Here is a 57671-nt window from a genome sequence, read left to right as displayed (position 1 = left end):
GCTATTCAAATTTAGAACAGTATCTTTGATTATCGTGTTTGATAACTTTGAAACACAACATGTCAACTGTGAGAATTGCCTGCGCTACTGTCAATCAAACACCGCTTGATTGGACAGGAAATCTAGAACATATCATTGCTTCCATTGATGAAGCCCGAAACTCAGGAGTAGAGTTACTTTGCCTACCCGAATTAGCCATCACAGCCTATGGGAGTGAGGACCTATACCTAAGCTATTGGTTCCCAAAAAAAGCCCTTCAACAACTGCAAACCCTTCTACCCTATAGCCATGACATCACCGTCGCGGTAGGTCTGCCTGTTCGCATCGAATCCAAAGTCTACAACTGTATGGCTGTAATTGAAAATGGGGAATTACAGGGTTTGGTAGCCAAACAGTTTATGGCCATTGATGGGGTGCATTACGAATTCCGGTGGTTTACCCCGTGGGAAGCCTATAAAATCGTATCCTTGGATTTCTTTGGAAAGCAGGTACCCTTGGGAGATATCATCTTCGAGAAAAATGGTCTCAAATACGGATTCGAAATCTGTGAAGATGCCTGGAGAGGTGCCGAAAGACCGGGATTCCGATTGAAAGACAGACATGTAGACATCATTTTCAATCCTTCTGCCAGTCACTTTGCCATGGGCAAGACCTTGCAGCGAGAAGAATTGATGAAAAATTCATCCATATTAATGGATGCCACCTACTTCTACGTCAATCTTCTAGGGAATGAAGCAGGTAGAATGATCTTTGATGGAGAAATGTTGGTTGCCGATAAAGGACGCATCCTACTCCGCAACAAACTATTGTCCTTCCAGGATTTTCAAGTTTGCAGCTTTGATTACCAAAAAGATCTCAGCACCCATCCTGAAATCATCCATCAAGTAGACAAAAATCAGGAATTTGTACAAGCCTCCACTTTGGCACTATTTGACTACTTGAGAAAAAGTAAAAGCAAAGGCTTTGTGCTAAGCTTAAGTGGTGGTGCTGACTCCTCGACTATTGCCGTTTTGGTTGCCGAAATGGTGAGAAGAGGTATGGAAGAGTTAGGCTTGGAAAAATTCATTCAAAAAATCGGCATTCCTTTCCAAGCCACAAGTGACAATCCTGTCAAAGAATTTGTAGGAAAAATCTTTACCGTAGCTTACCAAGCTTCCAAAAACTCTTCCACGGATACCTTCGAAAGTGCCCGTTTATTGGCCGAAGACTTAGGCGCAGTATTTTATAATTGGGAGATTGCGGAGGAAGTACATTCCTATACTTCCAAAATCGAAACAGCCATAGGCAGAAAGCTTACGTGGGAACAGGACGACCTGACTTTGCAAAATATCCAAGCCCGTGCCCGCTCTCCAATCATTTGGATGCTGGCCAATATCAACAATGCTTTGCTGCTCAGCACTTCCAACCGAAGTGAAGGAGATGTAGGCTATGCCACGATGGATGGAGATACCAGCGGAAGCATCTCTCCTATCGCTGCCGTGGACAAGTATTTTATTCTACAATGGTTGCAATGGGCAGAAAAACATTTACAATACAAAGGCTTGAAAATGGTTAACAGCCTACAGCCAACCGCTGAATTACGCCCTTCTGAAAACCATCAAACTGATGAGGCCGATCTGATGCCTTACGCTCTGATTGTGGAAATAGAGCGCTTAGCCATCCGAGATAGACGCTCACCTATGGATGTATATCTCATCCTACAAGAAGAATTGGAGTACTCAGACCAAGAATTGAAAGATTATATTAAAAAGTTCTTTAGATTGTGGTCCCGAAATCAGTGGAAACGGGAACGCTTGGCTCCATCCTTTCATTTGGATGAGTTCAATGTAGACCCCAAAACCTGGTATCGTTTCCCTATCCTTTCCAAAGGATACGAAGAAGAATTACAAGAACTAGACACCTTATAACAGCGCAACTTGCGCAGCAATACAACCAAACTATGATACAATCGCTTATCAACTATATCGTATGGAGCCCCAACCCAGCTGTTTTTGACAGTTTCGATAGGCTTCGTTGGTACAGTTTATTGTTTGCCTTGGGATTCATAATTTCCCAGCAAATCATGATTTACATTTACCGAAAAGAAGGTCAGGATGATACCCTCGTGGACAAATTAACGATCTACATGGTCTTATCCACTATCATCGGTGCCCGCTTGGGTCATGTGCTTTTTTACGAACCTGAAAAATACCTCAGCAATCCCATTGACATCCTTAAGGTATGGGAAGGGGGATTGGCTAGTCATGGGGCAGCCATTGCCATTCTGATTGCTTTGTATATGTATTCCAAAAAAGTACCGAGCCAATCCTATCTGTGGGTGGTCGATAGAATCGTTATCGTTGTAGCCCTGACAGGAGCCCTCATTCGTATCGGAAACCTGATGAATTCAGAAATTGGGGGAAAAGCTACTGGTGATGACTCCGGTTTTGTTTTCGCACGGGACGCAGAGGAATACTTGCTATCCATGCGTATGCCTGTCTCTGCAGTGGATGCCTACAAACCCACTGACCGAGCCTCAGAGTTGACCGGAAATGGGATAGTACCCGTTAACTTCGATATCAAAATCGATAAGGGAGCCTATCAGGAAGCTGATTTGCGAACGGCGATTGAAACTGATGTGAAATTTGTCTTGACACGCTATAGAAGCTCTCAGAAATATTTGTCCGAAAGCCCTGAAACAGCCTTGAATTACGAGTTGATGGATAAGGGAGACCACTATTTAGTCACTGTCAAAACCTTTGGCGTCGCCCGCTACCCAACACAGATTTATGAGTCCTTATCTTATCTTCTGATCTTTATCGGGCTCTTCCTCGTATGGCAAAAATATAAATCCAGACTACCGGACGGCTTGTTCCTAGGTTTATTCTTGATTTCTGTTTTCGGGATGCGCTTTGTATGGGAGTTCCTGAAAGAAAATCAAGTGGAGTTTGAAGAGGGCTTAGCTTTCAATATGGGGCAAACACTCAGCATCCCATTAGTCATTGGAGGTTTGGTACTGATTGTATTGGCGCTTAAAAAAGGCTTGAAACCAATCGATCAAGGGACAGGGTCGTGACCATGACCTCCCCAAGGATTGCAACTGAGGATTCGTTTGATTCCTAACCAACCGCCTTTGAAGGGGCCATGCTTAAGGATGGCCTCTTTCGTATATTGGGAACAGGTTGGTGTGTACCTGCAACTGGGAGGAAATAAAGGAGATATCAGGTATTGATAAAATAATACGGGAAGTATCGCTATTTTTCGAATCATTGTTTTCACACTTGCAATTTACTGGAAAATGAGTAGAAATAGCGAATAATTCCTAAGGAGTATACAATTCATGAAGATTATACAGGCATTTATTCGCGTTGGGCTACTGAGCACTTTTCTACTCGTTGGAATAGGTGGTATTGCCTTTGCACAAGATCAGGATAGCTTGCCTGCTATATTTGAAAATGCCCCACAAAAAGTTACCATCAATAATATTTTTGTCATAGGGAATGAAAAAACCCGCAAGAACATCATCCTTCGGGAATTGACCATCCAATCAGGAATTGAATACGACTGGGAAGAGTTGTTGCTACAAATCATAGCCGATGAAAAGAAGATTTACAACCTTATGCTTTTTAATTCGGTAGAAATCACCCCCCTAATGACAGGCACCGAACAAATTGAATTATTGGTTGCCGTCACAGAACGTTGGTATATCATTCCCCAAATCAAATTAAATATCGCTGACCGTAACCTGGCAGAATGGTGGACCAACCAAAACCGGGATCTTTCACGAATTAACTTTGGGGCAAAATTGGCCCATTACAATGTAGGTGGTCGAAATGAAAAACTGCGAGTTGGAGGACAATTAGGTTTTATCCGTGAGTTTGAGTTTTTCTATGACAAACCTTACATAGATAAAAACCAAAAACATGGATTGGCTTTTCAGTTTTTGTATTTCACGCAAAAAAATCTGGCTGTAAAATCTGAAAACAACCGACAGATTTTCTTTACCAATGAAAATGAAGATGTCCTGAGAAGAAACACTTCGGCATTTTTAAGATACACGTATCGGGGGAGTTTCTATAACTTCCATTTTGTCACCTTTGGATACACCAATACCCGAATCAATGAAGATGTCTTTACCCAAAACCCTAACTTCTTCCTCCATGGAAAACCTGATTTGGGGTTCTTGGCATTGGGTTACACCTTTCGTCATGATAATCGGGACAATGTGGCGTACCCTACACAAGGGCAATTGCTAAATGTAGGTTTAATGCGTTATGGATTGACAGGATGGGATGATGTACAGGATATGGAGTTTACTTTGATGGCCAGCAAATACCATCGACTCAGCCGTAAGTTCCATATAGCCACAGGTGCTTCCCTCAATGCTTTTTTGGGAGACCGACAGCCCTATACCTTGGTACGAGGAATTGGCTACAATCCTTACTTTATCCGAGGCTATGAATTGAATGTGATCGAAGGACAGACCACTTTGGTTCAGAAAAACTCTCTGCGCTACAACTTCCTGAATTTGAATTTTGACCTGACGGGTTTGATGCCAATTGAGCAGTTTACGACCTTACCTTTTAAATTTTATCTCAGTGGAAACTTTGACCATGGTTTTGTGCAGGATAGAAATCGCCTGCCTGAAAATCTCCGATTGACCAATCGTTATTTGTTTGGATATGGACTGGGTTTGGATATGGTGACCTTGCATGATATGACCATTCGCTTCGAATACTCCATTAACAGTATGAACGAGGGAGCACTTTTTATCAATATTCGAGCACCATTCTAAGCAGCTGAAATTAAACGTTTATTGAAACGTTTAATCTTCGTTGAAATCTTTTCAAAAGACTAATTTCATGCAAATTAGATCACGAAAAGATGGCATACAAAATCCGTTTTCTAGCTTTACTGATTTACTTTGGGCAAATTCCCTTGGCCAATGCACAAATGGGAACTGAAGTCCTGCCACGAGGTGCCCGCAGCCTAGGGATGGGAAATGCAAGTGCCAGCCTATCCGATGCTTGGGCTATTTTCAATAATCCTGCTGGTATAGCTGGGCTGCAACAATCACAGGTATTTTTCGGCTATGACCATCGACTGGATCTGAATGAATTGACTACGCTCTCCGCTGGCATGATTCAATCCCGTGACAAATTTAGTTATGGATTAGCTGCTTCCCGCTTTGGGGGGGAGCTTTTTACCCAACATCTCATCGGGGCAGCCATTACCAATCAGATGGGCATCACGAGCTTGGGGCTCAAAGTCAGCTACCTTCAAACAGCTATGGAAGGCTTCGGTACAGGCGGGTCTTGGCTGATTGATTTTGGAGGAATAGCGGAATTGACGCCCCATCTCTTCTTCGCAGCCCATATTTTCAACCTTACCCGCTCCAACTATGGGGGAGCTTCTTGGGATAGAGTCCCCACAGTCGTCAAATCAGGGATTTCTTTTCGCCCCTCAGAAAAAGTGATGACCAATGTAGAGGTAGAAAAAGATATCCTCTATCCGGCTATTCTGAAAGTTGGCTTGGAGTATAACTTCTACCAAAAACTTTGGGGAAGAGCAGGTATGAACAATCAACCTCAGCAGCTTTTCTTCGGCATAGGCTGCACAGGGAAGCGTCTAGCCTTTGACTACTCCATGACCCAACATCCCCGATTGGGTAATACCCATCATTTTTCCCTCAACATTCAACTGTCCAATGAATGAGACATACTGCCTTGATATGGATTTTTTTGCTGCTAAGCTTCTGTACCCTGGCACAAACCTACCGCAGGGGAGAAATCAATTTGGAGAATTTTGTGGAAGAACTTTTTGCCCAGCAGCGGGAGGAGGCGGAGTATGAAGACCTCTATGAAAATGTACTCCAACTTCTTCTCAATCCTATTGATCTGAACAAGGCCAATGAAGAAGACCTGAAATCACTCTTTATCCTGCTACCTCATCAGGTCAAAGCTTTGGTGTCCCATCGGGAGAAGTTCGGGAAATTTATCAGCCTCTATGAACTGCAAGCGGTAGAAGGTTTTGATTTGCTATTGATTGAGCGCTTGCTTCCTTTTGTGCAGGTGGGTGAAAGTGTTCAAAAGCAAGTCCCCTTTTGGCAGCGGGTTAAGGAAAGTAGGGATGCTTACTTTATCTTCCGGGTCAGCAGAGTATTGGAAACTCGCAGAGGCTTCACTCCACCGGACACCTTGTCTAATGGCCGTCTGACTTCTCGCTACTTAGGAGACCCCAATAGTCTTTATGGACGCTTTCGTATACAGCAGGCTAAGGACTTTTCCATGGGCTTTACCATAGACAAAGATGCAGGAGAGCAATTTATCTGGGACCACAGCAATCAACGCTATGGCTTTAATTTTTTCTCCTATCACTTGACCCTTTACAATCGTGGGAAATTCAAAACCATTCATTTGGGAGATTATCAGTTACAAGTAGGGCAAGGCTTGGTATTTGGGGCAGGCTTTTCGCCTGGAAAAGGAGCTGAAACCATTACCACTGTCCGAAGGAGCACCATTGGAATTCGACCATATACTGCGGCATTGGAATTCGGTTTTTTCCGGGGAGTTGCCGCTACTTATCGCAAAGGATTGGTTGACTTTACCGTTTTGGCATCCCACCTTCCCAGAGATGGAAACTTGAATTTTACGGCAGATACGTTGGAGCAAGGACGCAGCTTTATCAGTTCCCTACAAACCTCTGGATTGCATCGCACACCAACCGAAATCAGTTATCGCAGACAAGCCACTGAATCCAATCTTGGGGGAAACATTCATTTCCAAAGTGCTGACCGCAAGCTACAGGCAGGCGTCAACTCCCTGTTCACTACTTTCTCCCAACCCTTCGAGCGGAATTGGCAGCGATACAACCAATTTGAATTTCGGGGACAGGATAACCACATCCATAGTCTTTATTTAGGCTACAACTTTCAAAACCATTACCTCTTTGGGGAGACAGCCATTTCCAAAAGCGGGGGAACTGGAACCGTCTTGGGTCTGATGAGTTCCCTACATCCCCAACTGGCCTTTTCCATGGTTTGGAGGAAATTTGACAAAAACTTCCATAGCTTCTATGGGAATGCCTTCTCGGAAAGCAGCCGACCCATCAATGAAACGGGACTTTACATGGGGTTAAACTACAAGGCCAATCAGCAATGGTCCATGTCCTTTTACTACGATTACTTCCGATTCCCTTGGTTGCGTTTTCGGGTCTATGCACCTTCCTCGGGGCATGAATGGCTTGGTCGTGTGCAATACAAACCCTCCCGCAAAATCCTCTTATTTGCACAACTGAGAGAGGAATCTAAAGCTCGGAATCTGCGAGCAGCGGACAATACATCCAACTTTTACCTGTTGGACCAAGGCACCCGCTACAATTATGTGGTCAATTTAGATATGGGCATCAACCGACACTTTAGCATGAAAAGTAGGGTGATGGGTAGTAGTTTTCATTTCAATCAGCAGACTACCCGTGGTTTTGCTATTTCCCAGGACCTGAATGTGGATTATCAACGTTGGCGAATCAGCAGTAGATTTGCCTTATTCGACACAGATGATTTTGATAACCGGCAATTTTTATTTGAGCGAAATGTACTTTGGCTGTTTTCAATCCCCGCCTTGAACGGACAGGGACTGCGTTATTACTTGCTCGGGCAATACAAATTGGGAGAACGGATTACCTGTTGGGCACGCTTTGCGCGGACTATTTTCACAGATCGGGAGATCATAGGCTCTGGATTACAGCAAATCCAAGGAAATCGACAGACAGAGCTTGTCTTCCAAGTCCGCTACCAATTCCTTCGATAAATTCCACTATTGGTCAGGACTTGTAGAAAAGTTTTGATATTTTAGGGCTTCATCAACAACCACCATTCCCCATGCGAACAATTTCTTTGATCTGCTTGAGTTTTCTGTGCTTCACTTTTATCACCCTTCAAGCGCAAACGCTGGATCTCAGCAAACTGGAAAAGAAAGAAGGTTTTTACAATTTCTATTTGGACGATTCCAAAGGTAAGATTTACTTGGAAGTCGACCGATTGGAAGATGAATTCCTATATGTTAACTCCATGCCTGCCGGAGTAGGCTCCAATGATATTGGTTTGGATAGAGGGCAGTTGGGAAGAACCCGCATTGTGGAGTTCCGAAAAGCCGGCAACAAAATCCTCCTATTTCATAAAAATTATGATTTCCGAGCTTATAGTGATAACCCCGCAGAAGTGAAGTCTGTGAAAGATGCCTTTGCAGAATCGGTTCTTTGGGGTTTTGATATTGCGCAGGAGAGCAACGGGAAATTTATAGTAGATGCTACTGCTTTTTACCTGCAAGATGCCCACCAAGTGGCAGAGAAACTGGGTAGTGCAAGGCAAGGAACCTATCGCTTAGATAACAGTCGCAGTGCTATTTATTCCGACATGACCAAAAACTTTCCAAAAAACACGGAAGTGGAAGCCATCATTACGGTGACTGGCACTCCTACAGGGGGCTATATTCGATCCGTTACCCCTTCTCCAGAAGCGGTGACGGTGAGACAACGGCATTCCTTTATTGAGTTGCCGGATGATGGATATCAACCACGCGTATTTGACCCTCGATCGGGCTATTTCCATATCAGCTACATGGATTTCACTTCTCCTATCGGGGATATGATGACCAAGAAGTTCATTTCCCGTCATCGACTTGAAAAGAAAGACCCAACCGCAGCTGTTTCAGAGGTTGTCAAACCAATTGTTTACTACCTGGATAGAGGAACGCCGGAACCTGTTCGCTCAGCACTTTTAGAAGGTGGTAACTGGTGGGCGGAGGCCTTTGAAGCTGCCGGGTTTAAAGATGCTTACCGAGTGGAACTTGCTCCCGAAGGCATGGACCCTATGGATGTTCGCTACAATGTAATTCAATGGGTGCACCGCTCTACCAGGGGATGGTCATATGGTTCATCGGTAAGGGACCCTCGTACAGGAGAGATCATCAAAGGGCATGTTACCTTAGGTTCCCTACGTGTACGTCAGGATTACCTGATCGCTCAGGGCTTATTGCAGCCTTTTGAGAATGGTCAACCAGCTAATCCTGCTATGCTGGAAATGGCTTTGGCAAGACTGAGACAGTTATCTGCTCATGAAATTGGTCATACCATTGGTTTAGCCCATGCCTACGCCTCCTCTCCTACCAATCGCGCTTCCGTTATGGATTATCCTTATCCTTTGATTCAGCAAAAGGAAGATGGGAGCATTGATTTATCCAATGCCTATGATGATAAAATCGGTGATTGGGACAAATGGGCTATTCGCTACGGCTATGAAACTATTCCAACAGGACATACTGAAGCAGCACATTTGAAAAAGTTATTGGAAGATACTTATGCTGCTGGACATACCTTCATCTCTGACACCGATTCCCGTCATCCAAGTGGTTCCCACCCTACGGCTCACTTATGGGATAATGGAGAGTCCGCGAGTAATGAATTGGTTCGTCTACTTCGTATCCGCAACGATCGCTTAAAAACATTTGGATTAAATGCCATCCAAGACGGTCAACCCGAAGCGCTCATGGAAGAAGCACTCGTGCCCTTATTCTTGATGCACCGTTATCAGGTGGAAGCAGTCTCCAAACTTTTGGGAGGCTTGGATTATACCTACAAAATCAAGGGTGATAATCAGCGTATTCAGTCTCGCTTGGATGCTACCATGCAGGACAGGGCCCTTTCCAGTTTGTTGCTAACCATCAGCCCCGAAAACTTGATGGTGCCTACGCACATTTTGGATAGGATTCCACCAAGGCCGATGGGATATAGTCGTAACCGGGAAACCTTCCCATCCAGAAATGGATTGAATTTTGATCCTTTGGCACCGGCAGAAAATATTGTGGATATGGTTTTCAGCTTTTTGTTTGAAGTGGGCAGAGCCAATCGTCTGCAACAACAAGCCCTGATGGATAACTCTTTGCCTTCATTTGTCACTGTATTGGAAAAAACAATCGAACAGGTCTTTGACAACTCCTACTCCGAGGACTATAGGGGAGAAATCAAGGTGATGACCGAGCATAAATTAATCGATCATTTGATTGCGCTCGCCAACCATCCTAATGCATCAGTTACAGTCAGAGCAAATGTCAGAAAACAGCTGAAAGATATGGTCAGAAACAATGATCGAGAATCTACAAGAGTGTATAATACCTTATTCCGCAGCCGCACGCTGGGTTTCCGAAATCAACGAAATATTGTCGACCAATACCTAGCAGACAAAATCTTCAGCTATCTAGAATTACCCGAAAAACTCAGTATCCCAGCTGAGCTATCCATCCCGGATGGCGCACCGATCGGAACAGATGAGATTTATTGTGATTTTGAGCAGTGAACAGTGGGCAACAATTTAGAATTAGGAATGAGGAATGAAGAATGACAGTGGACTGACGGGTAGTGGTGGAGTTGACAGTTAGCAGTGGGAAGTGAACAGTGAGCAGTGGGAATTAAGAATGAAGAATTAGTAATGCTTGTGCTGAGCGTAGTCGAAGCAAAGAATGAAATGGTCCTGCGGCTTTTAAGCCACTAAAGTGTTTAGAATTTAAAGATGTTAATGAGCTGAATTTTTAAGGGATACCTAAATCAATAGCCGTGGGTTTTAACCCCCGGCATTGGAGGGGAATTGAATAGTCCGCTGTCCGAGATTTGCAATCTCGGTCAGCAGATAAAAAGGGATTTGCAATCCCCTAGGGGTATTTTTTTTCAATCTTAAAAAAACCTATTTGCGATAAATCCGCTCAATCCCCTCGATCTGCAGGAAAATTAGACGTGAGACGCTAGACTCGATCGAAGGAGGAAGGAGGAAGGAGGAGGGATGAAGGAGGGATTTAGTGAGAACCTGAACTTTCCGTCAGGAAAAAAATCTGTGGAAATCAGTGAAGATCACTTTTGAAATCTGTGTTCAAACCATTTTCTGCGGATTCCGTGCTTTCTGCGAGAGCAACCACGAATTTGGCTAATTCCGCTAATTTTTTCTGCGGTTTCCGTGCATTCTGCGAGAGACCCATCAATTGCCTCGGGTTTTAACCCGGGGTGGAAATGTGTTCCCAACCTGAATCCAGAGGCTCGCACAGTGATTATCTTCGGGCTGAAAAGCGTTTTACGAGCCGATAAGGGGTGTTTTCTTTCGGATGTGGTTCTAATTGAGTTTGTGAGGAAAAATATTTTGTGAAGGAGTATTTTGAACTAACAACCAATTCCCCCTTGAATAGCACCTCGGCTTCGCTCGGTGACCTGGGCCTTGGTAGGGAACTGGGGGTAGAAGGGGATGCGGCGTCGCCGCATCCCCTTCTACCCCCTTCTTTTAACCCCGATAATCCGATCCCCGAGCTTGCCTGCATCAAGCAGGCTTGCCTGCATCAAGCAGGCTTGCCGAGGGGCTTTTTTTAGGCAAATCTTTAATCCAGGCCTTTTTGCGGTTTCCGTGCATTCTGCGAAAGATATCCAGGCTTAGTTTGACGCTTTCAGATTCTGGAGTCTCATTTCCTGGATACGGGGCAGGCTACTTACGTTTTTAATTTGCTCCCAGCGCACCTTTTCGAACAATACTTTACATGTTCCCAATTCTTCTCCCATTTCTTGCGCCAAGTGAAGGGACGATTGCAGACAGGACACATTTTGGTGGGCAGATGTTGCTTTTTCATGGCATAAAACCTCCCCTGACAAAGCGATAGGTAGCTAAGACCTCCACCCAATCATTGATGGCGTAATCATACACCGACTTCTCCACTTCAATCTCCACTGTCAGTTGATCAATAAGCGTGATTCCAAGGATGACACCGCTGGAGTTTGTGGGTTGACTGGATTCGTTGACTATTTGAAAGGTATCCGAAAGCTCATCAAACTCAACCAACAAGCGTACATTCTCTGCTCCAAATCGAATGATGGGTATATTGTTGTTTGTGGTGAGGATATTGGAAGTAAAAAGTGAGAATACCAATTCATCTATATCCTCCTCTACTAAGGTCATCCGTGTATTGATTACCTGGGAAACTCCTTCTATTCCCTCAAGAAAATTGTTAGAGCTTACCCCATTATTATTCAAATCAACCGACTGATTGATGCTGATGGCCTGAAGGTTATAATTCCCATAAAAAAAACGCGGAGGTTCTTCCCTATTTGTTTCACATGAAAGGAATCCAAGCATCAAAAATATCACTACATAATTCAGTCTTTTGTTATTACTCATCTTCTTGAAATTTTATAAAATGCGGCAAATCAGCTTACACTACGACCTACTGCAACTTTTTGTTTTGGATGTGCCTATCTTTATCCCGAATATTCTTTTTTTCAAAGTTTTTCTTCAAAGCATCGGTTAAGTCCACACCGGTCTGATTAGCCAAACAGATCAACACCCATAATACATCCGCCATTTCATCGGCCAAATCTTTGTTTTTGTCTGACTCTTTGAAGGATTGCTCCCCATATTTTCGTGCCATGATACGCGCCAACTCCCCTACTTCCTCCATCAAAATAGCCGTATTGGTCAGTTCATTGAAATAACGTACTCCAACTGTTCGTATCCACTCATCCACGAGCTGTTGGGCTTCTGTGATGGTGATTTCTTGGTTTTCCAACTCAGACATAGTCTTCTCCTTTGTTTTTGGCATCATTGATAAACTCCCTGAACTTTTTCTCCTGATCCAGTTGACATATCAACAATACATTTTCGGATTCTGTTACCAAATAATTTTCTAAGCCTTGGACTACTACCAATTTTTCGGGGCTGATCTTGATAAAGGAGTTTTTGGTATCATACAACAAGGCATTGGCTTCCACTAGGTTATTGGCATTATCCAATTCATGATGCTCGTAAAGGCTCATCCAGGACCCTAAATCCGACCAGCCAAAATCTCCCAAAACGGTGTACACCTGATCAGATTTTTCAAGAATACCATGGTCTATGGAAATATTTTTCACGAGCGTATAGGCTTTTTTGGTAAAAGCAATTTCCTCCTCTCGCTTATAGAACTCCCTTCCTTCTTCAAATACTTCCGCTACATCTGGCATGTATTTTTCAAAGGCGTGGATGATACTTTTGGCTTGCCAAATAAAAATCCCTGAATTCCACACAAAATCCCCACTTTCAAAAAAAGTCTGTGCAAGCTTAGCATTCGGCTTCTCTGTGAAGGTTTTGACTTTTTTCACTTTAGAAGTAGGCTCCAAATGATATTGAATATAGCCGTAACCAGTTTCTGGTCGATTGGGTCGGATACCGATGGTGAGCAAGCGATGATCTATTTCGCAAGCAGTAAGAGCCATTTGGATTTTTGCCAAAAACTTATCCTGATGCAAAATCAAATGATCCGATGGGGTTACAATGATTTTGGCATTCGGATGATGTACACCAATGCGATAGCTTGCGTAGGCGACACAGGTAGCTGTATTTCTCCGTAAAGGCTCTGTTAGAATATTTGACTCAGGAATTTCAGGCAGCTGTTCTTTTACCAACTCGTAATGCTGTTGATTGGCAACCACAAAAAAATTCTCTGGTTGGGAAATCGCCAAAAAGCGATCAAAGGTCATTTGAAGCAAGGTCCTTCCAGTACCGAAAAGATCCAAAAACTGTTTAGGTCTCTTTTTTCTACTGTAGGGCCAAAATCGCGAACCAATTCCTCCGGCCAAAATTACTATGTAAGGCTTTTCAAGCATGTGCTTTCATTTGATTAATATGGTTGGATTTGGGTAAAATTTACAAATAATCCACACAAATCTCTTAATTTTAACGATTTAATTTACCAATGGTCAAGATATCCCAGTCTATTTTTTCTGTCAATACCAAGACCCTTCGAAAGGTATAGAAATAATCAATTTTCTTTGTTACCAATTATCATCTCTATGTTAGATTTTTTTCTTAACTTCATATTCGCAACGGCTAACCTAAAAACAATTTTCCTGATCACTCCACTTAGGAAATACCCGCTTGCTGTATAATTGAATCTAAAATTCTCAATCAACTGTGGATCAAATCGTAAAAGACAACTTAAAAAAGATATTTGGTTTCAGCCAGTTTAGGGGAAATCAAGAAGGAATCGTAAGAAACATTCTCAATAAGAATAATACTTTTGTCATCATGCCAACTGGTGCCGGGAAGTCTTTGTGCTACCAACTTCCGGCAGTATCCAAGGAAGGCACAGCTATTGTCATCTCCCCACTTATTGCCCTGATGAAAAATCAGGTGGATCAGTTAACTGCCTTTGGAATCAATGCGCATTTTTTAAATTCAACTCTCAATAAATCAGAGACTACAAAAGTTAAAAAAGAGGTCTTGTCCGGCAAAACCAAATTACTTTATGTCGCTCCTGAATCCTTAACAAAAGAGGAAAATATCGAATTTCTCAAAGAAGCGAACATCAGTTTTGTAGCTATTGATGAGGCACATTGTATCTCTGAATGGGGGCATGACTTTAGACCTGAGTATCGAAAAATTAAATCCATCATCGCACAAGTGGGGGCAAATCTCCCCATCATTGCGCTGACAGCCACCGCAACACCAAAGGTGCAGCAAGATATTCAGCGAAACCTTCATATGGAAGAAGCTGATTTGTTTAAATCATCTTTTAACAGGACCAATCTCTACTATGAGATTCGCCCCAAAATGAAGAATGATACCAAAAAACATATCATCAAATACATCAAATCCCACAAAGGCAAATCAGGTATTATCTATTGTCTCAGCAGGAAAAAAGTAGAAGAGATTGCCGATCTTTTAAAGGTCAATGGTATCAATGCAGCGCCTTATCATGCGGGATTAGATCAAGCCGTGCGAATCAAAAATCAGGATGACTTTCTCAACGAGGAATTGGATGTGATTGTAGCAACTATTGCCTTTGGAATGGGCATCGATAAGCCGGATGTTCGGTATGTGATTCACTATGATGTACCCAAATCATTGGAAGGCTATTACCAAGAAACAGGGCGGGCCGGTAGAGATGGTCTGGAAGGCCACTGCCTGATGTTTTACAGGTATGATGACATTATCAAGTTGGAAAAATTCAACAAAGATAAACCTGTTACCGAACGTGAAAATGCCAAAATTTTACTAGATGAAATGGCAGCTTATGCTGAAAGTTCGGTGTGCAGAAGAAGAGTACTCCTCCACTACTTCGGAGAAATCATGGAAGAGGATTGTGGCTTCTGCGATAACTGTAAGAAAAGCAAAGAAAAGTTTGAAGGCATGGATCATTTGTTGACTGCTATCGAAACTGTCAGAGACATCAATGGTCGATTCAACCTCAAACACATCGTTGATATCATCAGAGGAGAACATAACGACTACATGGTCAGCTATGGTCACGATCAATTGGCTGTATTTGGTAAAGGCAAAGAAGATGATGAACGTCTTTGGAGGTCAATCGTCCGTCAGGCCATGTATTTCAACTTCTTGGAAAAGGACATAGAAAACTATGGGTTGATCAAAGTCACTAATAAAGGATTGAAGTTTTTGGAGGATCCTTATGCTGTCACCTTGAGTAAAGACCATAACTACGAAGAAGAAATCAATAATGAAACGCCAGATGATGTACCTACTACTGGGAAATCGTACGACGAGAACCTATTTGAACTTCTCAAAGCGGAGCGAAAGAAAGTTGCTAAAGCCAAAGGACTTCCCCCCTATGTGATCTTCCAAGATCCTTCTTTAGAAGAAATGGCCACAGTCTATCCTACCAGCAAAGAAGAACTTGCACAAATCAATGGTGTAGGAATGGGGAAAGTCGCTAAATTTGGAGCGTCATTCTTAAAACTAATTGAAAATTATGTGGAAGAAAATGACATCATCACAGCGTCTGATGTGGTGGTCAAAACTTCCGGCAGCAGGTCTAAAGTAAAGATTTCTATTATCCAACAGGTTGACCGTAAGATTGATCTGGATGAAATCGCCAGTAACCTCAACATATCTATGGCAGAGTTACTTCAGGAGATTGAGCAAATTATTTACAGTGGTACCAAGCTGAATATTAATTATTACATTGAGCATATCATGGATGAAGATAAAGAGGACATCCTCAAGGATTATTTCATGAATGCCGAATCTGACAATATACGGCTGGCTTTAGAGGAACTTGAAGAAGAGGACATTGATGAAGAAGAAATCAGGGTCTACAGAATCAAGTTTATCTCAGACCACGCCAACTAAACCGAAGTTTATTCATGAATATATTGCTTTTAGGTAGCGGAGGAAGAGAACATGCCTTCGCTTGGAAAATTGCAAGCAGTCCAAAATGTGGGAAGCTTTACGTAGCTCCTGGAAATGCAGGAACTGCTGCAATTGCAGAAAATATAGCCATTGCAGTTACCGACTTTGAGAAAATAGCCCAATTTTGCTCGGAACAGAGTGTAGATATGGTTGTAGTAGGACCTGAAGAGCCATTAGTCAGGGGCATTGTAGATTATTTCAAAAATAACCCAGCTGTTGCTCACATTCCCGTAGTAGGACCAAGTCAAAAAGGTGCTCAACTGGAAGGTTCTAAGGATTTTTCCAAGCAATTTATGCAGCGTCATGGAATCCCTACAGCCGCTTCAAAAACCTTTACCAAAGACAGTTTAGAAGAAGGAATTGCCTATATACAATCCCAAACTTTGCCGATTGTATTGAAAGCAGATGGGCTTGCCGCAGGTAAAGGAGTGCTGATCTGCCAAACTTATGAGGAGGCTACTGCCTCACTGAAAGAGATGTTGGTGGATGCCAAATTTGGAGATGCATCTTCTAAGGTAGTTATTGAACAGTTCCTTCAAGGGATAGAGCTTTCTGTTTTTGTAGCCACGGATGCCACAAATTACAGAATTCTTCCCGAAGCGAAAGATTATAAGCGTATTGGGGAGCAAGACAGTGGCCTAAACACTGGAGGAATGGGTGCCGTCAGTCCTGTGCCATTTGCTGATGCGCGTTTTCTAAAAAAAGTAGAGGAACGTGTGGTGATCCCTACCATTAAAGGCTTGGAAATGGAAAACATTCCTTACACAGGATTTCTATTCATTGGATTGATGAATATGAATGGCGATCCTTATGTCATTGAGTACAATGTCCGCATGGGAGATCCGGAAACTGAGGCAGTATTACCACGAATTAAAAGCGATTTTGTAGATTTACTATTCTCTATGGGTACCCTGCATTTGGATGAATACCAATTGGAGATTCATCCACATACGGCGACTACAGTCGTCATGGTGGCTGGAGGATATCCAGGCTCTTATGAAAAGGGACATGAGATTACAGGGTTGACGAATATAGTGGACCCATCAAAGGCCATTGCCTTCCATGCAGGCACGACCCAAGGCGCCAATGGTGAGGTACTTACCAACGGGGGAAGAGTCATCGCTGTGACAGGCCTGGGCGACAGCATGGATCAGGCATTAACTCATGCCTACGAGGCAGTCAGTCATATCAACTGGAAAGACCAATATCATAGAAGAGACATTGGTCAAGATTTGAAAATATATCATTAACAACCCAACGAGGAGGAAACCCTCCCTAAGTATAACACGAGTATGGCAGGATGTAGTAGCTGCTCGACCGGAACCACCAGCGCAGGAGGTTGCCAAAATAACGGTACTTGCGGTACGAGCGATTGTAATAAAATGAATTCTTTCGATTGGCTTTCCCATATGGGAATCCCAACTGTAGATAAATTTGACATTGTTGAAGTAAAGTTCAAAGGAGGTAGAAAAGAGTACTACCGGAATGTCAATTTGCTGCATTTGACGACAGGCGATGCCGTGGTCGTAGATGTCACTAGCGGCTATCATATTGGCTGGGTTTCCTTGCAAGGGGAACTGGTGCGTCTGCAAATGCAAAAACGCAAAATCAGGGATGATGACAACATCACCAAAATCTACCGATTGGCCACACAGAAGGATTTGGATAAATGGGAAGAAACAAAAAACAGAGAGATCCCTACCCTTTATCGATCCAAACAAATCATTGATGAATTGGGGCTGAAAATGAAGCTTTCAGACGTGGAGTTTCAGGCAGATAATACCAAAGCGACTTTTTACTATTCAGCTGATGACCGGGTGGATTTCCGTGAATTAATCAAATTATTGGCTTCCGAGTTTAAAGTCCGTGTAGAAATGCGCCAAATCAGTTTGCGTCAGGAAGCAGGCAGATTGGGTGGTATTGGTATTTGTGGCAGAGAGTTGTGTTGCTCCACCTGGATTCACGATTTCAAAAGTGTGAGTACAGCTGCGGCACGTTATCAGAATCTTTCCCTCAACCCCACTAAATTATCAGGTCAATGTGGAAGATTGAAGTGCTGTCTTAACTATGAGTTGGACACCTATATGTCTGCATTAGAAGATATCCCTTCGGTAGAGAAACCACTGAAAACTGAGGCTGGAATTGCTAAACTCCAAAAAACGGATATCTTCCGTAAGCTGATGTGGTTTAGCTATAATGATGAAAATAACTGGCATTCCATTACCTGTGAGCGGGTAAAGGAAATTCAGGAGATGAACGCCCGCGGGGAAAGTCCTTTCAACCTGCAATCCAATCATGCCAAGGAATTGGAAGAGCAAATCCAAAAGTCCACTATGGAATTGGAGCGTTTGGATAAAAAATTCAGCACCGCCACCAAAAAGAAGAAGAAGAAAAAGAGAAAAGGTGGGGAAGTACGAGAACAGCAAGCTGGCGCAGCAACCGCTCCTGTGAGGGAAGCAAAAGGTGAGGATAAAAAACCGATCAGAACTGGCGGGAATAATCAGCCAAGACGGGAAAATGCAGATTCGGGGGAACAACGTCAAGGCAAGCCAAGAAGAAACTTCCGTAATAGAGGTAATAAAGATGAGCAGAAGCCAGGAAATCAACCCAATCAAGCAGCAGCCAACCCTCAACCAAAAGCAAAACCTGCTGATGGACAGAACCCAAAAACACCTGGCAAAAGGCGCTTTCCACCAAGAAAACGAGGGGATCAAAATGGGGGTGAATAAATTAGCCTATAATCTCATGGGTATTATCCTAAGTATCCTAGTATTGAGTGCTTGTGGAACAGATAGGCTATATGAGGATTATCAGGGAATGTCAGGGCTAAAATGGAATATTGAAGATACCGTGCGTTTTGATCTGAATCCAGCGGCCCAAAAAGGAAAGATGTTGATTGCTGTGAAACACACGGATGCATACGAGTTTAGAAATCTTTATGTGCGCTATGTACTTAGAGACAGTAGCAATCACATTCTTGAAAACACCTTAGTGAATATTCCTCTTTTTGAGCGCACCTCCGGAAGCCCTTTAGGCAAAGGATTCGGAGGAACGTTTACCAAATATGACACCCTACCCATCTCTGTGGATTCAAGTGTTTCCTCTGTACAGTTTATTCAATACATGAGGACTGAAACTCTGAATGGTATTGAGGCCATTGGACTAAAAGTGGTTAAGCATACGGCTGACTAATCAGTAATGATTGCAACTTGTTACCTGTCAGAATTTTTTAGAGAGCATTGAATCTGCCTCTGAAAAGTTTTGACAGGTTTTTATTTTTTGAGGCAGTCATGGATTAATCAAGCTCCCTGATTATTCAACCAGTAATTACGAGAAAACTTAAAAACATAAGGCCACCCTTTGCTCTGTAAGGCTAAGGGATGATACACCATAGGTTCTTTCCCGGAACTAGCCCCAAACAAACGCTCATCATCGGTTAAAATAGCACCTGTAATTATTCCGTCATCTTTTTCTACCAAATCGATCCAAGAAAAGTCATCAAATGATTGGTAGGAATCTTGCTTCGACAGTCGATGTCGCAGCTGCCAATTAGCAGAATACCCTCTTACCTTGGGTTGCTCTCTGCTCAATGCTTCTCCCTTTTGTTGAGACTCTATGTAGCCTAGATACTTGTGAAGTAAAGCAATACCCTCGTTTTCCAATTGCTTTTTGGAAAAATCTTTGCTGCTGATACTGCTGATGAAGTGTAGTTGCTTGCGGGCACGGCTGATGGCTACATTCAGGCGTTGCCTCCCTCCTTGTTTGGAAAGCAGACCAAAATTGGCAATCAATTTTCCTTGTGGGTTTCGAGCATAGCCCAAGGCTAAAATCACCCGATCATACTCATCCCCTTGCACATGTTCAATAGTTTTGACAACCACTTGAGCTAAGGAGAGCCCTTCTGCTTTAGCCAATAAATCTTCAAGCAATTCTAATTGGTAACTATTAAACACGATGATCCCAATACTTCCTGTCTCCCCTTTTTTTGCTTGAATCTCTTGGAGTAAACTCACGACTTTCTCCGCCTCTACTTGATTGGTCTGTTTTTCCCAAATACCTTCTACAAGATGATGAAAGATAACTTGTGATGGATGATTAATGGATCTAAGAGTTGGAAGCATTTCCAGCTTATTATCATAAAAATGCTGATTGGAAAAATGTATCAAGGGTAAATGCTCACTTCGATAGTGTCCTTGAAGCCAGTATTTTTCAAAGTACAAACTTACCAAATCCAATAAGGATTCCACTTCTATGGCTATTTCCTCCTCTTCTACGATCAAGCGCGCTTGGTACAAATCGGTTGGTCTTAGCTGTTGACTATCTCCAGCTACCACTACTTGTTTACCTCGAAGCATGGCTGGAATGCCTTTTTCTGCAAAACACTGGGAGGCTTCATCAAAAATCACCAAATCAAAATAATCCTGACATGGGAAAATCGCAGAAACTGTCTCCGGAGAGGCCAACCAACAAGGCGTCAAACGAAAAATCTCAGACTCAAAACTATCTATTACTTGCTTGATAGGCCAAATTCTCTTTTGCTTGCTGACCTGATGTTTCAAATCCCTATAGGTCAATAGGTTGCCCAATCGATTAAATTCAAGTCCTTGATAGACTTGCTCTTTTAGCCTCACCTGAGCGATCGCAGAAGCTAAGGCCCATTTCTCCACAACAGCCTCTAATAATTCCTGTTGTTTATGATGCATTTGAGGAGTAGCCGATGCTTGCAACACAGGATATTTTTGCTCAATATGCTCGATCCAAGCTAATTTCCATCCATTCAAAAAGGCTTCCTGTAAGTCCTCCAATGATTGTTCTCTATAATTCTCCAGCATCAATTCCATCAAATGGACCTCATCGGAATCCAAGGTATGCAGCAACTTATCAAAAGTAATCAGTTCATCAAAAATCAAGGGGAGTTCCTCCGACAATTGAAGCAACCCTTCACCTATGGGATAATCCATTAAATGATTGATTTGAACACCGCTAAAGTAATGACTCCAAGATTGGAGTTTAAGCTCCATGGAATCCAGTTCCTGCATAAGGGATTGAATAACCAAAGGCAAGGTCTTTTCTTTACTAGTCAGTGATAGCATGAAGACACCTAATTCACCCATTTGCTCCAATTGTATCTTCCCTTTCAAGGCTTGGACAGTCATAGTTGCAAAGTGGTTGAATTCAGCAAAATCAAAAGGCTTGTCAGGAAGCAATAACCAAGCTTTCGAGGATAATAAAGTGAATTGATGATTCAGATTAAGACGGTTTTCTAGTCTTTTAATCAGTGTTGCCACTCCTTGTGCATTCACAGGAAGCTTATTCACTTCCATCAGCTCTACAATCTTTTTGTACTTCTTTTGATTCCAAGGCAATTTATGAGAGGTCCACCAAGCTTGGGTGGTATCTGCAAAGTCTATTGCCAACAGCATCAAGTCCGGTAATTCTTCTTCTGTAACTGCCCATTCTATGCCCTCATCACTGAACAAACCTTTGACTATCTCGAATTTTTGTTCCAACCATGGAAAATCAATTTCCTTAGAATTGACATTTTTGAAGGCATCCAAAAATGGATCTATTCCTTCATGATTCAAATACTTATTCACTAGTTGCATGGACTCTTTTTGGTGGACCAATCCAAATAAATGGGTAATCTGAAAATCGGGTGAATAGCTAAATAAATCTTGAAAATCGAGTTTGGTCTGACGCATTTCTTTCAACGCATCTTGCATACGCTGCTGAACCAATGCAGAAAAACTGGAAAAATCCACCCGATGCAGCCAAAAAGAATCCGCTTTTGCAAACTTTTGGGCAAAGTACCAATACTGCTTAAAGTCCCGTAGAAATCCATCTAATCGGGTATATTCTATCTTTCGGAAGTAATTTGTCAATGGAATATAGGGACGCTTCAAGGAAGATGAAAGATAGAGTTCTTTGATAGGAAGCACACACTCTTCGGTATTGAAAAGCGCCTTTTTATAGGACTCAAAAAACTCATTCAACACATCGATTTTTCTGCATAACTGCGCATAGGTTCGTTCAAGTTGGATGGCATCCAAGCTACTGTTTTCCTTCTTATACTCATCGAGTTTTTCAATCTGTTGAGAAAGTTGTTGATAGAGTTGTTTTCTATCTGTTCGATAATCATGAACCAAGGCCAGAAATTCTCCAAAGCCTTTCGCCGCCAAGCGCTGTGCTACGACATCCAAAGCTGTACGTTTTTGGGAGACTATCAAAACCCGTTTTCCTCTTGCCATAAAATCTATGGCGAGGTTACTGATCAGCTGTGATTTACCAGAGCCGGGAGGACCCTCCACCACACAACTCCTCCCCTGTCTCACTGCCTGAATCACCTTTTCTTGGGATCCATCCAAAGGGAATATGGTATACAGGTTTTCTTCCCGGGGGACTGTTGCCTGCTTTAATGGAAAAAAGCGATTGGAAAAAAATTCATCCGGTGTACCCTCTTGCTGATCCTGCATCAACACCTGATAATCTGCAAGCATGGCACTGATCTTGGTTTGAAACTGTGACAACACTGCATAAGGCTTGATTGCAAGCTTCCCTAATTGTAGGCGTTCCTGATCCAAGGTTTTACCCAAAGTGGGAAAGGATTGAATATTTCGCTCGTAAATGCTGCTTGTAAACTGAATTTCTATCCTATCCTTTAGCGTTGCATACAGTTGATTGATAAAGTCTTGGAGATCTGTGAAGGATTCCGGGAGTTCAAGCTGTTTGATCCAATCTAAATTCAGCACTAATCCTGATGCTTGCTGATAAGCTAAAAAGAAGGCCGTATTAAGCATTGGTTCAGCATCTCCAGTTCGCTCCAAGACCCATTGCTTGTTTTCAGAGTTTAACTCAACTGGAAGTAAAAGTAAAGGAGCCCTGACCAACTGACCGTTCAGCAATTTCCCCTCTACATAGGGCCAAGCAAGGTATAAGCTTTTTTCCCCACTTTCTTTTTCGGTAAAAGCAGCTGCCTGAGCTAGGCGCTTTAATTTCAAGGACTGATGATTACCAGCATGATTTCGAGCATCCAACTGTTTGACAAGCGCTATTTTCTTTCGCTTTCCTAGCAATTCAGACAAGATCGCAAAGGATGGTTCTCCGTTTAAAAAATCCAATGCATGCACATCTACTTGTTGATTTTCCAGTAAATGAGATTGATAAATCAATCGATTCCTACTGGAAAGGTCCAATAAACGATCCGCATATACTTGAAAAATCTCTTGTAGCATACCTGCTATTTAAAGGGAGAATCTTTCTCCTTGGCCATTTTATTATACACAATTCCATCCATGATTCCTGGAATCCATTTGTTTAAAAATACAGCTAATTTTCCTTCTCCCGTCAAAACCAAGTCTCTTTTTTTACGGACTGTTGCCTTAAATATCGCATCAGCAACTTCCTCAGAAGTCATCATGCTGCCTTCATCTCGTGGTGACTCTCCTTGGATAGAACCATCTGCTGTCAAGGCATTGTTGCGGATATTGGAAGCTGTAAAGCCAGGACAAGCCACTAATACATGAACGCCCTTTTTCATGACCTCAGTACGCAGAGATTCAAAAAAACCATTCATGGCATACTTACTAGCAGTATAGGCCGTTCGGGCAGGAGTACCTCGGTATCCGTTGATCGAAGAAATCCCAATAATGCTCCCCTTATTTTTTTGTATTTCTGGTAGGCAGTATTTGGTGGCGTACACCGTCCCCCAAAAATTCGTATCCATGACTTTCTCAAAAACTCCCAAGTCCATCTCTTCAAATAAGGCCCGCATGGAAATACCAGCATTGGCAATCAACACATCAATTCTACCAAAGACCTGCAAGGCTTCCTGCACCATTCGCTCATTATCAGCTCTACTACCAGCATCTGCAAGTACTCCCAGTACATCTATATTTTTAGCTTTCAATTTTTCCACACTAGCATTCAGTCGTTCTAGAGAGCGTCCTGTTATCACAATTTTCGCACCTTCTTGACCAAATCTAAAGGCACAGGCCTCTCCTATCCCTGAGGTGGCACCGGTTATCAAAACTACTTTCCTATTCCACTGCATAGCATTCATTTTAGCTTCAAAGATAGAAAAATCTACACAACCACCGCAGTACAAGGTTAGCCTCGTTTTTTTCATTAATTTTGCGGCCATGTCAAGAAAAATGAAAAATAAGGTTGTCAACAATCTATTGATTGAGCGGATAGCCGCAGAGGGCAAATGTGTGGCACATCATGAGGGCAAAGTGGTCTTTGTACAAAATGTGGCTCCCGGGGATGTGGTAGATGTGCGCGTCACCCGAGGTAAAAGTTCATTTTTAGAAGGAGAAGCCATTCATTTTCACGAGTATTCCAAAGACCGTGTAGAACCGTTTTGCAGTCATTTTGGTACTTGTGGTGGTTGCAAGTGGCAACATATCCATTACGATTTGCAACAAACCTACAAGCGTCAGCAAGTTCTTGATCAGTTTACACGAATTGCAAAAGTTGAGATCCCCGAAGTATTACCGATTTTGGGCTCCCAACATACTCAATATTACCGCAACAAACTTGACTTCACCTTTTCCAATAATCGTTGGTTGACACGGGAAGAAATCAATTCAGGGGAGAGCTTTGAACGAAATGCGGTGGGCTTTCATATTCCCAAAATGTTTGATAAAATCATCGATATTGAGCATTGCTACCTTCAAGGGGATATTTCCAACGATGTCCGCAATGAATTGAGGGTATTCGCTTTGGAAAATAACCTTTCCTTCTATGATATCCGAAATCAGGTAGGCTTACTAAGAAATTTGATTATCCGAACAAGTTCGACAGGAGAAAGTATGGTCATTGTACAGTTTGGTGCGGATGAACCTGCTGAGATCGAATTGGTGATGAGCTTTTTGAATAAGCGATTTCCAGAGATCACTTCCTTGCTTTACATTGTCAATCTCAAGAAAAACGAAACTTTCCATGATTTGGAGGTAGTGACTTTTGCAGGTAAAAGTTATATAGAGGAAGAAATGGAAGGATTACGATTTAGAATCGGTCCAAAATCCTTCTACCAAACCAACTCGGCCCAAGCATACGAACTATATAAAGTAGCACGTGAATTTGCTGATTTAAAAGGAGATGAAGTTGTCTATGATTTGTACACAGGTACAGGCACTATTGCAAACTTTGTAGCGAAAAAAGCCAAACAGGTTATAGGAATTGAATATGTAGAAGCGGCTATTGAAGATGCGAAGTTAAATGCACAAGTGAACGGTTTGGAAAACACCTTGTTTTATGCAGGAGATATGAAGGATATGTTGACGGATGATTTTATCGCAAGACATGCCAAGCCTGATGTCATCATTACAGACCCTCCACGTGCGGGCATGCATGAGGATGTGGTCCATATGCTGTTGAAATTGGAGGCTCCTAAAATTGTATATGTTTCCTGTAATCCTGCTACTCAAGCTCGCGATGTGGCTTTATTGGCAGAAAAATACACAGTAGATAAAATACAGCCCGTGGACATGTTTCCACAAACCTATCATGTTGAAAATGTTGTACGCTTAACCTTAAAACCATGATTTCAGATTTCAATGACCCGGAATTAAGCGGTAAGTATTTAGGCACGATTACCAAAGACTTTGTAAAAGTTTCAGAAATTCTGAAAGAAGCCTCTTACCAAGTCAGAAGCAGGAAATTTTCTGAATATCCCATTTTCCCTATTTCCAAAGAAGAGCAGCCAATAGGACAACTCTTCCTTGGTAAACAAGAAAAGGGATTGGATTGGAATTACTACATCACCTATGTAGATGAGTTTATTCAACGAAAATTGATAGCAGAGGAATTATTTGAGGATTTTAAATCCAACTATAAAAACCCGGATGAATTCTGTTGCTTATTTGTAATGGATGGAGAGTTTACATCTTTTGTTTTCATTCCTTTTCCCGAAGATTAATTTCTGATTATCTTGGGCATAGAAATCTGTATGATGCTTCTTCATGCCACTATCTTTGACTATTCTTAGGAGAGCAGTAGGTAGCTTACTGCTCTCGTGTTTTTTACTACTACTTGCATCTCCCTTGGCTTGGGGACAAGACAAATTCATCCGTCCCATAAGTTTTTTGGAAGGACTTCCCACACAAACGATTTATGATATCCATCAGGGACCTAAAGGCTATCTATACTTAGGAACAGACATCGGTGTGTTTCAATATAATGGACAAAACTTCCTAAAATTACCCGCTCCAGAATCTTGGGATAATAATTTTGACAATCTCCTTCATGATGAAGCCGGGAATTTGTGGGTAAAAAATTTCGCTAACCAGATTTTTACATTTAACAATGGTACGCTCCAATCAGTGCACTCTGTCCAAAAGGTCTTGAAAAACTACGGAGGTTTAAAAAAATTCACTATTCAGAACAATTGCCTGTTTGCAGCCATGGATAACACCTTGTTGAAAATAGATTTAACCAAGGATTTTGCCACAACTATTCTTTCCAGCAAAGGCCAAGAAAACGCATTTTACTCACTCCATGAATACCAAGATCGTGTCTATTTCAACAATAATCAGAGCATCATCAATCAAGAAGGTGTTGTTCAGTATCAAAGCCCCGAAGGATGGAGGTTATTAGAATTTACTTTTTTTAATGACGAGGTATATGGATTGAACCGCTCCTTAGAGGGAGAAATATTCAATATCAGTACCAAGCAAATGGTTGATAAAAGCCAACTCCCCCAAGGTACCTATCTTTATTTTTTCAGAGAAGTGGAAGGGGATTTATATATCTGCACCAATAAAGGGTTGTTTACAATAGACACAGAAATGCTATCGGTTACAGGCTCATTATTGCATGGCATGCGTGTCTCTGATGTTATTCAAGACAGGGAGGGAAACCTTTGGATCAGCACATTGGATGATGGATTATTTTTTATAGCCAATGCTCCACTTTACACCACTGAACTTATCAACTTCAGATCAGAAAATAGAAATAACATATTATCACTCGCACTTAGCAATAACAACACCTTACTGTCTGGAAATAACAAAGGCCGTATTTTCAGTGTGGACCAGGATGGTAAAATTCTTCAGTCGTATCAGTCCCAACTGCAAAATGAGGTAGAATTTATCTATTTTGACAGCCTCACAAGTACTGTTTTTCATACCCAAGGGTATTTTGACTATCCAAAAGGAAGCAAACTAGAGGAAATATATTTATCAAAAAAAATTACTCCTGATGATGAAGGCAACTTTATGGTAGCTACATCCCTTGGTGCTGGGCTGATTGCCCAAGATCTTAAAAGTCCGCCGAGTGTTCGAATGGGAGATAAGTTCCCGCTCACCATTTTCTCAACCACAGCTATCCCCTTTTATTTTATTTTAGAAAAAAGGACTAAGACGGTTCACTATTCAAGGAAATATCAGCGCTACTACTTTGGTAGCGCCGAAGGATTGTTTGCATTTGACAAAAATGGCCAAACGTATGATTTTTTTCCGGACGATGCCACCCCTCTTATTGTCAATTCTATGACTGAGGACTCTCAAGGAAAAATTTGGGTAGGATCCCAACAAAAAGGACTGTTGGCAATTGAAGGGGATGAAATCAAGAAAGTAATCCCTATTTATGTTGATGGCAATGTAGTTCCAGTTAAAAAAGTACGGATTTCGGGAGATAATATTTACCTCATCGGTGGCAATCAGCTCTTTCACTATCACATTCCATCTCAACATCTTCAATTATTACCCATTTCCAGTATGTTTAAAGGGATTAACTTGAATGATTTAAAAATTTGGAAAGATAAAATTTGGTTAGCCACCTCAGAGGGTTTGCTTTGGACTGATTTATCCATGGATATTCAAACAGTCAATCCCAATATCTACCTTCGCCGAATTAGCAGTAATGAACAAGTGATCTCCTTAGACCAAAAGTTACCATACAATCTTGAAAACTTAGAGTTTCAATTCGATGTACTCCATTTCAAAAGTATGGGTTCTTTTAACCTTCAATTCAGAACAAATCCCAATCAGGAAAATTGGCAAACACTCGCTCTTGGTCAAAACACAATTATTTTCGCAGGACTAAATTCCGGAAATTATCAATTGGAAGTAAGAGCTCTTATTGAAGACACTATATCGGAGTCTATATTTGTCAATTTCGTAGTCGAAACCCCTTTTTGGAAGACTTGGTGGTTTATTGCAGGATCTTTGGTGATGGTGGCATTAGGGATTTTTGGATATTTAACAAGTTATAGAAAAAAAGTTCAGGAAAAAGAGACTCTCAAATCCAAATTATTAGAATCCCAACTAAAGGCTCTTCGCAGTCAAATGAATCCCCATTTTCTTTTTAATGTGGTCAATGCTGTACAAGGCTTAATTTTCACCAATAAAAAACAAGATGCTGCTCAGTACTTGGGACAGTTTTCTGACTTGATGCGCAAAGTATTGCAGCAGTCAGACAAACAATTTGTGCGCTTAGAAGAAGAGATTCAGTTGATTGACTTATATATTTCCTTGGAAAAAAGAAGATTTGAAGAAGAATTTGAATATCTTTTGGCCGTCGATTCCCGATTAGAAAAAAATCTAATTCAAATCCCTTCACTAATCATACAGCCATTTGTAGAAAATGCAGTCAAACATGGCCTTTTACATCAATCTGGAAAAAGAAAATTAAGCCTCATGTTTCAATTGGATACAGATGAAAAACATGTAAATGTCATCATCGAAGATAATGGAGTAGGAAGAAAAGCATCGACAGAAATCAATAGTAAGCGAAGCGGTCACCAAGCATTTGCTACAAAAGCGATTGAAAACCGAGTAAATCTACTCAACCAAAGTTTAGCCGACCCTATCACTTCTTCCATTGAAGACCTGACCAATGAACAGGGAGAGGGAATCGGCACCAAAGTCACCCTCAGATTACCGTTCACCTATGAATACAGCCATACTAGTTGATGATGAACCAATTGCCAGAATGTCTCTTCGTGGCATGTTGGAAACTTACTTCCCAAACATTCAGATAAAAGGAGAAGCTAAAAATCTCCCGGATGCGATCAAATTGATCCATCAGCAAAAACCTGATATTGTCTTTTTGGATATTGAGATGCCTGGGTATTCCGGTTTGGAAATCCTTGATTTCTTCCAAGGACAGCAGCTACATTCCAAGATCATTTTTGTGACAGCATATGAGGAGTTTGCCTTGAAAGCATTTGAACTATCAGCTGTAGACTACCTGCTGAAACCGATCCAAAAAGAAGCTCTTGAGCGAGCATTAGCTAAGGTCACCATTCCCCAAATAGAAAATCTCAAGATTTTGCATGAAAATCTAAAAACGCATAAACCTCAAAAAATTGCTTTACAAACAGGAGAAGGGTTGATTTTTTTGAAACTCGATGAAATTCTTTTTTTAAAAGCAGACGGCTCCTATACACACTTCCACCTCAGCAACAAAGAAAAAATCATCGTATCCAAGCGTTTACAAGAGTACGAAAAGCTTTTAGAATTGGGTAGCTTTATGCGCATCCACCGCAGCCACATCATCAATCTGGACCATATCAAAAAAATCACCAAAGAAGATGGAGGCGGAGTAGTCATGAGTAATGGCGAACTCTTATCCATTTCCCAAGAGAAAAAAAGCGAACTGCTCAACCTTTTTGGAGACCAAAAATTGTAGAAAAGGAATTTGGAATTTGGAATGAAGAATGAGGAATGAAGAATGAGGAATGAGGAATGAAATGCCTACGTGGATTTTAGCCCCAGCATTGTAGGGAAATTGAATAGTGCTTGTGCTGAGCGTAGTCGAAGCACTTGTGCTGAGCGTAGTCGAAGTAAGCAGTGCATAGTGAACATTTAGCGCGAGTGGGGATAAAAGTTGAATTTTAGGATACAAAGGCGTCAAATTTAGAAAAGGACATAAAGGTAAGTTCTAAAAAAATTCGCTTGAAGCTAGGATTCCTCTTACCTTTGCGGCTGAATTAATTTACTCATGATTTCAGTCGATAATATTTCAGTCATCCACGGAGGACATGCCTTGTTCAGTGACATTTCCTTTTCTATCAATCCAACAGATAAAATTGCCTTGATGGGGAAAAATGGTGCGGGTAAATCCACCATGCTTAAAATCATAGCAGGTGCATCCAAACCCTCCAAAGGAGGTGTTTCCGCTCCTAAAGATGCGGTAATCGCTTACCTTCCACAGCATTTATTGACTGATGATGATTGTACCGTATTTGAAGAAACTTCCAAGGCATTTGCTTCTTACCTGAGTTTGAAGGAAGAAATCGATCGATTGAATGAAGAGTTGACTGTTCGAACGGATTATGATTCGGAGGACTATTACAAAATCATTGAGCGGGTTTCAGAAGTTTCTGAAAAATTCTATTCCATCGAGGAAGTCAACTACGAAGAAGAGGTTGAAAAGGTACTACTTGGTCTAGGCTTTGAGCGGACAGACTTCCACAGATCCACTTCTGAATTTTCCGGAGGCTGGAGAATGCGGATAGAGTTGGCCAAAATCCTTTTACAAAAGCCTGACTTAATTTTATTGGATGAACCTACCAACCATTTGGACATCGAGTCTATTCAGTGGCTAGAGGAGTTTTTGAAAGAAAAAGCCAAAGCGGTAGTAGTCATTTCCCACGATAGAGCATTTGTTGACAATATCACCAATCGCACCATTGAGGTGACAATGGGGAGAATTTATGATTACAAAGCCAAATACAGCCACTACCTAGAACTCAGAAAAGAGCGGAGAGAACAGCAGCAGAAACATTATGAAGAGCAGCAAAAGATGATTGCAGAAACCCAGCAATTCATCGAGCGCTTCAAAGGCACCTACTCCAAAACCCTACAAGTGCAGTCTCGGGTAAAAATGCTGGAAAAACTGGAAATCGTTGAGGTGGATGAAGTAGATACTTCCGCACTACGCTTGCGCTTCCCTCCTTCCCCGCGTTCAGGGAAGTATCCGGTTATCGTAGAAGAACTCTCCAAATCTTACGGAGAGCATGTAGTCTTCAAAGATGCTTCTATGACCATTGAACGGGGACAGAAAGTGGCGTTTGTAGGTAAAAATGGAGAAGGTAAATCCACCATGATTAAGGCCATCATGGGAGAAATCGACTATACGGGTAAATGCGAATTGGGTCATAACTCCATGATTGGCTACTTCGCACAAAACCAAGCTTCCCAACTGGATGAAAATCTGACCATTTTTGAGACCATAGATCAGATTGCAGTGGGTGAAATCCGCAGTAAGATCAAAGACTTGCTAGGTGCCTTCATGTTCAAAGGGGATGATATCAACAAGAAAGTCAAAGTATTATCCGGTGGTGAAAAAACCCGTTTGGCTATGATCAAACTCCTATTGGAGCCAGTAAACCTTCTTATTCTTGATGAACCTACCAACCACCTGGATATGCGAACCAAAGATATCATCAAGGATGCTTTGAAAGATTTTGACGGCACATTGATCTTAGTTTCTCACGACCGAGATTTCTTAGATGGCTTGGCAACGAAAGTTTTTGAATTTGGCAATAAGCGGGTAAAAGAGCACTTTGAAGATATCAATGGCTTCTTGAGAAATAAGAAACTGGAGAATCTAAGAGAAGTAGAGAGAAGGGGGAAGTGAGCAGTGGGCAGTAGGGAATGTAGAATGAATAATTAGGAATTAGGAATTAGGAATGAGTTGGTCCTGTGGCTTTTAAGCCAATAACGGATACAGAATTTAAAGGTGTTAATGAGTTGAATTTTTAGGAAATACAGCCATCAATAGACGTGGGATTTAACCCCCAGCATTGGAGGGGAAGTGAGCAGTGCATAGTGAACAGTGAGCAGTGGTTGGGAATGTAGAATGCTTGTGCTGAGCGTAGTCGAAGCACTTGTGCTGAGCGAAGTCGAAGCAAACAGTGGGTAGTGAGCAGTGAACAGTGGGCAGTGAACAATGAAAAATGTATCAAGAAATTTCAGGACGTGATAGACATTCTTGCCTCTTGCCTCTTGATTCTTGATTCTTGTCTCTTGATTCTTGTCTCTTGATTCTTGTCTCTTGTCTCTTGTCTCTTGATTCCAAACTCTCGCATCTCACTTCTCGCCTCTCGCCTCTCGCCTCTCGCTTCTAGTCTCTCGCTTCTAGTCTCTCGCTTCTCCTCGAATTGCTCGCAAATAACGCTCGTCATCAAAGAATCTGTAAAAAATCATATCTGTAGGTGCAAGACTTCGGAGGAACTCATTTGTCTGCACGGCTCTACTGATGTAGGTGTATACAGACTCCCTGTCTCCGTTGACTGCTGCTACCATGGCAAGGCCATAGAAGCCATAGCCCGATGACCTGTTCATCTGAGTACTTTCTTCAAAAGCCAAAACTGCATTGGCATAATCACTGATCAGAAAGTAGGCCAATCCTTTATTAAATAAATTTTCTTCATTTTCCGGCGCCTGCTCAAAGCGGATCAGCGCCAAGCGATAATCTCCATTGACAATATCCAAAGCTCCCCTGAGTGCTTCATTCATGCGGATAAACTCCCGGTCTACACTTCCACTCATCCCGGAGGCCTGAGAAATTGCGATGTAGGCTTCGAAGAAATTTTGGTTTAAAATATAGGCACGTCCTAGATTATGATACACCTGAGGTGTATTTTGAATACCATTCGCTTGCCTTAACAAACGTATAGCTGAGTTTACCAACTCCCTGCGCTTTTGTTGATTGATTTCTCTTTGGGCTTGATTGATGTAAACCACCCCCAAGTTATTGTAAGCCAATACGGAGGGATATAATTCGATCAGTTTTTTATAAATCAGCTCCTTTTCATTCAATCTCACCGCTTTTTCACCTGCATAGATCAAATGCTCTTGAGAGAATCCTTCCATGGCACTTCCTTCTGTCAGAAGTTTGAAGACACTGGCAGCAATCTCAGGATTAGAGAATTCATTATTGGCTAAGGTAATACTGACTTTAGCAGCACGTAGTTTGGGAAAAAGATCCCTGGAAACCTTGGCATATTGTGGTAAACGCTTTAAACTATTCAGCTTACCTTCGTAGGACTCCGAAGACGTCAACACATCAAAATAACGTTCTTTCAATTTATCATCTATCCCTTGATAGTCTGACAATAGCAAGCGAAAATCAAACCAATCATTTTTTCTAAAATTGGTCTCAATAGGATAATTTCTTCCAAGATTTTCCAATCTCAGACGAAGGGATTGAGCTCTTTTCTCTGCCAAATTATGATCTCGAGTATCTTCTGTTTCAGGCGAATGCAAACCAGTTATTCGAATTGAGTTTACCGTTTTTCCCCGCTCTCCTCTTTGTAAAAGATTCTGAAGAGCTGTGGGTAATTGATTGGCAGACAAGCGATCTCTTCCTAGTAAAAATTCAACTTCATAAGACCTATTTTCAGTTGAGTTGATACCGGAAAAATCCGTCGTCAAATACACCCCGATTTCAGGAATGGGCTGATCGCTTCTCACCTGTCCCATACGAGTTAGCATGGGAGCTGTGTTAACTCCTACTCCAATCACTTTTGGAGTTCCGGTATAAAGCTTGTTTTTCAACTGATATACAGGCTTAATCTGCAATTCTCCTTTTTCCATACCGGGTAGAAAAGGAATCAGGTAATTATTAGAAAACTGTGCCTCAGTAAATGTTTGATTGAAAACTCCATCAAAAGGAATGATTTCTCCCAAACGGAGGGCATTATCCCCGTAGACATATTCTGGATAGAGGAGAATTCTAGCATCTTTATTGAGAAATTTAATGGGAATTGCACCGGAAATAGTGAAGCGTACGGAGTCCCTATGCAAAGTCAATACTTCAGGAGATGCTTTTATTCCATCCAACATTCCCTCAATAGATTGTATACGGGGGCTGCAAGACGACAAATAAAGAGCAGAAAAAAAAGTAAATAACAGAATTTTATAACTTTTAACCATTTGATTCACAAATAAATTGCGCATATGAAATGTATTTTATTTAATTTGCAGATATAACCAATACCACCAACTATTATGAACAAAATTAAACTCTTTTTCGAAGAAAGCGCCTTCGGCGTTTGTAGCAAGTTAGGAGAGAAACTTAACTTTCCTATCGACAGTATCCGTTTGTTCTTTATCTATAGCTCATTTATTACTTTAGGCTCTCCGATTATCGTGTATGTCAGCATGGCGATGCTCATGAAAATGCGGAAATACCTCCGTAAAATGAATAATCCAGTTTTATTCGATTAATCCCGAATGAAACTTTCGGATTCCTAGGCCATAATAATGCCAAAGTATAGCATAAGGTCTATTTTTCTTAGCTATTAATGATGTTCCCTTAGAAATCAACGCTCCTCTGTTGAGTTTCCTGTAATCCTTATGTGCTTTTAGAACTGCTTTGGCAAAGCCAAACTGACCTTTCATCAAAAAAACGAATATGGCCAAGAGGTCTAGTACGTGACGATGCGCCAGAACCCACCAAAAATCTAACCCCTTAAGGTTTTTTCGATTCATAAGCAGGCTGTTTCGGAAATTCAGATAAACTTTCGTGCTGTTGCTACGAGAAAGCGTTCCTCCTCCAACATGATAAACCTGAACCTTTCCATTATAAAAAGGCTGTTTTCCGGCATTTCTCCAACGCCAACAAAGATCGATCTCTTCCATATGGGCGAAAAATGCTCCATCAAAACCCTCGAAATCAAAAAAATCCTTTGCTCTAATTGCCATACAAGCCCCAGAAGTCCAATCTACGGGAATGACATCATTGTATTGACCAATATCTTCCTCGATGGACTCTAATATCCTTCCTCTACAGAATGGATAACCCAAACTATCTAAAAACCCTCCTCCCGCACCTGCATAATCAAATTCGGTAGGAGTAATTGCAGAAAGAATTTTAGGTTGGACACTTACTGCCTCTGGATGAGTGCCTAACCAAGAAATCAGTGCCTGATCCCAACTAGGAGTAACCTCTACATCAGAGTTTAATAAAATAAAGTATTCATAGTCTCCCCTCAATTGTTCCAATGCCAAATTATATCCTTCAGCAAACCCATAATTTTTTGCTAAGGATATGAGTTGAATGGAAGGGTAATGCTCTCGAAGGAACTTGACTGAATCATCTTTACTTGCATTATCAGCAATAATGACGGGAAAAGTGGAGTACTGAACTACAGAAGGAAGATACTTTTCCAAGACCTCCCTTCCGTTGTAATTCAATATGACAATGGCGGCGCGTTGCATCAAAACATATTTCCAAAATCCATTCCTGGAATATTGGGAATCATACCTTCGGTAGCTGCCTTCATTTCGTTTTTAATCTTGGCTTCAATTTCCTCCATGGCTTTATTGGTTGCTGCGACAATTAGATCGCTGAGCATTTCTTTATCATTTGGATTGATCAAGGCATCATCCATTTCGATTTTCATCACTTGTCTGTGGCCATTCACCTCCACTTTGACCATACCTGCACCCGACTCTCCAACAGCACGTAAATGCACTAACTTGGCTTGAGTTTCTTTTATTTTCGCTTGGGCTTCTTTCACCTTGCCCATCATGCTCATCAAATCAAACATAGCTTGTGTTTTTTTCTTACAAAGGTAATTTTTAAATCGATTTTCTTCTAAACCTCTCAGCAGCATTTCTTGATTTACCTTATCCAACATTCAAAAAACCCGAGACTAAGCAGTTGTTTTCTTCGTTAACTATACTAGAATAGAGAAAATGAGTTGCATGATTTACTATTCCTTAGGCTAATAGCTCAATACATCTACACTACCGTTCAGCCATTTATGCAACCACTTATACTGACCATAAAAAAATTAAATACATCAAATGTAACTATTCTCGAAATATTGAAGTAAGAATATAGTATATTGTACAATCATATAACACTGAAACCTATGAAAACCATCGAAAATATCGAAAAAGAACTTATCACACAGTTAAGATTCTCCAAAAGTGAGGTATTGGAAAGTGCCGAAGCAATTAAGAAAAGAGAATTTGATTTAAACAGGGCCTTAGCACTTGGTAATCTACTCAAAAACAAAGTTGACATCACCTTCCAGGACGCAGATCAAAGAACCTATCGCGTGCATACGACGATTTGGGCAGTCGGTTCTGATTTCGTTTGTCTGAAAGCAGATATTTGCATTCCTATTAAAAGTATCCTAGAGATTGAATGACAAAAAGCCTTGTACCGCTAGATAACTGCTAGTCGGCACAAGGCTTTTTCATGAAAATGGTTTTAAGTGTTATTCGGAGAGTTTCTCCACAAGTGCTCCTAACGCAACAGTTTCCTGTTTTCCTGATGCCATATGTTTGATGGTTACGGTTTGATTGACAAGTTCATCATCCCCTAACACCAAAACATATGGCACATTTTTTTTATCAGCATAAGTTAATTGCTTTTTGAATTTAGCAACATCTGGAAACAACTCTGAACGAATACCTGCCTCCCGCAATAGCTGCAATACTTTTAGCCCATATTCAAATCCAGCTTGATCAAAATGACAGATCAATACCTTTGTTTGATCCAAATTCTCTTGTGGGAATAATCCCAGTTCTTCCATTACATCATAGATGCGGTCTACTCCAAATGAGAAGCCTACCCCCGAAACTCCCTCTAATCCAAAAACGCCCGTCAAGTTATCATAGCGACCACCTCCACTCACGGAACCTATGGAGACGTTATTGACCTTCACTTCAAAAATAGCCCCTGTGTAATAGGATAATCCTCTCGCGAGCACTACATCCAAATCCACATGTTCTTGGGAGGCGCCATAAACCGCTAATAATCGGGTAACCTCCTCCAACTCCTGTACTCCTTGTAAGCCTACTTCAGAAGCTGACAAGAAGTTTTTCAAGAATGCCAGCTTTTGTTCATTCGATCCATTCACTCCGATAATTGGCTCCAATTTTTTTACTGCATCTGCTGAGAAATTACGTTGAGCTAACTCCTCTTGCACTTTTTCCCAACCGATTTTATCTAATTTATCAATGGCTACACATAACTCCCCTTCTCTTCCTTGTTCACCGATAACTTCGGATAATCCTGTTAAAATTTTACGGTTATTCACTTTGATACTATAATCTGTAATACCAAGTTGAGAAAATACTCGCTTAATCATCAATAAAATTTCCACCTCACAAAGCAGGCTATCTGTCCCCACCACATCTGCATCACACTGATAAAACTCTCGATAGCGACCTTTTTGAGGACGATCTGCTCTCCATACTGGTTGGATTTGAAAACGTTTAAACGGAAAGGTAATTTCGTTTCTATTCATGACCACGTATCGAGCAAAAGGCACGGTCAAGTCATAACGCAAACCCTTTTCTGAAACTTTTGGTAAGACATGAGCTGTACCTTTTTCCAAATCTGCAAGCTCTACATCTTTCAAATAATTACCCGAATTCAAAATTTTAAATAGCAATTGATCTCCCTCATCTCCATATTTACCCGTAAGGGTACTCAGATTCTCCATGGAGGGTGTTTCCAATTGTTGGAATCCAAATAGCTTAAAAGTATCCTTGATGGTATTTAGGATAAAGTTCCTACGAGCCATTTGAACAGGGCCAAAATCACGGGTTCCTTTCGGAAGACTTGGTTTCTGAATCGACATAATTATTTTTAATTTTGCCCAAAGGTAAGTAAAATCAAAATTTTATTTTAATTTTGCGCTTCATTTGGAATCACATAAACAGATAAGACGATGGCTGTTACTACGTTAAAAAGAAAGTTGAGAAGAAAAAGACAAGGTCAAAATACAAGAGTTATCAAAATTAAGCAATTGAATGCTAAGCCGGTAATCAAAAATGTAGACATCGAAGAGCTGAAAAAAAGCTTCGAGGCCTAATCTTGTCCAACAAAAATTCAAGCACTTCCTTCGGGAAGTCAAAATAAAAGGGTTGAATCTTACGATTGAACCCTTTATTTTTTATCCCCTACCTCTCCTCCCGAGTTCTACCACTTTTAAGTTTTGAACTTTAGCATTCGCAATTTCGAATTTCAAAAGCGTTCTTACTTGGTGAAAACCTTGATGACCTATGGCCCCGGGATTCATATACAAGCATTGAAGGTCATGATCAAAAACAACTTTGCAAATATGGGAATGTCCGCAAACCAAGACCTTTAACCCTTCTTCTTGAATTAGTTTTTTAACGCCCTTGGCATACCTTGGTGGATTCCCTGCAATATGCAGCATGCCAATTTTCAAGCCTTCGACCATAAAAGAAGTGAACTCGGGGTACTCCAGTCTTGCTGCTTGATCATCGATGTTTCCAGTGATGATTCTATGGATAGCACCGGTGGGCAGTAAATCTAAGATGCGGATATCACCAATATCTCCTGCATGCCAAATCTCATCTACATCCGCACAATGTTTGACAATCTGCTCATCCATAAAGCCATGAGAATCCGAAATCAATGCTATCCGTACCAATTCGTTAATTTTAAATGATTATTTTTGAAGTGTAAACCAAAACTAGTCCTGACAAATGAAAAAGCAAGCAGCCATCAAACATTTACTTTTGAAATCCATCACGGCAATGGTATGTATCTTCCTTTTTAGCATTCAATCGTATGCTCAAGAGGGAGCACCCGCATTAGCTCCCGATGCTTTTGAAGTAGCGGCAAAGAAAAAGAAAAAAGCTGTTATACTCGATATCCGCACACCCAATGAAGTAGCGGAAGGATATATACCAAATGCGGAATTCATCGACTATTTGGGAGGGGATTTTGAGAAAGGCTTGGAAAGCCTAGATAAAAAGAAAACTTACTATGTCTATTGCAGATCAGCCAAACGCACCATTCCTGCGACAGAAAAAATGAAGGAAATGGGCTTTAAAAAGGTCTACATGCTAGAGGGTGGGCTCAATAATTGGGTAAGTTGTGGAAAAGAAATCGTTAAAAAAGAAGAGTAAACCCCATTTGAAGTGCTCTATTTCTTTCATTAATGGCATTTATGCCTCTGTGATGTTTTGGAATTGAGGGATTACTTTCTATTTTTACGGGCCAAAATATAGATTTTGAAATGAGAGTTATCCAATTTAGAGAAGCATTAAGAGAAGCTATGTCGGAAGAAATGAGACGCGATAAAAACGTGTTTCTCATGGGTGAAGAAGTAGCTGAATATAACGGTGCCTACAAGGTATCCCAAGGTATGTTAGACGAGTTTGGACCGGACAGGGTGTACGATACCCCGATTGCTGAGCTTGGTTTTGCAGGTTTGGGAGTAGGTGCTGCGATGAATGGACTGAGACCAATCATCGAATTCATGACTTTCAACTTTTCCTTAGTTGCGATTGATCAGGTGATCAACTCAGCTGCCAAAATGCTCGCAATGTCAGGTGGCGCTTACAGTGTACCAATCGTGTTCCGAGGTCCAACTGGTAATGCTGGACAATTGGGTGCAACCCACTCTTCCAACTTCGAAAATTGGTTTGCCAACACTCCAGGTTTGAAAGTAGTCGTACCTTCTAATCCTTATGATGCGAAAGGCTTATTGAAAGCTTCCATTAGAGATAACGATCCTGTGATTTTTATGGAATCTGAGTTAATGTACTCCGATAAAGGTGAAGTACCTGAGGGTGAATACTTACTTCCAATAGGTGTTGCTGATATTAAGAGAAAAGGCTCCGATGTAACGATCGTATCATTTGGTAAAATGATGAAAGTTGCCTTGGAAGCAGCAGAGGAATTGGCTAAGGATGGTGTGGAAGCAGAAGTAATTGACTTGAGAACCGTCAGACCAATTGATTATGCAGCAGTGGTGAATTCAGTGAAGAAAACCAACAGATGCGTAGTGGTTGAGGAAGCAAATCCTTTGGCTGCTATTTCTTCTGAAATCGCTTACCATTTGCAGAGAAACGCTTTTGATTACCTAGATGCTCCAGTAGTACGTGTGAATTCTATGGATGTACCGTTGAGCTATGCACCTACGTATATTGACGCAACTATTCCAAATGTGAAGCGTACTTTGGAAGCTGTCAAGCAGGTAATGTACAAATAAAAATACCCTAACAAAAAAAAAGAGGCTGTTCGAAAAACAGCCTCTTTTTTTGTTCCTTACTAATCAATTAAAACCTAATTCTACAATTTTTTGATGGGATATCTGAACGGATTCGAATGGAGTCATGCCATCAAATGTTTGGTCTTGCTCTACAAAGTAATGAACCATTCCAGCTTTGCTTTGATGGGTTAAGATTTCTGCAAAATCTATGGTACCTTCTCCAACCGGCGCAAATCGCTCTTGATCATCCATATCTTTTAAGTGCCAAGCGAGAAATCTTCCGGGGTATTTTTCAAAATAAGCAATGGGATCTGCTCCTGCTTTCACTGTCCAATAGATGTCAATTTCGAAATTGACATGAGCAGGATCGGTGTTATCCAAAATATAATCTGTCAAAATCACCCCATCTTCTCTAGGTACAAATTCGAAGTCATGGTTATGGTAGAGTAGCTTCAAACCTGCTGCTGTACATTTTTCTCCGATTTCATTCAGAATCTGAACAAGTTCTTCGGGAGTACCTTTCATACCCAATCCCTCAGGACCGTAGGTAAACATACCCATGGGCGGCACAGGAATAACAAAATAGGTGAAGCCGGCTTCTTTCGTAGCAGCAATCAGCTCATCTGCATTTTCCAAGGTAACACCTCCCATATGGGCACTTTTAGCAGTAAGACCAATGGACTCCACATACTCCTTAAATGCTACCGGCTCCATTCCATAGAATTTACCATCCGCATATCCCGCAGCCTCAATGTATGCATATCCTATATCTGCTACGCTTTGTAAGGTAGCTTTAGGGTCTTGGGCCATCGCTTCTCTTAAGGTATATAAAGCAATGCCTCCTCTTTTTGCAGTGAGCTCATCGGTAGTTTCATCCTCTTCAGTCTTTTCAGCCCCACAGGCCATCATTAGTTGTGTACTGATCATTGCGAGTACTAAAATAAATGAATTGATTTTTTTCATAGTCTGATTATTTGATAAGGTAAGTTATCCAAAATGTTTCCAAAAAAAATGGAATTTTGTAAAACTCTGCATTTTCAAAGTATAAAAGGTTTCTTATCTTGCTCCAAGCTAAACTCAACCACCCATGATTAAAGAGAATCCAAAAAGCTTTTCCCCCCTAGTAAATCCCGAAGAAGAGGAATTTTTTGCAGGTCCTCAAACCCGCTGGAAAGAATTTAAGATGATTTTAAAAGTCATGCTTGAATTTATCCGTGGCTTCCGGATGCTACACTTTGTAGGGCCTTGTGTAACGGTATTTGGTTCGGCTCGATTTGAAGAAAAGGACCCCTTCTACCAACTAGCAGTAAGAGTTGGCGAACAGGTCAGCAAAATGGGCTTCACGGTCATGACTGGAGGTGGTCCTGGAATCATGGAGGCCGCCAACAGAGGTGCTAAAAATGTTGGAGGAAAATCGGTTGGCTGTAATATCATCCTACCTTTTGAGCAACATCACAATCCATACTTGGATAAGTTTATGAACTTCAAGTATTTCTTTGTAAGAAAAGTGCTGCTATCCAAGTATAGCTATGCTTTTGTGGTGATGCCAGGTGGGTTTGGAACATTAGACGAGTTTTTTGAAGCACTCACCTTGATGCAAACAAAGGTTATGCGCAGGTTTCCCGTGGTTTTGATGTGTTCAGAATTTCATCAGCATTTATATGATTACATCGTACACTTAGCAGATTATGGGACCATAAACAAATCAGATTTGGAGCTATTTCTCATGACAGATTCCATTGAAGAAATGGAAGCTCATATCCGAAAATATGCAGTCGAAGGATTCGGTCTTAAAAAACGAGAAGATATTGAACCGCAACCCTTATTTGGAGAAAACGGTTAAACAAGTCAGAAGAATACGATTTCTATGGCTAGAAATTATACTTTACGCCCAAGCCACATCCAATACCATCATCACTACAAAACCGATCATAAAACCTAACACGGCTAAATCGGTGTATTTATCCCGTTGGGTTTCGGGAATTACTTCTTCTATCACTACAAAAATCATGGCACCTGCTGCAAATGAAAGCGCGAATGGGAGAATATTCTGCATAAATATCACGGATATGGCCCCAACTACCCCGGCCATGGGCTCTACAATAGCAGATAGCTGACCATACCAAAAACTCTTTTTTCTGCTCATTCCAGCTCTCCTCAGAGGCATGGAAACAGCCATCCCTTCCGGGATATTTTGAATGGCAATACCTAAGGCTAAAGCTACGGCGGCAGTGATTGATGCACCTTCTAATCCCAGTGCTGCTGATCCAAACAAGATGCCTATGGCAAGTCCTTCCGGAATATTGTGTAAGGTAATCGCTAATAACAAAAGAGTGGATTTATGCCAAGATGTAGAAATACCTTCCTTTTCAGCCTGTCCAAAATTGATATGTAAATGAGGAAGCAATTTATCTAAAGCGAAAATAAATAAGCCTCCAAGAAGAAATCCCGCTGCAACAGGCAGCCAATGCATGGTGGGGAAAATCTCTTTAGCATATTCTAGGCTAGGATTCAGAAGTGACCAAAAACTAGCCGCTATCATCACCCCTCCTGTAAAACCTAGCATGGTGTCAAATACCGCCCGGTTAATGGTTTTAAAAAAGAAAACGATAGAGGCACCAACAGCTGTCATGAGCCATGTAAAGATAGTAGCCGCTAAGGCAGCCTTCACAGGTCCAAGTTGGGTGGCAGTTTCTTCTAAGAATTCGAACATAGCTTCCTTTAAAAATCAACGAAAGCTACGCATTTTTAAATAAAAGTACTAAATACCTGCCTTAATGTAGATCCAACCTTGCTCTTGCTTTATGACTATTTCCAAAACACCTGCTTGAACAAAACCTGACAGCTCCAAGAATTCCCCCTTTTCCAGTTTTCGTTGGGAAAGTGTATTCTCACAGACCATAAATTCAACACCTTTCTCTACCAATGCTGCAATCCTGTCAGTATAAAGATTAGTTGACTTCCGCATCAAATCTATCCCCATCCCATGAGTAACCACTTCTATCTGCGCATTGGGAGCAGCCCTCAAGACATTTTCCAGTTGCCTCAAAAACTTCTCATGTACATCTACATTTCCATCCGTTAATTGAAAGATGATTTTGTGTGGAGCCTCTGACACCACCTGAGCCATTGATAGCATGGTAATATGAATGAGGAATATGGATACTAGCAGGATCTTTTTCATAACCTTAAAAATAAAAAATTATCCATCAATCCAACGTGCGCTGAGTCACCCTAGAAATCAATATTGATACTTAAAACAAAATTCCTGCCCGGAGCTGCAATACCAGAGCTGTAAGTTCTATACCTGACATCGGTCAAATTCTCCAAACCTGCATTTATCGTCACCCATGGAGGAAATCTGTATTGTGCCTTGAAATTAAGCGTGGCCCATGAAGGGCTAAATGGCCTCCCTAATGCATCTACTGCATATAATTCAGGTTTGGCACGCTCTTCCAAAGGTAATTGCTCAAAGGTAAAAGAACCAGCATACTCCGCAAATAGCTGCAAGCGAAGGTTTTTTCGCTGATAATCCAAGCGGGTAAGACCAAAGGTTGGTGGGGCATGCCTGCTAGGACTCCGCTCGCCGTCCTCCATTTCTTCAATCCCTCGCTGAATATTCAGTTTTGAATGCAAGGTAAAACTCTTGGACACTTTATACTCTAGACCCACCTGCAGGCCTTGTATTTGCACAAATGCAGCGTTTTGCAAACTTAAAACCTGACTCAATGTGCCATCATAGAAGATACTATCCTGACCATTAAACTGACTCATTCTTCTAACCAATGCATTATTGAGATAGGTATAGTATGCCGTTACATCAAATAAAACCCGATCTTTTATCACCTTACCAATATTGACCTCCGCATTGTAGGCATCCTCCGCCTGTAAAGCAGGGTTCGGAACCAATACAGCACCTGGCTCAGAATCGAAAAATTTTCCGATATCATCCACATTGGGAGCTCTAAAACCTTTGGATACATTGGCATGCATTACCCAACCTTCTGCTGAAGAAAAGACATAACCCAAACTCCCTATAAATGCAGAATTTTGTAAAGATGTTTGCTCAAAAGGAAGGGGGTAAAAGGGAAGATTATTTGTAAAATCAGCATTTAAGGCAAAAATATTGTAACGCAGACCACCTTGAATAAGGGAATTTTTAGTGAGCTGAATATGAGAAGTCAGATAAGCTGCACCGGAACTCCATGTCGCATTCGGGTATCTGGCAGGGCCTACTCCCTTGATTCCTGTATCTATATTCACATCTGTCCCCTCTGAGCGCACATCATTCAGAACCCCCTCTAGTCCATAAAATAACTGTACAGCTTTAGAAACAGTCTTGGTCAAATCCACATTTAAGGAATAAGCATCTACTCGCTCTTCCCGTTCTCTTCGGATAGAACTTCTAAAATTCCGATCAATCCTGCTCTCTTCAAATCGCTGGTAGGCTAAATTGATGGATAATTGATCATACAATGAAGAGGTGGTGTTCGAATGTTGCACATTGAAATGATGCATGGCCCATATTTGAGGACCGTACATCCACTCAGCACTCTGAGGCAAACCATTGGATCGCAAGCGAATCAAGCGATCATATCGCGGAAAATTACTGGTCTCGGAAAAATGAAACGCATATTGAAAATTCCATCCACTATCCGTTCTCAATGCCAATTTTTGCATGAAATTGCTCTGCTGATATCCTGACGGGATTTGTATCAAGGGATTAGCATTCTCTACGATAACATCTTGCCCTTGGACTCTTTCGACAAGTGTTGGCCTTAGAAACTCTTCAGGACCTCGGGTTCCCATCCGTGAATCCCCAAAATTATATCTTGAAAAACTGCTGACTCCAGCCCAACGATTGTTTCCATAACGAAGATGCACATGACCCGTTTGCTCCTTATTGGCAGTATTCCCTCGCAAACTTACATTCCCATCTACTTTAAACTGTTTATTCTCCTGAAAAACAGGTTTCAAGGTCTCAAAACTCATCACAGCACCGATGGCATCTGATCCGTAAATAATAGAGCCAGGCCCGAAAAAGACTTCCGTATTTTCAATAGCAAATGGATCTAATGAAATGACATTATGTAAATTTCCACTTCGAAATATGGCAGTGTTCATCCTCACTCCATCTACGGCATAGAGCAATCGGTTGGTAGAAAACCCTCTGATCATGGGACTTCCTCCACCCTGTTGGCTTTTTTGGATAAATACATCCCCCGAAATATTCAATAAATCCGCAGCAGTTTGAGGATTGAGAAACAATTGCTCCTCCTTAGAAATTTGACTGATTTTATTGGGTACTTGCTGCCGCGATTGTGTCCAACGAGTAGCAGAAACCACCGCTCGCTGCAGCGTGAGTTCACTTACCTGCATGGCTACAGTAAAATCCCTTTCTAAAAGCTCATCCCAACTGAGTTGCTTCAATTGATAGCCAAACAGTCTGAATCGAACGTTTTCATTTTTCCCACCCAAAAGACTGATATCAGCCTTCCCCTCCGAATCGGTTTGAACGGAATTTTGACTAGAACCTAAAGAAATCAAAACAAACTCCAACCCTTGTTTGGTCTGTGCATCATAAACCCATACCACCTGAGCCCGAACAGGCAGCAAAAAAACAAAGAAAAACACAAGGAATCCAAGTAACTTCATCAGCGCAATAATCTTCTGTAAATGTAATAGATTGCCTAACTGCTTAAAAATACTTTTGATGAATGGAACTATGAATCATTTTGACCTTTTTTAAAAGACTTCCTGATAGCTCGAGCCCTGCTCAAATCTTCAAAAAACCATCTTTTTATTTTTTCATATTCCTGATCATATTGATCACCATATTTTTTAACTATTTTCTTTCTAGTAGAGAGTAACTGATGTAAGCCTACCATCCAAGCAATTGGAAATGGCTTTCTGATGTCAACCAACTGATGAAGCGGAAAAGAACGTAATTTGATGGGCAAATAGGCATCTTTTCTTCGAGGTTTTCTATCATGAATCATAGAGGTACTTTTTTCAATTCCGATACCATACCCAAAATACTGCACCCGGGCTGCAAAATTATTGTCTTCGCCATAGTGATAAAAAATAGGATCGAAAAATCCTACTTTCTTGACTACTTCTACACTCATAAACCAAGCAGCTGCACCTACAAAACGTACTGCCAAAGGTCCAAAGATCGTAGGGTTATTTAAAGCTATCAACAAATCTTCTGATGAAGGATTATAATTTTTTTTCACCTGATTGTGAAACACTCCATCTAGTTCTTGTCCATTGGGCTTCAATTGGATGGGACTCAGGATACCAAAGGAATTGGAGGACATATACGAGTTCAATAGTTTCTCAATACAATCTTTTTGAATGTAAGCATCTTGATTTAACAGGAAAATGTGGCTATAGTTGGAATCAATAGCTAATTGCATCCCCAAATTATTGGCAGCTCCAAAACCTACATTTACTTCTGATTCAATAAGTTGTACTTGCGGGAAAATTGTACGGATAATCGAAACTGTATCATCAGTCGAGCGATTATCAACTATCATAATATCTGATTTCACCGTATTGTCTTCAATCTGCTTCAGACACCTTTCTATCCATTGCGCCCCATTATAGGTAACTATAAGCGTGAGAATTTTTTCCACCAAGATTTTTTTAGGTAAAGGTACCAAGCGGTGGGCGTTATTTCAACTTATCTTGGAGAAATGAGGGTGTGGACTGACTGGCAGTAGTGGAGTGAGCAGTTGGCAGTGAACAGTGAACAATGTAGAATTAGGAATGAAGAATGAGGAATGACTGTGGGCTGACGGGTAGTGGTAGAGTTGGCAGTGGGCAGTGAACAGTGGTTCTGCTGTTTGAGATTTGCAATCTAGGTCGGTAGATAAATGGGGATTTGAAATCCCCTGAGGGAATTAGATTTTTGTAATGATTTCTTGGTTAATTTTCTCAGAGAAGCAGGTATCAATAGCCGTGGGATTTATCCCCCGGCATTGGAGTGAGCAGTGGGCAGTGAGCAGTGGTGAGAAATGTAGAATGAGGAATGAAGAATTAGGAATGACAGTGGACTGACTGGCAGTCGTAGAGTGAGCAGTTCAGTTGGCAGTGAGCATGTCATTGCCGAAGATCCTGACCTCGAAGAGGTCACATGTTTATAGCTCAATTATTTGCAAGTAGAGACATTCGACTCCGAACGGAGTCGCACCTGTCCCAAGACGTATTGTAACTATAAATAGTTGATCCCGCTGGGATTGGAGGCTTTGTTTAAGCATTGAAGAATTATAAAACTTTTCCAAAGTTTAAAACTTTGGAAAAGTTCATCCCTATAAAGAAATTTCAAGACGTGACACTGTGTTCTGGACTCTTGGTTCTTGTCTCTTGATTCTTGGTTCTTGCCTCTTGTTTCTCGTCTCTCGCTTCTCGTCTCTCGCTTCTCGTCTCCTGCTTGCAACAGCCAAGCCTCGCTACTTGGTACCTGGTACTTGGTACATCCTACAATACACCCCTACGCTCTTCCCTTCAACATTCCTTCCCAATACATAATGGGCAGAACATGCTTTTTCAATAGCCACATGCTGTATTGCTCCTTGGTAGTGTCAACAAATTTGGAGATCAAGGGATCTGAGTCACGGACGTTATTATATTTAAATTCTGCCAGGACCATCTTACTATAACCCGTCACCAATGGGCAGGATGAATATCCTTCGTACTTCAAGTCTGCAATCGCATTGGTACGAATCAAATGGATGAGATTACCCACCACTACGGGAGCTTGTTTTCTGACAGCTGCCCCTGTTTTAGCAGTTGGCAATGCAGCTACATCCCCCAAGGAAAATACATTTGAAAAACGCTTATGCTGCAAGGTATTGATATCTACATCCACCCAGCCTTTATTTGGGCCCTCTTGCATGGAAACTGAGGAGTTTCTAACAAAATCAGGTGCTTGCTGAGGAGGAGCGATATGTAACATATCAAACTTCATGACAATCTCGGAATCACCTACCAAACTTTCACCTAAAGCAGGGACAATGGTATCCGCACATTGAGCAATGTTTTCATGGGTATATTTGAAAGTAATCTCCTGCTTTTCTGCATCTATCTTGATAGGAGCATAATGTGGCTTAAACAGAATATCACGATCGATAATGATCTTATTCAAAGTCTTCGCAAACTCCTTAACTCCAAAAATCACGGTACCGGGAGTGGCAAATACTACATTTGTTTTTTCGCGAACACTCGCCTTACGGAAGTACTCCTCGGCTAAATACATGATTTTTTGAGGGGCTCCACCACACTTGATAGGGGTTGTTGGTTGGGTAAATACTGCATTTCCTCCTTTAAAATTCTTCAATACTTCCCAGGTATGTTCAGGATCTGTATAATTGCTGCAAACCACTCCTTTTCCCAGTGCTTCTTTTAATCCCGGGATCATTTCAGGTGCCATGATCAAACCCGGCGCAAGTACCAAGTAATCGTAGGTAATTTCTCCATTAGTTGCTGTCATTACAGTATTCTTTTCGGGAGTCAGGCTAACAGCCTTATCTTTAATCCAAGTAACTCCTTTGGGAATATAATTCGCTTCGGAGCGCTCTGTATCCTTGAAATTATAAGTCCCCGCACCTACGAGCGTCCACGCAGGTTGGTAATAATGCTTGTCAGAAGGTTCAAGAATAGCAACTTGTAAGTCTTTTGCTTTTCTACGCAATTGGGCAGCAACAGTGATTCCGGCTGTACCTCCCCCAATAATTAAAATTTGATAGTGGCTCATGGAGTTATTGTTTGATTGATGGTTTAAAAATACCCTCTTCCATCATCAAAATCGGTGATATTCATCACAAAAAAAAGGCTGCTTCCAAAGGCTCTTTTTTTCAAAATTTACCTCAGAAACAGCCCAAAATGGGTTCTTCAATTAAGCAACTTACATTACTGGCGCGTCTATCATAATATCCAAATCCACCAACTCTGGCTCAATCTCTAACATTACAGGGGCTTCATCCTCTGATATCACTCCTCTATCGATCAATTCAGCAATCATATCAATCTGTATACCGAGCTCCACACCTTCTGCATGACCTGATTTAAATTGAGCTAATAAATCTTCATCACTTACTTCTGCGTAGCGAGCTTTTCTAGCCTCTTTGATTTTTTGCTTCTTTTCATCGAGCAATTGCAACTTACGATCTTCCATTCTTTTGTTAAGCTCCTCTAAATACTCAGCAGAAAAGGTCCCTGTGTAAAATGGAGACTCTTCTAATGGAATTTTCTCTACAGTGCCGTCTGTGTGCACCACAGTAAATTCTTCAATATCCTCCAAGATATATTCATCCCCTGTTTCTACATCTACAATTTTATCAGCCTCAAAAACAAATCGCTGTTCCATACTTTTCTCGCCTGCGCATGCAGCCAAAAAAGAGGCGATCAAAACTCCAACAATCCATAGCTTTTTCATAATTTCTAATTTTAATAAAGTGTTTTATCTGATTTACTTTTCCATTCCTCAAATACCTCCCAGGCCTCCCCATTCATCAGTTGTTCAAAAGGAATCTTGCGTTGTTCTAAAGGCAACTCCAATTCCTGGTAAATAAATTGATCATCAAAATCGATGCGCGCTGCATCAACTTTGGTGTTTGCGTAATAGACTTTTGCTGGTCTAGCCCAATAAATCGCCCCTAAGCACATGGGGCAGGGCTCGCAGGAAGTATATAAAATACATCCGTCTAATTGAAAATGACCCAGATTATTGCAGGCATCGCGAATGGCAACTACCTCTGCATGAGCAGTGGGGTCATTGCTACTGGATACTGCATTGGAACCTTTGCCGACTACTTTCCCATCTTTGACGATGACACATCCAAATGGTCCGCCTACCCCTGACTGCATCCCTTCTCGGGACAAGTCAATAGCCATTTTCATAAATTTTTGATGTTCTGAATGCATAGTTGAGATTTACAGTATATATATACGGGAAAACGAACAGATTTGTTCCAAATTTCCGATTGTTCTCAGCCTGAATCCAGTATGTTTTCAGAATATTCTACTTATTTGAATCCTAAAAAAACCCGTTTATTTCAAAATAAGTTTATTTCATCCACTTTTCGATAAATTTCAAAAACCCTTCCTTGTAATGTTCACTTACTGCCAAGTGCGCATCACCCACCTGCAACATGTTTTTACTGATGGCATCTATATGATTGACATTCACGATATATGAGCGATGAACTCGAAGAAAATCATTTGCCGGAAGCAACTCTTCCATGTTCTTCATACTTGTCAGAGAAAGTATGGGGTTTGGTTTGGACTTTAGGTGGACTTTGACGTAATCCTTGTAAGCCTCCACATATAGAATATCTGACAACATCACCTTCACCAATTGGTATTCCACTTTTAAAAAAATGAAATCTGAAGCGGTTACCCCTGAACTTACCACCTGTTCCAAGCCCTGTTTTTCGTAAAATTCATAAGCCTTTGTAGTGGCCTTTAAAAACTCCTCGTAGCTAAAAGGCTTCAACAAATAATCAAGTGCATCCACCTTATACCCTTCAATTGCAAACTGATTATAAGCCGTAGTAAAAACAATTTTAGGCTTTTTTCTACCCTGCTTACCATCAATGATTCGAGCTAATTCCATCCCTGACAAATCCGGCATTTGAATATCCAAAAAAATCAGATCCACTTCCTGAGCATTGATAAACTGTAAGGCTTCAATGGCATTGTCAAAACGGCCCAACAGCTCCAAAAAGGAGGTTTGATCTATGAATTTACAGACCAAGTCCAAGGCCAAAGGCTCATCATCTACCGCTATACAAGAGATTTTCATGAGAGATCCAGGGTTAGTTCAATTTCATAGAGCGAATTTTTCAAATCCTCACGTATCTGAAGTGTAAATTTACCAGGATACAACAAATCCAACCGTCGTTTGGTATTTGCCAATCCAATACCACTAGCTTTCGCTTCTGGAGAATCCTCCGCTATTTTCACAATGGTATTTTTTGTTACTAAGGAAAGCGTATGTTTTTCCTTTTTTAAATAGATTGAAATAGGACTATCCTGTTGGGAGCTTATACCATGTTTGAAACAGTTTTCAATAAATGGTAAGAGAATCATCGGGGCAATCTCTGCCTCCTCCACCCGTTCTGGAATTTGTACATCTAATTGTACTTTGCTCGTCAAGCGCAAGCGCATCAACTCCAAAAAGTCTTTGATAAAATCAAGTTCTTTACTAAGCAAAGTATGATTTTTCTCTGTCTCATACAGCACATAGCGCATCATCCTGCTCAACTTTAACAAAGCTGTCTTCGCCTTTTCAATGTCAATATTAGCAAGGGAGTAGATATTATTTAGTGTATTGAAGAAAAAATGGGGGTTGATCTGCGCTTTCAGGTACAGCAGTTCGGAATTGGTTTTTTCTTGCTCCAACTCCAATCGGAATTTTTCATCGGATTGCCATTTTAAAATCGTCGCTACACTAGTACTGATACCGGCAGACATGAAGAAAACCAATAAATTGGATACGTCATAATAATAATTCCGCGGCCTTGGTGTATAAGGAATATTCGGCCTAAAAACCTGATGCATCAGCTCCTGCATACCAAACAGTTCATCGTATACAATCAAAATGAGTATGTAAATTATCCCTGCTACGAAATTGTAAATTAAGAATTTAGCAATCTGATTTTTAAATAAGAACTCTTGGGTTAAGTAAAAATAATTCAGGTAAAAAACCCCAATCAACATTGCAAACATGATCATTTGTTTGACCCAATAAGGAGAAGGGAATGTCAGCCCTGAGGAAATCGGAAAAAGCAGGAATAAAATAAATCCTACCAAGGCCCATATCAGAATATGTACAAGTAGGGATATATTTCTTTTGAAGGTTATTGTTTGCATATGTTCACTGTCAATCGAATGTAAAGAAAAATATTATTTTAAACAATACCCATTCTAATCTACCAAACAGGGCAACTCACCGACCAAACAGGACTTTTAAAGGATAAAATTCTGATTGTAAGCTTAGATTTGATTTCATCTGACGAAAACCCAAACTCGTCGAGACATTTCCCAGCCCTGTCTAGTTCGTTTTTTTTTGAATCCTGTCTTTTCTTCCTTTGTTGCCGTAAACTATCCACGAAAAATGAAAACGCTAAACCAACTATTGATTGTATTCCTTCTTCTTCCTGCATTAGTTATCCAACAGGCACAAGCGCAGACGACGGAAACAGCTAAGCCAGTATATCAAATACTTGGAAAGATTTTTGAAAAAGATAAGGACGAACCTATTCCTTATGCAGCTGTATCTTTAATTGATGCCACTACTGATCAAACAGTAGCTGGAGCAGTGGCAGGATTTGATGGGGAATTCATCTTGGCCAACTTTGGAGATGGCACCTATAAAATCCAGATATCATTTATGGGTTTTCAGTCTTACAGTTCTCAGCCTATCACCATTAGTGAAACAAATTTCCGAGTAGATTTAGGGAAAATCCACTTAGAAACAGAAGCAGTTGCTTTGCAAGAAGTCACCGTAACGGGACAGCGTGATTTATTTGAAGAAAAAGTTGACCGAACCATCTATAATGCCGAAAATGACAAAACCTTAATCGGTGGTGATGCTACGGATGTCATGAGAAGAGTGCCTATGCTATCAGTGGATATGGATGGCAATGTTTCTATGAGAGGAAGTAGCAATATCTTGGTATTGATTAACGGTAAACAATCTGCAATTGTGGCTAGCAACGTTGCTGATGCGTTAAAGCAAATTCCAGCTGAAGAAATCAAATCCATTGAAGTCATTACTTCTCCATCTGCGAAATATGACGCAGAAGGTACAGGTGGTGTTATCAATATCGTGACTAAAAAGAACAATCTTCAAGGTGCCACTTTAAATATCAACTCCAGTGCAGGTCTTCGTGGAAGTAACTTGGGTTTGAACGCGAGTTTGAAAAGGGGTAAAATGGGCTGGACCTTGGGAGGTTTTGGTAGAGCAGGATATAATATCCGTGGTTTTTTTGATAACCAACAGACTGTGACCAATGCAGATGGTACTGCTTTGCAAATCAATCAGTATGCCGATACGCGTAGCAACATGATTTTCGGCAGATACAACCTTGGATGGGATTATGAGTTGGATAAATTCAATTTCTTGACAGCATCGGTGAGTTTGGGCTTGAGAAATATGCAAAACTGGCAAGATGGATTGTCTACAGAAACCTTCTTTGAGGAAACATTGGTCAGTTCTCTTTTGAGAAATGTAAGCGTCAACAATCTTTCTAACAATGTTGATGTAAACTTCAACTATACCAAAACCTATGAAAAGCCTTTGAAGGAATTTTCCATCTCCGGATTGTACAGTCAAAACAACCTGACCAATGATTTCATCAACAGTCTTTACAACGGTACTTTTGATGATATCCTAAGCCGAGTAAAAAATAATAACCTTGGCGTCAATCAGGAATACACCATCCAATTAGATTATGTAACGCCGATTGCAAACAGCAAAAACAAAATTTTGGAATATGGTGCGAAAAACATTTTGAGAAGAGCTACCAGTGATTTTGCTTACTTCACTGCAACAGGTTCTGATGGGGAATTTGTGGAGATTGATGATGTAGCCTTTTCCAACGAATTCACCTACGATCAAAATGTAACCGCTGCTTATGCATCTTACACTACTAATTTCCTGAAAAAATACTCCTTCAAAGGTGGGTTGCGTTATGAATATACTACTATCAGTGCGGACTTCAGAAATTCAGAAATCGAAGCAGACATTCCTTCCTACGGAGTCATTGTACCAAGTGTCAACTTGAGCAGAAGGTTGGAAAATGGCAGAATGATTAAAGCTGCTTACAATAAGCGTGTACAGAGACCTTCCCTCAACTTCTTGAACCCCAATATCAATGCCGCCAACCCTCAGCAGATTTCCCAGGGTAATCCATTATTGGATCCAGAATTGACGGATAATTACGAACTTTCTTACAGTACTTTCAGCAAAGGAACCACCATTAATTTCACCACCTTTTTCAGAAATACCACAGGCTCCATTCAGCCCGTAAGAACAGTACAGGAAGATGACATCATCTTTACTACCTTCGAAAATATCGGCCGTGAAAAAGCATACGGTTTGAGCATTTTCTCCAATATCACCCTTTCGGATAAATTCTCCTTGAATGGTAGTGTGGACGGATACTATGCACGCTTAAATAATGGTTTGGATGATCCATTGTATGCTGCTGCCAACGATGGATTTGTATTCTCAGGAAGGATCTTCGCCAATTACTCCTTACCAAACAACTGGCAATTACAGTCTTTTGCATTTATGCGGGGCAGACAGGTGCAGTTACAAGGAACAGCTGGTGCTTTCGGGATTTACAGCCTAAATATCAACAAACAATTTAACGAAAAGAGAGGAAGCATTGGATTCGGTGCTGAAAACTTCTTCACACCAGTTTTCAGAATCAACAATGAGTTGATTACTCCAAACATCATGCAGCAAAGTACCATAGGCATGCGTAACATGAACTTTAAAGTAAACTTCAATTATAGATTAGGGAAATTAACGATGGAACCTAGCCGAAGAAAAAGAAGAGGCGTTACCAACGACGACTTGAAAGGCGGAGGCGAAGGTAACGAAAACATGAACTAACATAGATTGATAATTTGAAAAGCTGCTGGAATTTTTTCGGCAGTTTTTTTTTATGATCAAACCTTGTATTCGTTAAAAAACTTATTCTCTGCTTCTACGGTACCGATCAATACCATTTCTGTCCCTTCCTCTAAGATACAGGTAGGTTCAGGATTGACCTCCATCCCTCCTGCTCTTTTCAAAGCAATCACCGTACATCCTGTTTCTTTTCGGATATCACTTTCTGCGATGGTTTTACCTGCCAATGCTTCCGGAACCTTGATTTTAATCAAATCCAAGCCTTCAGCCACCATCAAGGTATCGCTTCGATTCAATAAGTTCAAAATATTATTGGAGCCCATGGATGCATAAGAAAGCACAAAATCTGCTCCTGCCCGATGAATAGTACTTAAGTTACGGTCATAAGTAGCACGTGTAATCACCTGAATGTCGGGACGCAGTTTCCGGCAATAGATCGTCAGATAAGTATTGACATCATCTTCATGGGTGGAAACAATCACGCAGGGGGCTTCTTGAATACCCGCTCTGCACAAGGTTTCATAATCTGCAGCATCCCCATAGATGTATTTACCTGTATCCTTTATTCTTTCCGGAACCTTCTCTACGATTCTATAATCCAGACCTCTCGCCGCTAAAGCTCTGCCAGTAGCCCTACCAACTCTTCCTCCTCCAATAATTACCAACGGTGCGGTTGTAGGCTTTTTGACACAATAGTTTTTATTGTAGTTCTCTATCTGCTCCTCTGTTCCTGCCAAGACCAACACCGTATGTTCTTCGATCAAAGTTTCCGGGAAAGCAGTCTCAAAATACCCTCTTTCCCAAATTCCTAATACGCTTACACCGACTTGTTCTCTCAATTGTGTTTCCCGCAGCTGCTTACCTACTAATTGAGATCCCTTTACAGAAGCTTCTGCTATGTGTAAATCTTCAAATTTCCCAATAATCTGTGCAGAGGCATCTCCCCCACTCGCCCTTCTAGCCAAAAATATTCCCATATTTTCTCCTAGACGCAATACGTGATTACATCCCGCTAATTCGAGGATATCCTCTGAGGCTTCAAAATTACAGGTAGAAATGATGGGGACTTTTGGGCTTACCTCCCTAACGGTAAAGGCAACCGAGGTATTCGTCACATCGGTAGTGGTAGTAGCTACCAATAAGGCATCATTGACACGGGCATTTATGTAGGTTTTGGGGTCATCCAATTCCCCCAGCATAACATCCACATCCATTTCACGTAATTTCAACCCCTCTTCAAAAGTTTTGACCAGTAGCACATATGGCACACTGATGCGTTTGAGCTTTTTAATCAAAGCTTGAGTAACGGGATCATAATTTGTTAATATCACATGCCCAGAAATCTCTTCTTCCAAGACTTTTGGCACTCTAGATTGTTCCTGAGCCTTCATCCAAGGAGAATAAAAAAAGTTGATAAAGGTGAAAGGAAATAAGATCAATAAAAATAGCATCCCTGTCAACAGGACAAACACACTGTAAGTCCTACCAAGGTCAGTTTCAAACGTAATATCTCCGAACCCTAGGGTGGACATCACCGTCAAAGTCCAATAAAGTCCAGTTAGAATAGAATACTCTCTTCCTTCCAGATACATCAAGTAGTGAAAAGAGGCAGTAAAAATGGCTATAATCAAAAATAGCAGGAGTGTAAACTTCAGCAAGAGTTTTAGATTTCTCCGCTCAGGCTTATTTTTGATCAGGTAGCTGATTTGAGTTAAGAGGATTTTCATACGTTACAAGCACATATTAGCAAATGTATATGTAAGTGCCAAATTATTGATTCTTTGAATACAAGAGTACCCATTTCCCAAATTCCACTTTCTCGGATAATTGAGCCGTTGGAAATTTTTCAGGAAACTTTTCCAATTGGTTTTTACGTACCATCAAAATCGCGTTTCCATTATCTCGTTGAAGTAACCATTCGGGCACTTCTTGCAAATTGATCAAATTTTCTTTCCAAGTATCCGTACGTTCAAATTGGGTTTCCCGATTCAAACTTTCATCACCATCGTAAAGTGAAATGATATTTTTATCGGTTAAAAAGGCCATAGAAGGCATGCGCTTATTATAAATCAGCAAGTCTTTCTTTTCCGGTAATTCCTCTTGGATGAAACGAGCAATCGGTTTTTGATCATTGACCAAATCAGCATTCGCTCCAAAAAAGTAGGTGGAAGCTGCCGTGATCCCCATGACAAATAAATAGGCTCCAAAAACCGACCGGTCTGCTACTTTAAATGGAATCACCCGAATTGAAATCAAGACAGAGGCAGTGATGATCAACAAGAAATAAAACTTGTAACTCAACACTAACTTCGGCTCAATCAAAGGACTAAAGGCTAATCCCAACAAAATCAATACTTGAAAAGCAAACAGGATTCTATCCCATTTCTTTTGAGTTTGCCGAGAAAGACCTAACCAAATAGCTACCGCCAATAAAGCAATCCCAGGATAGACCGGAAGGATGTACAGAATTAATTTTGATTTGCTGATGGAGAAAAAAATCAAGGGAATAATCGTCCAAGCCAACAACCAAAACTGTATAGATTTTTTATCCTGAAAGAGCTCCTTCATCTTTGAAAAAACTATCAAGATCCAAGGAAAAGCTGTTCCCAAAACAATCGCTCCATAAAACCAAAATGGCTGACTTCGGCTAAAAGTATCAGTAGCAAAGCGCTGTACGGTATGTTTGAAAACGAAGTAATCCAAAAACTGTGGGTCTTCCAGGTATAGTAACACAAACCAAGAAAAACCTATTCCAATGAACATCAAGGAACCCAACAAATGCCAAGATAATCCCAAATCACCCTTTCTTCCCTGAAACCTCCCTACTACTAGTAAAATTATAGGAACGATGAGTACCACAGGACCTTTGGTTAAGAATCCTAAACCTAGCA

At 41.1% G+C, this 57671-nt stretch carries 47 protein-coding genes (2 of these 47 cut by a window edge); 23 read left to right on the top strand and 24 right to left on the bottom strand.

Annotated elements, in window-relative coordinates; all coding sequences use genetic code 11:
* The 3 genes in view from rnc to ACXIUD_RS07630 are tightly spaced (at most 44 nt apart) and all read left to right on the top strand, a layout consistent with a single transcriptional unit that may run on beyond the window.
* Positions 1–15: the end of a ribonuclease III gene (rnc, locus tag ACXIUD_RS07640; protein ID WP_458052032.1), read on the top strand. Its footprint begins 726 nt before the window's first position; 15 of the gene's 741 nt are visible here — the last part of the coding sequence; the start codon falls outside the window, past its left edge; the stop codon is at positions 13–15.
* A gap of 44 nt (positions 16–59) precedes the next feature.
* The gene (gene nadE, locus ACXIUD_RS07635) at positions 60–1907 is read left to right on the top strand and encodes an NAD(+) synthase (protein ID WP_458052031.1); all 1848 of its coding nucleotides are present in this window, start codon (positions 60–62) and stop codon (positions 1905–1907) included.
* A gap of 32 nt (positions 1908–1939) precedes the next feature.
* A complete protein-coding gene (locus tag ACXIUD_RS07630) occupies positions 1940–3055 on the top strand; it encodes a prolipoprotein diacylglyceryl transferase (RefSeq protein WP_458052030.1) in 1116 nt (371 codons plus the stop codon).
* Here the strand turns inward: ACXIUD_RS07630 and yidD are convergent.
* Entirely contained in the window at positions 3037–3249 is a 213-nt protein-coding gene (gene yidD, locus ACXIUD_RS07625; protein ID WP_458052029.1) for a membrane protein insertion efficiency factor YidD, read from the bottom strand. The two genes, ACXIUD_RS07630 and yidD, sit on opposite strands and share 19 nt — an antisense overlap.
* A 70-nt stretch (positions 3250–3319) precedes the next feature.
* On the opposite strand from yidD, the gene ACXIUD_RS07620 reads away from it, so the two are divergent.
* The 4 genes from ACXIUD_RS07620 (at position 3320) to ACXIUD_RS07605 (ending at position 10330) form a co-directional block, all read left to right on the top strand.
* Positions 3320–4774, top strand: a complete 1455-nt coding sequence (locus tag ACXIUD_RS07620; protein ID WP_458052028.1) for a BamA/TamA family outer membrane protein — start codon at positions 3320–3322, stop codon at positions 4772–4774.
* An 89-nt stretch (positions 4775–4863) separates the two neighbouring features.
* Entirely contained in the window at positions 4864–5694 is an 831-nt protein-coding gene (locus ACXIUD_RS07615) for a hypothetical protein (protein ID WP_458052027.1), read from the top strand.
* Positions 5691–7787, top strand: coding sequence for a ComEA family DNA-binding protein (locus tag ACXIUD_RS07610; RefSeq protein ID WP_458052026.1), 2097 nt, complete (start codon positions 5691–5693; stop codon positions 7785–7787). The genes ACXIUD_RS07615 and ACXIUD_RS07610 overlap by 4 nt, the downstream gene beginning before the upstream one ends.
* 71 nt (positions 7788–7858) lie before the next feature.
* The gene (locus tag ACXIUD_RS07605) at positions 7859–10330 is read left to right on the top strand and encodes a zinc-dependent metalloprotease (RefSeq protein WP_458052025.1); all 2472 of its coding nucleotides are present in this window, start codon (positions 7859–7861) and stop codon (positions 10328–10330) included.
* Positions 10331–11501: 1171 nt separating this feature from the next.
* Here ACXIUD_RS07605 and ACXIUD_RS07600 read toward each other — a convergent pair.
* The 4 genes from ACXIUD_RS07600 to ACXIUD_RS07585 are packed head-to-tail and all read right to left on the bottom strand — an operon-like array spanning position 11502 to position 13647.
* On the bottom strand, positions 11502–11639 hold the full coding sequence (locus ACXIUD_RS07600; protein ID WP_458052024.1) for a DUF2256 domain-containing protein: 138 nt from the start codon (positions 11637–11639) through the stop codon (positions 11502–11504).
* Positions 11636–12184: a hypothetical protein gene (locus ACXIUD_RS07595; protein ID WP_458052023.1), complete on the bottom strand. Its 549-nt coding sequence runs from the start codon at positions 12182–12184 to the stop codon at positions 11636–11638. Before ACXIUD_RS07595 ends, ACXIUD_RS07600 begins: the two co-directional genes overlap by 4 nt.
* A gap of 46 nt (positions 12185–12230) precedes the next feature.
* Complete coding sequence (locus ACXIUD_RS07590) at positions 12231–12581, bottom strand: nucleotide pyrophosphohydrolase (RefSeq protein WP_458052022.1); 351 nt, start codon at positions 12579–12581, stop codon at positions 12231–12233.
* Positions 12574–13647: a mannose-1-phosphate guanylyltransferase gene (locus ACXIUD_RS07585; protein ID WP_458052021.1), complete on the bottom strand. Its 1074-nt coding sequence runs from the start codon at positions 13645–13647 to the stop codon at positions 12574–12576. Before ACXIUD_RS07585 ends, ACXIUD_RS07590 begins: the two co-directional genes overlap by 8 nt.
* 307 nt (positions 13648–13954) lie before the next feature.
* Between ACXIUD_RS07585 and recQ the strand changes: the two genes are divergently transcribed.
* The 4 genes from recQ to ACXIUD_RS07565 all read left to right on the top strand — a co-directional run bounded on the left by recQ (position 13955) and on the right by ACXIUD_RS07565 (position 19384).
* Positions 13955–16132 (top strand): DNA helicase RecQ, encoded by a 2178-nt coding sequence (recQ, locus tag ACXIUD_RS07580; protein ID WP_458052020.1) that lies wholly within the window; start codon positions 13955–13957, stop codon positions 16130–16132.
* Between the two features lie 14 nt (positions 16133–16146).
* Complete coding sequence (purD, locus tag ACXIUD_RS07575; RefSeq protein WP_458052019.1) at positions 16147–17442, top strand: phosphoribosylamine--glycine ligase; 1296 nt, start codon at positions 16147–16149, stop codon at positions 17440–17442.
* A gap of 132 nt (positions 17443–17574) precedes the next feature.
* A complete protein-coding gene (locus ACXIUD_RS07570; protein WP_458052018.1) occupies positions 17575–18921 on the top strand; it encodes a PSP1 domain-containing protein in 1347 nt (448 codons plus the stop codon).
* Complete coding sequence (locus ACXIUD_RS07565; protein WP_458052017.1) at positions 18914–19384, top strand: gliding motility lipoprotein GldH; 471 nt, start codon at positions 18914–18916, stop codon at positions 19382–19384. Before ACXIUD_RS07570 ends, ACXIUD_RS07565 begins: the two co-directional genes overlap by 8 nt.
* 107 nt (positions 19385–19491) lie before the next feature.
* On the opposite strand, the gene ACXIUD_RS07560 is transcribed toward ACXIUD_RS07565, so the two are convergent.
* Together ACXIUD_RS07560 and ACXIUD_RS07555 are read right to left on the bottom strand one after the other, a co-directional pair.
* Positions 19492–23424 carry an AAA domain-containing protein gene (locus ACXIUD_RS07560; protein ID WP_458052016.1) on the bottom strand — a complete coding sequence of 1311 codons (3933 nt, stop codon included), beginning with the start codon at positions 23422–23424 and terminating at the stop codon, positions 19492–19494.
* 5 nt (positions 23425–23429) lie between these two features.
* Positions 23430–24242: an SDR family oxidoreductase gene (locus ACXIUD_RS07555; protein WP_458052050.1), complete on the bottom strand. Its 813-nt coding sequence runs from the start codon at positions 24240–24242 to the stop codon at positions 23430–23432.
* 88 nt (positions 24243–24330) lie between these two features.
* Between ACXIUD_RS07555 and rlmD the strand changes: the two genes are divergently transcribed.
* The 5 genes from rlmD to ACXIUD_RS07530 all read left to right on the top strand — a co-directional run bounded on the left by rlmD (position 24331) and on the right by ACXIUD_RS07530 (position 31777).
* Positions 24331–25737, top strand: coding sequence for a 23S rRNA (uracil(1939)-C(5))-methyltransferase RlmD (rlmD, locus tag ACXIUD_RS07550; protein ID WP_458052015.1), 1407 nt, complete (start codon positions 24331–24333; stop codon positions 25735–25737).
* Positions 25734–26111: a hypothetical protein gene (locus ACXIUD_RS07545; RefSeq protein ID WP_458052014.1), complete on the top strand. Its 378-nt coding sequence runs from the start codon at positions 25734–25736 to the stop codon at positions 26109–26111. Before rlmD ends, ACXIUD_RS07545 begins: the two co-directional genes overlap by 4 nt.
* A 43-nt stretch (positions 26112–26154) precedes the next feature.
* Positions 26155–29106 carry a sensor histidine kinase gene (locus ACXIUD_RS07540; RefSeq protein ID WP_458052013.1) on the top strand — a complete coding sequence of 984 codons (2952 nt, stop codon included), beginning with the start codon at positions 26155–26157 and terminating at the stop codon, positions 29104–29106.
* On the top strand, positions 29084–29824 hold the full coding sequence (locus ACXIUD_RS07535) for a LytR/AlgR family response regulator transcription factor (RefSeq protein ID WP_458052012.1): 741 nt from the start codon (positions 29084–29086) through the stop codon (positions 29822–29824). The genes ACXIUD_RS07540 and ACXIUD_RS07535 overlap by 23 nt, the downstream gene beginning before the upstream one ends.
* Before the next feature lie 312 nt (positions 29825–30136).
* Complete coding sequence (locus ACXIUD_RS07530) at positions 30137–31777, top strand: ABC-F family ATP-binding cassette domain-containing protein (protein WP_458052011.1); 1641 nt, start codon at positions 30137–30139, stop codon at positions 31775–31777.
* 500 nt (positions 31778–32277) lie between these two features.
* Here the strand turns inward: ACXIUD_RS07530 and ACXIUD_RS07525 are convergent, their stop codons facing one another.
* Complete coding sequence (locus tag ACXIUD_RS07525; protein ID WP_458052010.1) at positions 32278–33987, bottom strand: tetratricopeptide repeat protein; 1710 nt, start codon at positions 33985–33987, stop codon at positions 32278–32280.
* Between the two features lie 165 nt (positions 33988–34152).
* Between ACXIUD_RS07525 and ACXIUD_RS07520 the strand changes: the two genes are divergently transcribed.
* Positions 34153–34371, top strand: coding sequence for a PspC domain-containing protein (locus ACXIUD_RS07520; RefSeq protein ID WP_189580003.1), 219 nt, complete (start codon positions 34153–34155; stop codon positions 34369–34371).
* On the opposite strand, the gene ACXIUD_RS07515 is transcribed toward ACXIUD_RS07520, so the two are convergent.
* Together ACXIUD_RS07515 and ACXIUD_RS07510 are read right to left on the bottom strand one after the other, a co-directional pair.
* Positions 34360–35364, bottom strand: a complete 1005-nt coding sequence (locus ACXIUD_RS07515; protein ID WP_458052009.1) for a glycosyltransferase family 2 protein — start codon at positions 35362–35364, stop codon at positions 34360–34362. The genes ACXIUD_RS07520 and ACXIUD_RS07515 overlap by 12 nt on opposite strands.
* Positions 35364–35696, bottom strand: coding sequence for a YbaB/EbfC family nucleoid-associated protein (locus tag ACXIUD_RS07510; RefSeq protein ID WP_458052049.1), 333 nt, complete (start codon positions 35694–35696; stop codon positions 35364–35366). Before ACXIUD_RS07510 ends, ACXIUD_RS07515 begins: the two co-directional genes overlap by 1 nt.
* Positions 35697–36023: 327 nt before the next feature.
* Between ACXIUD_RS07510 and ACXIUD_RS07505 the strand changes: the two genes are divergently transcribed.
* The gene (locus ACXIUD_RS07505; protein WP_458052008.1) at positions 36024–36305 is read left to right on the top strand and encodes a hypothetical protein; all 282 of its coding nucleotides are present in this window, start codon (positions 36024–36026) and stop codon (positions 36303–36305) included.
* A 69-nt stretch (positions 36306–36374) separates the two neighbouring features.
* On the opposite strand, the gene hisS is transcribed toward ACXIUD_RS07505, so the two are convergent.
* Entirely contained in the window at positions 36375–37745 is a 1371-nt protein-coding gene (gene hisS, locus ACXIUD_RS07500; protein WP_458052007.1) for a histidine--tRNA ligase, read from the bottom strand.
* Between the two features lie 90 nt (positions 37746–37835).
* Here hisS and ACXIUD_RS07495 point away from each other — a divergent pair, with 90 nt between their 5' ends.
* Positions 37836–37979, top strand: a complete 144-nt coding sequence (locus ACXIUD_RS07495; protein WP_458052006.1) for a hypothetical protein — start codon at positions 37836–37838, stop codon at positions 37977–37979.
* A gap of 81 nt (positions 37980–38060) precedes the next feature.
* On the opposite strand, the gene ACXIUD_RS07490 is transcribed toward ACXIUD_RS07495, so the two are convergent.
* Positions 38061–38564 carry a metallophosphoesterase family protein gene (locus tag ACXIUD_RS07490; RefSeq protein WP_458052005.1) on the bottom strand — a complete coding sequence of 168 codons (504 nt, stop codon included), beginning with the start codon at positions 38562–38564 and terminating at the stop codon, positions 38061–38063.
* A 55-nt stretch (positions 38565–38619) separates the two neighbouring features.
* Here ACXIUD_RS07490 and ACXIUD_RS07485 point away from each other — a divergent pair, with 55 nt between their 5' ends.
* On the top strand, positions 38620–39045 hold the full coding sequence (locus tag ACXIUD_RS07485) for a rhodanese-like domain-containing protein (protein ID WP_458052004.1): 426 nt from the start codon (positions 38620–38622) through the stop codon (positions 39043–39045).
* A gap of 110 nt (positions 39046–39155) precedes the next feature.
* On the top strand, positions 39156–40133 hold the full coding sequence (locus ACXIUD_RS07480) for a pyruvate dehydrogenase complex E1 component subunit beta (RefSeq protein ID WP_458052003.1): 978 nt from the start codon (positions 39156–39158) through the stop codon (positions 40131–40133).
* A gap of 63 nt (positions 40134–40196) precedes the next feature.
* On the opposite strand, the gene ACXIUD_RS07475 is transcribed toward ACXIUD_RS07480, so the two are convergent.
* A complete protein-coding gene (locus ACXIUD_RS07475) occupies positions 40197–41096 on the bottom strand; it encodes a sugar phosphate isomerase/epimerase family protein (RefSeq protein ID WP_458052002.1) in 900 nt (299 codons plus the stop codon).
* A 124-nt stretch (positions 41097–41220) separates the two neighbouring features.
* Between ACXIUD_RS07475 and ACXIUD_RS07470 the strand changes: the two genes are divergently transcribed.
* Positions 41221–41976 (top strand): LOG family protein, encoded by a 756-nt coding sequence (locus tag ACXIUD_RS07470; RefSeq protein ID WP_458052001.1) that lies wholly within the window; start codon positions 41221–41223, stop codon positions 41974–41976.
* 42 nt (positions 41977–42018) lie between these two features.
* Here ACXIUD_RS07470 and ACXIUD_RS07465 read toward each other — a convergent pair whose 3' ends face one another.
* From ACXIUD_RS07465 to ACXIUD_RS07425, 9 genes are all read right to left on the bottom strand, one after another.
* The gene (locus tag ACXIUD_RS07465) at positions 42019–42846 is read right to left on the bottom strand and encodes a ZIP family metal transporter (RefSeq protein ID WP_458052000.1); all 828 of its coding nucleotides are present in this window, start codon (positions 42844–42846) and stop codon (positions 42019–42021) included.
* A 48-nt stretch (positions 42847–42894) separates the two neighbouring features.
* Entirely contained in the window at positions 42895–43317 is a 423-nt protein-coding gene (locus tag ACXIUD_RS07460) for a DsrE family protein (protein ID WP_458051999.1), read from the bottom strand.
* Between the two features lie 50 nt (positions 43318–43367).
* The gene (locus tag ACXIUD_RS07455) at positions 43368–45788 is read right to left on the bottom strand and encodes a TonB-dependent receptor domain-containing protein (RefSeq protein WP_458051998.1); all 2421 of its coding nucleotides are present in this window, start codon (positions 45786–45788) and stop codon (positions 43368–43370) included.
* A 68-nt stretch (positions 45789–45856) separates the two neighbouring features.
* Positions 45857–46771: a glycosyltransferase family 2 protein gene (locus ACXIUD_RS07450; protein WP_458051997.1), complete on the bottom strand. Its 915-nt coding sequence runs from the start codon at positions 46769–46771 to the stop codon at positions 45857–45859.
* Positions 46772–47628: 857 nt separating this feature from the next.
* Positions 47629–48891 carry an FAD-dependent oxidoreductase gene (locus tag ACXIUD_RS07445; RefSeq protein ID WP_458051996.1) on the bottom strand — a complete coding sequence of 421 codons (1263 nt, stop codon included), beginning with the start codon at positions 48889–48891 and terminating at the stop codon, positions 47629–47631.
* Positions 48892–49041: 150 nt separating this feature from the next.
* Complete coding sequence (locus ACXIUD_RS07440; RefSeq protein ID WP_458051995.1) at positions 49042–49572, bottom strand: hypothetical protein; 531 nt, start codon at positions 49570–49572, stop codon at positions 49042–49044.
* A gap of 11 nt (positions 49573–49583) precedes the next feature.
* A complete protein-coding gene (locus tag ACXIUD_RS07435; protein WP_458051994.1) occupies positions 49584–50060 on the bottom strand; it encodes a nucleoside deaminase in 477 nt (158 codons plus the stop codon).
* 142 nt (positions 50061–50202) lie between these two features.
* Entirely contained in the window at positions 50203–50940 is a 738-nt protein-coding gene (locus ACXIUD_RS07430; RefSeq protein WP_458051993.1) for a LytR/AlgR family response regulator transcription factor, read from the bottom strand.
* The gene (locus ACXIUD_RS07425; RefSeq protein ID WP_458051992.1) at positions 50937–52010 is read right to left on the bottom strand and encodes a sensor histidine kinase; all 1074 of its coding nucleotides are present in this window, start codon (positions 52008–52010) and stop codon (positions 50937–50939) included. Before ACXIUD_RS07425 ends, ACXIUD_RS07430 begins: the two co-directional genes overlap by 4 nt.
* 244 nt (positions 52011–52254) lie before the next feature.
* On the opposite strand from ACXIUD_RS07425, the gene ACXIUD_RS07420 reads away from it, so the two are divergent.
* Complete coding sequence (locus tag ACXIUD_RS07420) at positions 52255–54762, top strand: TonB-dependent receptor domain-containing protein (protein ID WP_458051991.1); 2508 nt, start codon at positions 52255–52257, stop codon at positions 54760–54762.
* Positions 54763–54818: 56 nt separating this feature from the next.
* Here ACXIUD_RS07420 and ACXIUD_RS07415 read toward each other — a convergent pair whose 3' ends face one another.
* Together ACXIUD_RS07415 and ACXIUD_RS07410 are read right to left on the bottom strand one after the other, a co-directional pair.
* Positions 54819–56507: a potassium channel family protein gene (locus ACXIUD_RS07415; RefSeq protein ID WP_458051990.1), complete on the bottom strand. Its 1689-nt coding sequence runs from the start codon at positions 56505–56507 to the stop codon at positions 54819–54821.
* A 43-nt stretch (positions 56508–56550) separates the two neighbouring features.
* Positions 56551–57671 carry the 3' end of a lipid-A-disaccharide synthase N-terminal domain-containing protein gene (locus ACXIUD_RS07410; protein WP_458051989.1) on the bottom strand. 1144 nt of this gene lie beyond the right edge of the window, so the window shows 1121 of its 2265 coding nt (coding positions 1145–2265); its start codon lies off the right edge, out of view — the gene reads right to left on this strand; it ends in the stop codon at positions 56551–56553.

This window comes from Mongoliitalea sp. (assembly GCF_054166905.1).
The sequence above is the reverse complement of the archived record's forward strand: the minus strand, read 5'-3'. Positions and strand labels throughout refer to the sequence as shown.

What these genes read in the sequence shown, in the direction of transcription:
- ACXIUD_RS07470 (WP_458052001.1), top strand. Translation starts at nt 41,221, where the DNA reads ATGATTAAAGAGAATCCAAAAAGCTTTTCCCCCCTAGTAAATCCCGAA.
- ACXIUD_RS07475 (WP_458052002.1), bottom strand. Translation starts at nt 41,096, where the DNA reads ATGAAAAAAATCAATTCATTTATTTTAGTACTCGCAATGATCAGTACA.
- ACXIUD_RS07610 (WP_458052026.1), top strand. Translation starts at nt 5,691, where the DNA reads ATGAGACATACTGCCTTGATATGGATTTTTTTGCTGCTAAGCTTCTGT.
- ACXIUD_RS07485 (WP_458052004.1), top strand. Translation starts at nt 38,620, where the DNA reads ATGAAAAAGCAAGCAGCCATCAAACATTTACTTTTGAAATCCATCACG.
- ACXIUD_RS07545 (WP_458052014.1), top strand. Translation starts at nt 25,734, where the DNA reads ATGATTTCAGATTTCAATGACCCGGAATTAAGCGGTAAGTATTTAGGC.
- ACXIUD_RS07435 (WP_458051994.1), bottom strand. Translation starts at nt 50,060, where the DNA reads ATGCATTCAGAACATCAAAAATTTATGAAAATGGCTATTGACTTGTCC.
- ACXIUD_RS07425 (WP_458051992.1), bottom strand. Translation starts at nt 52,010, where the DNA reads ATGCAAACAATAACCTTCAAAAGAAATATATCCCTACTTGTACATATT.
- ACXIUD_RS07555 (WP_458052050.1), bottom strand. Translation starts at nt 24,242, where the DNA reads ATGCAGTGGAATAGGAAAGTAGTTTTGATAACCGGTGCCACCTCAGGG.
- ACXIUD_RS07415 (WP_458051990.1), bottom strand. Translation starts at nt 56,507, where the DNA reads ATGAAAATCCTCTTAACTCAAATCAGCTACCTGATCAAAAATAAGCCT.
- rlmD (WP_458052015.1), top strand. Translation starts at nt 24,331, where the DNA reads ATGTCAAGAAAAATGAAAAATAAGGTTGTCAACAATCTATTGATTGAG.
- ACXIUD_RS07600 (WP_458052024.1), bottom strand. Translation starts at nt 11,639, where the DNA reads ATGAAAAAGCAACATCTGCCCACCAAAATGTGTCCTGTCTGCAATCGT.
- ACXIUD_RS07520 (WP_189580003.1), top strand. Translation starts at nt 34,153, where the DNA reads ATGAACAAAATTAAACTCTTTTTCGAAGAAAGCGCCTTCGGCGTTTGT.
- ACXIUD_RS07460 (WP_458051999.1), bottom strand. Translation starts at nt 43,317, where the DNA reads ATGAAAAAGATCCTGCTAGTATCCATATTCCTCATTCATATTACCATG.
- ACXIUD_RS07495 (WP_458052006.1), top strand. Translation starts at nt 37,836, where the DNA reads ATGGCTGTTACTACGTTAAAAAGAAAGTTGAGAAGAAAAAGACAAGGT.
- ACXIUD_RS07510 (WP_458052049.1), bottom strand. Translation starts at nt 35,696, where the DNA reads ATGTTTGATTTGATGAGCATGATGGGCAAGGTGAAAGAAGCCCAAGCG.
- ACXIUD_RS07480 (WP_458052003.1), top strand. Translation starts at nt 39,156, where the DNA reads ATGAGAGTTATCCAATTTAGAGAAGCATTAAGAGAAGCTATGTCGGAA.
- ACXIUD_RS07530 (WP_458052011.1), top strand. Translation starts at nt 30,137, where the DNA reads ATGATTTCAGTCGATAATATTTCAGTCATCCACGGAGGACATGCCTTG.
- ACXIUD_RS07630 (WP_458052030.1), top strand. Translation starts at nt 1,940, where the DNA reads ATGATACAATCGCTTATCAACTATATCGTATGGAGCCCCAACCCAGCT.
- ACXIUD_RS07430 (WP_458051993.1), bottom strand. Translation starts at nt 50,940, where the DNA reads ATGAAAATCTCTTGTATAGCGGTAGATGATGAGCCTTTGGCCTTGGAC.
- hisS (WP_458052007.1), bottom strand. Translation starts at nt 37,745, where the DNA reads ATGTCGATTCAGAAACCAAGTCTTCCGAAAGGAACCCGTGATTTTGGC.
- ACXIUD_RS07455 (WP_458051998.1), bottom strand. Translation starts at nt 45,788, where the DNA reads ATGAAGTTACTTGGATTCCTTGTGTTTTTCTTTGTTTTTTTGCTGCCT.
- ACXIUD_RS07445 (WP_458051996.1), bottom strand. Translation starts at nt 48,891, where the DNA reads ATGAGCCACTATCAAATTTTAATTATTGGGGGAGGTACAGCCGGAATC.
- ACXIUD_RS07620 (WP_458052028.1), top strand. Translation starts at nt 3,320, where the DNA reads ATGAAGATTATACAGGCATTTATTCGCGTTGGGCTACTGAGCACTTTT.
- ACXIUD_RS07420 (WP_458051991.1), top strand. Translation starts at nt 52,255, where the DNA reads ATGAAAACGCTAAACCAACTATTGATTGTATTCCTTCTTCTTCCTGCA.
- nadE (WP_458052031.1), top strand. Translation starts at nt 60, where the DNA reads ATGTCAACTGTGAGAATTGCCTGCGCTACTGTCAATCAAACACCGCTT.
- ACXIUD_RS07440 (WP_458051995.1), bottom strand. Translation starts at nt 49,572, where the DNA reads ATGAAAAAGCTATGGATTGTTGGAGTTTTGATCGCCTCTTTTTTGGCT.
- yidD (WP_458052029.1), bottom strand. Translation starts at nt 3,249, where the DNA reads ATGATTCGAAAAATAGCGATACTTCCCGTATTATTTTATCAATACCTG.
- ACXIUD_RS07585 (WP_458052021.1), bottom strand. Translation starts at nt 13,647, where the DNA reads ATGCTTGAAAAGCCTTACATAGTAATTTTGGCCGGAGGAATTGGTTCG.
- ACXIUD_RS07505 (WP_458052008.1), top strand. Translation starts at nt 36,024, where the DNA reads ATGAAAACCATCGAAAATATCGAAAAAGAACTTATCACACAGTTAAGA.
- ACXIUD_RS07595 (WP_458052023.1), bottom strand. Translation starts at nt 12,184, where the DNA reads ATGAGTAATAACAAAAGACTGAATTATGTAGTGATATTTTTGATGCTT.
- ACXIUD_RS07465 (WP_458052000.1), bottom strand. Translation starts at nt 42,846, where the DNA reads ATGTTCGAATTCTTAGAAGAAACTGCCACCCAACTTGGACCTGTGAAG.
- ACXIUD_RS07525 (WP_458052010.1), bottom strand. Translation starts at nt 33,987, where the DNA reads ATGTTGGATGGAATAAAAGCATCTCCTGAAGTATTGACTTTGCATAGG.
- ACXIUD_RS07605 (WP_458052025.1), top strand. Translation starts at nt 7,859, where the DNA reads ATGCGAACAATTTCTTTGATCTGCTTGAGTTTTCTGTGCTTCACTTTT.
- ACXIUD_RS07515 (WP_458052009.1), bottom strand. Translation starts at nt 35,364, where the DNA reads ATGCAACGCGCCGCCATTGTCATATTGAATTACAACGGAAGGGAGGTC.
- ACXIUD_RS07560 (WP_458052016.1), bottom strand. Translation starts at nt 23,424, where the DNA reads ATGCTACAAGAGATTTTTCAAGTATATGCGGATCGTTTATTGGACCTT.
- ACXIUD_RS07535 (WP_458052012.1), top strand. Translation starts at nt 29,084, where the DNA reads ATGAATACAGCCATACTAGTTGATGATGAACCAATTGCCAGAATGTCT.
- ACXIUD_RS07540 (WP_458052013.1), top strand. Translation starts at nt 26,155, where the DNA reads ATGCCACTATCTTTGACTATTCTTAGGAGAGCAGTAGGTAGCTTACTG.
- purD (WP_458052019.1), top strand. Translation starts at nt 16,147, where the DNA reads ATGAATATATTGCTTTTAGGTAGCGGAGGAAGAGAACATGCCTTCGCT.
- ACXIUD_RS07570 (WP_458052018.1), top strand. Translation starts at nt 17,575, where the DNA reads ATGAATTCTTTCGATTGGCTTTCCCATATGGGAATCCCAACTGTAGAT.
- ACXIUD_RS07590 (WP_458052022.1), bottom strand. Translation starts at nt 12,581, where the DNA reads ATGTCTGAGTTGGAAAACCAAGAAATCACCATCACAGAAGCCCAACAG.
- ACXIUD_RS07615 (WP_458052027.1), top strand. Translation starts at nt 4,864, where the DNA reads ATGGCATACAAAATCCGTTTTCTAGCTTTACTGATTTACTTTGGGCAA.